Raw genomic sequence first — 56,523 nt, forward strand, 5'->3', positions numbered from 1 at the left:
TAATCCGACACCACCACCGGCCACGCCAACGATGTTGTTGGATTACGCGCAAGCGCTAATCCGACCTACGGGACATGCGTTAAATCAACGTTTCCCTGATTAAAATCCGGCGGAGGTCGGATTACGCGATACGCACGCCAGCAAACCACACGTCGGCCCAAGACCCCAACTTAGGCTCTCCAGGCCAAGCGGGCCTGAAAAATGTCGAGGGCAAGGCGCAGCGACGCAGACAGTACGCACGTACGGCAAGGAGCTGCAACGCCGCCATCGGCATTTTCTCAGGCCCGCGTCTCCGGCCCGCCGTTTTTAGCCTAGCCGCCGGCGTCGGATTACGCGGCCTTGCCGCTAATCCGACCTACGTGGCTCCAGCGGGAAGCGTATCTTGTAATGCAACCCCATCCCCGGCGCGCTGACCACCTTCACCGTGCCGCCCAGCGGTCCCGTCACCAGGTTATACAGGATATGCGCCCCCAGGCCGCTGCCGCCCGAGCCCCGCTTTGTCGTGAAGAAAGGGTCGAACAGCTGGCCCAGGGTGGCGCTGTCCATGCCCATGCCGTCGTCGCTATAGTCGAGTTCCAGCATGTCGCCGGCCGTCCGGGCGGACAGCTTGATCTTGCCCGGCTCGCCTTCGGCAAAGCCGTGCACCAGTGAATTGACCACCATGTTCGTGACGATCTGCGAGACGGCGCCCGGATAGCTGCGCAGCTGCACCTCGGGCGCGCAGTCGATTTCCACCTTGACGGGCTTGCCCTTCAGCTTGGGCTGCAATGAGAGCAGGATTTCATCAAGGTATTTACGCAAGTTAAAGCTGCGCAGTTCGTCCGAGGACTGGTCGACGGCCACCTGCTTGAAGCTGCGCACCAGCGCCGCGGCGCGCTGCGTATTCGTCGTCATGATGCGCAGGGTCTGGTCGACGATGTCGAAAAACTGCTGCAAGCCGTCTTCATCGAGCTGGCCGCCCGCCAGGTCTTCCCGCGTGAGCTTCAATTCCTGCACCAAATGGCTGGTGGCCGTGACGCAGATGCCCAGCGGTGTATTGATTTCATGGGCCACGCCCGCCACCAGGCGTCCCAAGGACGCCAGCTTTTCCTGGCGCACCAGTTCCGACTGCGCTTCCTGCAAGGCGTTCAAGGCGCTGTTCAGGGCCGCGTTCTGCTCTTCCAGCGTTTCCTTGGCCTGGCGCATGGCGCTGTCGGCCTGGATGCGGGCCATCGCCACGGCCACGTGGCTGGCCATGAAGGCCAGCACGTCCAGTTCCGCCTGGCCATACACGACGGATTCGTCGTAGCTTTGCACGATGATCACGCCATATTTGCGGTCGCCCAGTAGCATGGGCGCGCCCATCCAGCTGGCGATGCTGGTATTGCCCAGCGGCTCGTCCATCTCGCCACTGGCCACCAGCGCCGCATAGCTGCCGGCATCGAGCAAACACGCTTGCCGGCGCGCCAGCACGTAGGAACTCATGCCGATGCCGTAATGAAAGCGTTTCACGGGCGCCTGCGCATCCTTCTCGTCGACGAAATACGGGATCGTGATGTCCTTGTTGTCCGGGTGATACAGGGCGATGAGGAAATTCTTTGCCGTCACCAGTTCGCTGATGATGGCGTGCAGGCGCGCATACAGGGTGGTCGCGTCGGCCGCCTGCGCCGACAGGTTGGCGATTTCATACAGCGCATGCTGCAGGTTTTCCGCGCGCCGCCGCTCGGCCACCTCGTGCGCCAGCAGGGCCGTGCGCTCCTGCACCGCCTTTTCCAGCCGATCCATGCTTTGCATGCCTTGCAGGGCGCTCGACACGTGCGTGGCGATCAGCGCGAACAGGGCCTGGTCTTCCAGGCTGAAGCGGTGCTGCGCGTCATAGCTCTGGATGACGATGGCGCCCAGCACCTGGTGCTGCTGGTCCAGCAGCGGGCAGCCGATCCAGTGCTCGGCCGCCGTGCCGCCGCCCCAGGCGCCGCCGCCGATGGCGCGCATGGCGTCGTCGTCGGCCGTCATCACCAGCTGCTTGCGGTTGACGATGACCCAGGCCGTGGGCGACTGCGCGGCGCTGGCCAGGCGCACGCCCTCGTCCGGGTCGGGCGCGGCGTCGAATTCGTCGACAAAGTAGGGAAAGCGCACGAGGCCGTCGTCGCGGTCGCTGAGCGCCACGTAAAAGTTGGCCGCATACATGATGCGTCCCAGCGCCGCATGCACCGCCTGCAGGAATTCGCTGATATCGCTGCAGGTGCTCGAGCGCTGCCCGATTTCCAGCAACACGGTCTGGACGGCTTCCAGGCGGCTGAGACGGCTTTCCATGGGTGACTATGTACCTTGTGCAAGTATATGTTCTGAAAATCAATATTATCAGTTCAGCCCAGCCTTGGCACGGCATAAAACACAGAATCTTGCCTTGAGGCAGAGCAGCACACGCCACGCGCGCATTTGCCACGCTGGCAATACAGTGGCAGACTAGGCCCCTTCCTATAGACCAGACCGTCCTCATGACCGCCATGCTACGCGCCTCGCTTCGCCCCTACACCCTCGCCGGCCTGCTGGCCTTTGCCGCGCTGGGCATGCCGCCGCTGTGCGCCGCGCCAGCCAAGGCGCCGGCGGCGGAAACGGCCGATGGCGGACGCTATTTCGGCCCCCTCGTCGCGGGCAAGATGCACGGCCAGGGCCGGCTCGAATACGCAAGCGGCGCCTATTACGAAGGGGGCTTCGCGCGCGGCGTGTTTTCCGGCCAGGGCAAGCTGCGCCAGGCGTCCGGCGTCGAATACACGGGCGCATTCCGCCAGGGCGCCTTCGACGGCATCGGCCGCTACACCTCGCCCAAGGGCGAAATCTATGCGGGCAACTTCGTCAACGGCAGCTTCGAGGGACAAGGCCGCTTCCAGGGCGCCGATGGAGCCACCTTCGAGGGACAGTTCAAGCACTGGCGCCCGCATGGCGCCGGCAAGCTGACCGACACGGACGGCACCGTCTTCGAAGGCGACTTCGTCCAGGGCCAGGTGCAGGGCAAGGCGAAGGTCACCACCAGCGACGGCATCCACTACGAAGGCGAGCTGAAAGACTGGAAATTCGAGGGCGAAGGCGTGCTGCGCACGGCCGACGGCGACGAATACCGGGGTGGCTTCAAGAATGGCCAGTTCGACGGCAAGGGCGTGCTGCGCTACGCCGTGGCGCAGCCGGACGGCCGGCGCGAAGACAGCGGCAACTGGACGGAAGGCCAGCTGGACGACCCGGCCGCAGACAAGCTCACGCGCGACAATATCGAGCTGGCCCTGTACAACCAGCGCACCCTGCTCGACGGCGCCCTGGCCCGCATCGCGCCGCGCGACGGGGCGAAAAAGATCAACCTGTACCTGCTGGGCGTGGCCGGCGACGGTGCGCAGGAAGTGTTTCACCGCGAAACGGCCTTCGTGCAGCGCCAGTTCGACCGCGATTACGGCACCGTGGGCCGCTCCTTGATGCTGGTCAACAGCCGCAACACGGTGGCGCAGCAGCCGATGGCCACGCGCACCAGCATCGCCGCCAGCCTCGACGCCCTGGGCGCGAAGATGGACAAGCAGAACGACATCCTGTTTTTATTCCTCACCAGCCACGGCTCGCCCGAGCACGAACTGGCGCTGGCGCAAAACGGCATGGACTTGCACAGCCTGCCCGCGCAGGAGCTGGCGGGCATGCTCAAGCGCAGCGGCATCCGCTGGAAAGTCATCGTGATCTCGGCCTGCTATGCGGGCGGCTTCATTGCGCCTTTGAGAGATGACAACACCCTCATCATCACGGCCGCGCGCAGCGACCGCACCTCGTTCGGCTGCGACGACCAGAACGATTTTACGTATTTCAGCGAAGCGTATTTCAAGGAAGCCTTGCCCAAGAGCGTAGGCTTCGCCGAGGCCTTCGACAAGGCCAAGGTGCTGGTGCAGGCGCGCGAGGCGGCCGATTTCCTCGAAGGCGGCATGGAGGCGGAAGAGCATTCCGAGCCGCAGCTATTCCAGGGCAAGGCCATCGCCGCGCAACTGAAGGCGTGGCGCGCCCAGCCAGGCATGCGGGACCGCCTTTCTGTACAATAGATGCATACATGAAAAAATTCTTCCTCATTTTGCTGCTGTTCGTGCTTCCGCTCCAGATGTCCTGGGCCGCGGCGAGCGCGTATTGCCTGCACGAGGAAGGCAAGGCGGCGCAGCACCTGGGCCACCACAGCCACCAGCACAAGGCCGATGCGGACAAACAACCCGCCGGCGATAAAGCTGAGCAGCAGAAAAAAGGCCAGCCGCACAGCGATTGCAACGTCTGCCACGGCATCGGCCATGCGTGGCTGCCGGCCGGCTCCAGCCTGCCCGTCGGCGACATGGCGTCCGTCAACGCGGACACCTCCCCCTTCTTTTACGCTTCCCACATCCCGGACGCTCCCAAGCGCCCTGACTGGTCGTCGGCCATCTAGGCCGACGGGACGTTTCTTTCACTGATCGCAATATGCGGGCCTGACTAAAGCAGGCGCCAGCCTGCGCGTCCCGTCGAATTCTTTTTCCATTCCCTGGAGAATTCGATGTACCGAATCATCTTGTTACTTTCCGCTGGCCTGCTGGCCGGCAACTTTGCGCACGCGCAAACACCTGCAGAACCCACCGCGCCCCTGACCCTGCCCGCCGCCCTGCTGCTGGCCGAAGGCGGCAACGCCACCCTGTCGGCCGCCCGCCATGAACTGGCGGCGCAGGGCGGCGCCCTGCAACAGGCGCGCGCCCTGCCCAACCCGGAACTGCAAACCGTGCTGGAAGACACGCGGCGCGCCACGCGCAGCACCACCGTGCAACTCAACCAGCTCATAGAACTGGGCGGCAAGCGTGGCGCGCGCGCCGCCGTCGCCCAGCGCGGCGAAGACCTGGCGCAAGCTGGCCTTTCCCTGCAGCAAGCCGACACGCGCGCGCTAGTGACCACCGCCTTCGTCGACGTGCTGGCGGCGCAGGAAGGCTTGCGTCTGGCCGACAGCGCGCAGGCGCTGGCCGCGCGCGCCAGCGACATCACGGCGCGCCGGGTGACAGCCGGCAAGGCGTCCCCCGTCGAGGAAACCCGCGCCAGGGTCGCCGAAGCGAGCGTGCGGCTGGAGCTGAACCTGGCCCGCAGCACGCTGGCTGGCGCCCGCAAGCGCCTGGCCGCCCTGTGGGGCAATGCCGCGCCCCGCTTTACCGTGGCCGAGGGACGCCTGGAAACCTTGCCGCCGCTGCCGCCAGGCAGCGAACTGGCGGCACGACTGGAGCAAGCCCCTGCCGTGCGCCAGGCCCGCAGCGCGCTTGCCCAGCGGCAAGCCATGCTGGACGTGGAACAGCGGCGCGCCACACCCGACGTCACGGTGAGCATCGGCATGAAGCGCTCGGAAGAGCTGGGCCGCAACCAGGCCATCATCGGCCTGGCCCTGCCGCTGCCTTTGTTCGACCGCAATGCGGGCAACAAGCTCGACGCCCTGCGCCGCAGCGACAAGGCCAGCGACGAGCTGGTCGCCGCCCGCATCGCCGTGCAGACGGCCGTGGCCGCCGCCAGCGAACGCCTGGCCACGGCCCGGCTCGACGTGGAAAGCTTGCGCCAGGATATCTTGCCCGGCGCCCAGAGCGCCTACGACGCGGCCAGCAAGGGCTTTGAGTTCGGCAAGTTCGCCTTCCTCGACGTGCTCGATGCCCAGCGCACCTTGCTGCAAGCCAAAAACCAATACCTGCGCGCGCTGACGGAAGCGCAGCACGCCGCCGCCGAGATCGAGCGCCTGCTGGGCGCCCCTGCTCCCCTGTAAGGAATCCATGACAATGAATATCAAACTCGACAAGAAACAAGCGATCGCCATCGGCGCCATCGCGGCCGCTGGCATCGTGCTGGCCATCCTCATCCTCGGCACGGGCAATTCCACGACGGCGCCGCCCACCGCCGCCAAGGCGGAAGCCCACGCTGAAAAGAAAGACGAACACGGCCACGAGGAAGTGGAAGGCCGGCTGGAATTGACGGCGGCGCAAGGCAAGGCGGCCGGCGTCGTCATCGCCACGGCCGCGCCCGGCCGCATCAAGACGACGGTGGCCCTGCCCGGCGAAATCCGTTTCAATGAAGACCGCACGGCCCACGTCGTGCCGCGCCTGGCCGGCGTGGTGGAAGCCGTGCAGGCGGACCTGGGCCAGCTGGTGAAAAAGGGGCAAGTGCTGGCCGTCATCGCCAGCACGGAACTGTCGGAACAGCGCAGCGCACTGCTGTCGGCGCAGCGGCGCCTGTCGCTGGCCCGCTCCACGTATGAGCGCGAAGAAAAACTGTGGCGCGAGAAGATTTCGGCCGAACAGGATTACCTGCAGGCGCAGCAAGCGTGGCGCGAGGCGGAAATCGCCGTGCAGAACGCGCAGCAAAAGCTCAGCGCGCTGGGCGCCAGCGGCAGCAGCAAAGGGCCGCTGAACCGCTACGAGATCCGCGCGCCGTTCGACGGCATGGTGCTGGAAAAACACATCACCCTGGGCGAAGCCGTCAAGGAAGACGCGAACATCTTCGTCATTTCCGACCTGTCGACCGTGTGGGCGGAAATCGCCGTGCCGGCAAAAGACCTGGCCACCGTGCGCATGGGAGGCAAGGCGGAAGTCAAAGCCAGCGCGTTTGATGCCAGCGCGCAAGGCACGATCACCTACGTGGGCGCGCTGCTGGGCGAACAGACGCGCACGGCCAAGGCACGCATCAGCTTGCAGAACCCGGACATGGCCTGGCGCCCGGGGCTGTTCGTCAGCGTGGAAGTGGTGTCCGGCGAAGCGGACGCGCCCGTCACCGTGCAGAGCACGGCCATCCAGACGGTGGAAGACAAGCCCGTCGTCTTCGTGCAGGTCAAGGAGGGCTACCAGGCCACGCCCGTGGTGCTGGGCCGCAGCGATGGCACATTGACGCACATCAAGCAGGGCCTGGCCGCCGGCACGCCGTACGCGGCGCAAGGCAGTTTCGTCCTGAAGTCCGAGCTGGGCAAAGATTCTGCCGGCCACGAACATTGATCACGTCAAAGCTAAGGAAACCATCATGTTTGAACGCTTGATCCGCTTCGCCATCGACCAGCGCTGGCTGGTGATGCTGGCCGTGGCCGCGATGGCCGGCCTGGGCATCTACAGCTATCAAAAGCTGCCCATCGACGCCGTGCCCGACATCACCAACGTGCAGGTGCAAATCAATACCCAGTCCGCCGGCTATTCGCCGCTGGAAACCGAGCAGAGAGTCACCTTCCCCATCGAGACGGCCATGGCAGGCTTGCCCAACCTGGAGCAGACGCGCTCGCTGTCGCGCTATGGCCTGTCGCAAGTGACCGTGATCTTCAAGGATGGCACGGACATCTATTTTGCCCGCCAGATGATCAACGAGCGCTTGCAGGAAGCGAAGGAAAGCTTGCCGGCCGGCATTACGCCCAAGATGGGCCCCGTTTCCACGGGCCTCGGCGAAATCTATTTGTGGACGGTGGAAACGGAAAGCGGCGCGAAAAAGCCGGACGGCACGCCGTACACGCCGACGGACTTGCGCGAAATCCAGGACTGGATCATCAAGCCGCAGTTGCGCAATGTCACGGGCGTCACGGAAATCAACGCCATCGGCGGTTACGCCAAGCAATACCAGGTGGCGCCGTATCCGGAAAAGCTGGCCGCCTACGGCATCAGCCTGCAAGACGTGGTGACGGCGCTCGAGCGCAACAACAGCAACGTGGGCGCCGGCTACATCGAACGGCAGGGCGAGCAGCTGCTGATACGCGCGCCGGGCCAGGTGGCGTCCAAGGACGATCTCGGCAACATCGTCGTCGCCAATGTGCAGGGCGTGGCCATCCGCATCCGCGACGTGGCCGACGTGGTGCTGGGGCGCGAGCTGCGCACGGGCGCGGCCACGGAAAACGGCCGCGAAGTGGTGCTCGGCACCGTCTTCATGCTGATCGGACAGAACAGCCGCGCCGTGTCGCAAGCCGTGGATAAAAAGATGGTGGAAATCAACCGCAGCCTGCCCAAAGGCGTGCACGCCGTCACCGTGTATGACCGCACGGTACTCGTCGACAAGGCCATCAATACGGTGAAGAAAAACCTGCTGGAAGGCGCGGTACTGGTGATCGCCATCCTGTTCTTATTCCTCGGCAATATCCGCGCGGCCGTCATCACGGCCATGGTGATACCGCTGGCCATGCTGTTCACGTTTACGGGCATGGTGCAATACCATGTGAGCGCCAACCTGATGAGTCTGGGGGCGCTCGATTTCGGCATCATCATCGATGGCGCCGTGGTCATCGTGGAAAACTGCGTGCGCCGCCTGGCCCATGCGCAGCAGAAACTGGGACGGCCCTTGACCTTGCAGGAGCGTTTTCAGGAAGTGTTTGCCGCATCGCAAGAGGCGCGCCGGCCCCTGCTGTATGGCCAGCTGATCATCATGGTCGTGTACCTGCCCATCTTCGCGCTGACGGGCGTGGAGGGCCGCATGTTTACGCCGATGGCCCTGACGGTGGTGATCGCCCTGCTGGGCGCCATGCTGCTGTCGATCACCTTCATCCCGGCCGCCATGGCGCTGTTTATCGGCGACAAGGTGGCGGAGAAGGAAAACGCCATCATGCGCGCCGCCAAGCGCTGGTATGCGCCGCTGCTGGACAAGGTGATGCGCAACACGCCCGTCGTGTTGACGGGCGCGGCGGTAGCCGTCGTGCTGTCGGGCTTGCTGGCCACGCGCATGGGCAGCGAATTCGTGCCCAGCCTGAACGAGGGCGACATCGCCATCCAGGCCTTGCGCATTCCCGGCACCAGCTTGACGCAATCGCTGGCCATGCAGCAGCAGCTGGAAAGCAAGCTGATGGCAAACCACAAGGAAATCGCGCGCGTGTTCGCCCGCACGGGAACGGCCGAGATCGCCTCCGACCCCATGCCGCCGAATATTTCCGATGGCTACATCATGCTGAAACCCCGCGACGCATGGCCGGAACCGACAAAATCGCGCGAGCAATTGCTGGCGGAAATCGAAGCCACGGCCACGAGCTTGCCGGGCAATAACTACGAGTTTTCGCAACCGATCCAGCTGCGTTTCAATGAACTGATTTCCGGCGTGCGCAGCGACGTGGCCGTGAAACTGTTCGGCGACGACATGCTTGTCCTCGACGGCACGGCGGCGAAGATCGCGGGCGTGCTGGGCAAGATTCCCGGCGCGACAGAGGTAAAAGTCGAGCAGACGACGGGGCTGCCGATGCTGACGGTGCAGATCGACCGCGAGCAGACGGCCCGCTACGGTCTCAACATTGCCGACGTGCAGGCGGCGATCGCCACGGCCATCGGCGGGCAGGAGGCCGGCACCCTGTTCCAGGGCGACCGCCGCTTCGACATCGTCGTGCGCCTGCCCGACAGCCTGCGCAGCGACCTGGAGCAACTCAAACGCCTGCCGATCGCCCTGCCCCTGGGCGCGGCGGCGGAAGGCCGCGCCCGCTTCATCCCGCTCGGCGAAGTGGCCAGCCTGCAGGTGGCGCCGGGGCCGAACCAGATCAGCCGCGAAGACGGCAAGCGCCGCATCGTCATCAGCGCCAACGTGCGCGGGCGCGATATCGGCTCGTTCGTGGCCGACGCCACGCAGCAGTTGCAATCGCAGGTGGCCATTCCGGCCGGCTACTGGACCAGCTGGGGCGGCCAGTTCGAGCAGCTGCAGTCGGCCACGAAACGCCTGGAACTGGTGGTGCCCGTGGCGCTGGCGCTGGTCTTCGTCCTGCTGTTTGCCATGTTCGGCAATGTGAAAGATGGCTTGTTGGTCTTCAGCGGCATCCCGTTCGCCTTGACGGGCGGCATCGTCGCCCTGTGGCTGCGCGACATTCCCATGTCGATTTCGGCAGCGGTCGGTTTCATCGCCCTGTCCGGCGTGGCCGTGCTCAACGGCCTGGTGATGATCGCCTACATCCGCCAGCTGCGCGAACAGGGCATGCCCTTGCAGGATGCCATACGCGAGGGAGCGATTACGCGCCTGCGGCCCGTCTTGATGACGGCGCTGGTGGCGTCGCTGGGCTTCGTGCCGATGGCCATTGCCACGGGCACGGGCGCTGAAGTGCAGCGTCCGCTGGCCACCGTGGTGATCGGCGGCATTTTATCGTCGACGGCATTGACGCTGCTGGTGCTGCCATTGCTGTACCGGCTGGCGTATGCCGTAAGAGGCAGGTCGGATTAGCGGGGGCCGCCGAGGTCGCAAGCGCGTCATCCGACGCATTGTTGACGCTGGTAGCAATGTCGATGACGGCCTTTCAGGCCTGATCCAACCTACCTGTCCATGGGTGGCGGACGTAGGTCGGATTAGCTCCGAAGGAGCGTCATCCGACACCAGCATCGGCGCCAACAATATGCAGCTTACGGCCGGCGGTAGCCGCCTTCGATCCAGTTCGCCGCGGACGTGGCATTGAACTTGAACGCGGCCGAGGTGCGCACCTTGGCGATCTGTTCGCCGTCGGCGTCGTAGGCGCTCAGTTCAGCGTACGGGTGGTCTTCGTCGGGCACGATGTCGAACATCACCTTGATCTGCCCCTCGTCGGTGGCGACGAACAGGTTCTTGTGCAGTTGCGCGTGCAGCTGCTGCTCGTGGCGGCGCAGCACCTCGGACGCCGTCTTGACCAGGGTATTGAAGGCGTTGACGTCGAGCGGCTTCGGGTTTTTCTTGTCGCGGCCCATGGTCCACGGCCCCACGAGGGCCGGCTCCGGTTCGCCATCCTTGATCATGGCCACGGCCCAGCCTTCATCTTCCTCGTTCTTGATCACGCGCGCCGTCCAGCCATTGCCTACCCACAGGCGCGGCTCCTGGATCGGGGCGTCATTGTCCTGCTCGGCGGATTCGTCGGAAAAGTCGGGAAAATCGGTACTCATGGCGGTGCTCGTGATGGAAGGTCGGGGCTAGCATGATAGTCGAAAACGCCCGCCCGTGCCGCCTTGCCGGCGGCAACGGTGAACCTTCACCACTTCCTTCCGGCACCTTCCCGGGCAACTGTCAGCACATGGACATGGCAGGCCGGTTGGGCCAGGTCAGCGGCGGACCGGGCGGCACCCAGCGCGGGTCGATGGCCGGCAGCGGTGCATGGTAATTGAACGGGGTGATGATGATCGGCGGTATCGCCGATGGCGCGCCGACGGGCTCGGCGCAGGACTGCGGGGCGCTACGCTGGCGCGTGGTTCGATGGCGGGAAAGGGATAGCGATTGATCCCCGGTATCTGCAAACATGTTGCCCTCCTTGCGGGACTGAGGTAATCAGTATAGGACGGCTTGCGCACATTACAAGAAAAGAAATCTTGTTATACATCAGCGTTTTTCCGGCCTCCAGCGCCTTCCATACCGTGAAAATGACGGCCTGTCGCACGCCGCTGGCGGCAAGCGGGGCGCGCCCCTACAGTGTGACCATGCAACACCCCATCCCCCACACAGCGAGGCTTACCATGAAAAAATTGCTCACCTTCGTCCTCATCGTCATGCTTGCCTGCCTGTTCCTCGACAAGATCGGCGCCGCGGACATGCACATGCAGCTCAACGGCGACGAGATCGACGGTCCGCTGGAGTGGCTGTTCGGCCTGGTGTTTGCCGGCGGCGGCTTGCTGATCGCCGCCATTGCGCTGGTGTGCGCCGCCGTCGTCACGGGCGTGGTCCTGGCCGGCGTGGGCGTGGTGCTGATCGCCGTGGTGGCCCTGTGCGTGGCGCTGGCACTGGCGCTGAGCACGCCCGTGCTGCTGCCGCTCTTGATTCCCGTCGCCATCGTCTGGCTGATCGTCAGCCGCAACCGCAAGCAGGCGCAGACGCGTCAGCACAGCCTGTAATCACTGCGCCATGAACTTGCTGAGCACGCCGTCACCGCCGCCGTCATTCTGCTCGATGCGGTTGCGCCCACCCCGCTTGGCCCGGTACAGCGCCTCGTCGGCGCGCGCCAGCACGGCGTCGCAATCGGCATCGGTGCCGGCCATGGCGGCCATGCCGATGCTCACCGTGATGGTGAGCACAATGCCGCCATCGATGGTCAGCGAACTTTCCGCCACGCGCCGGCGCAGCCGTTCGGCAAACACGGCCGCCGCCGGCAGATCCGTGCCCGGCAGCAAGATGGCGAATTCCTCGCCGCCCACGCGGCCCGGCACGTCGACCTTGCGCAGCGCCTGGCACATCAGCGCGCCCAGGTGACGCAGCACGGCATCGCCCACGGCGTGGCCGTATTCGTCGTTGACGCGCTTGAAGTGATCGATGTCGAGCATCAGCACGCTGGCGCAGCTGGCCAGCTCGCGCTGCAAGCGGGCATGCTCGTTTTCCAGCGACGCCATGAAGTGGCGCCGGTTCGGCAAGCCGGTGAGGAAATCCGTGGTGGCCAGCTGCAGCAGTTCCGCGTTCATGCGCTTGCGCTCGGTGATGTCGAGCGAGGACACCATGACAAAGTCCAGGCTGTCCGCATGGCCGGGCATCACCAGCAAGCTCAATTCATTTTGCCGCGCCGCGCCGTCGAGACGCACGAAGCTGCTTTCGCACTCGTACAGGTGGGCGCCGCCAGCCAGCGCCAGCAGCGCATCGCCGAAACGGGGCAAGGCGCTGTCATCGAAATTCTGTGCCAGGCTCAGCGCGCCGCGGCGCTGGTCGTCCTCGTTGGCGCGCACCTGCGCCAGCGCGGCGCCGTTCGCATCGATGATGCGCACCAGCCCCGCCAGCCGCTGCAGCGCGTCCGGATTGGTCTGGAAATGGGCGCCCAGGTCGCGCACGCCCGCTTGCTCGAGAGCATCGAGCGCGGCGCGCACGGCCGACCAGTCCTGTTCCCACAGGGCCACGGGCGCATGGTCGTACAGGCTGCGGAAACGCGCTTCGCCGGCGCGCAGGGCCAGCGCCACCTGCGCCTGTTCAATGGCCATGCCGGCCAGGTGCGCCGCCTCGCTCAGGCGTGCCAGATGCGCCGCACCCGGTAGCGTCGGCTGGCGGTGATACGCCATCAGCACGCCCAGCAGCTTGCCCGAGCCGCCACGCACGGGCTCGGCCCAGCACGATTGCAGCTGGGCCCGGCACGCCAGTTCCATCGTTTCCTGCGCCTCGGCATGCAGGTCGCCGACGATCACGCGCTGGCCGTCGCGCACGGCTTGCGCGGCGATGCCATGCACGCCCTGCAGCGTGTCGAGGTCATGCCCATGGCTGGACAGGTTGAAAAACGCGGGCAAGCTCGGCGCCGCGCCCAGCACCAGGCGGTGGCGGCTTTCATCGAGCAGCAAGATGCTGCACAGCATGGCCGGATGGTCCGCTTGCACGCTCAGCACCACGCTTTCCAGCACCCGCTCCAGCGGCGCGCCCGTGGCCAGCATTTCCAGCACTTGCCGCCGCGTATGCTCGCGCCGCTCCATCTGGCTGCGCTCGCTGATATCGCGGAAGGTCCACAAGCGCGCCTGCTCATTGCCCAGCTGCATGCTGCGCACATATTGTTCGACCACCCGTCCATCGCGCAGGTGCAGCACGTCGCGCCGCTCGCGGTGGCCGTGCGGCGCGTGGGCGCGTGCCCCGAGGAACGGCGCCGCCTGCTCCAGCTGGCTTTCCACATGGCGCACCAGCGCCGCGCCATCGGCTTGCCAGTCGAGCGCGTCGGGCACTTGCCACAGGTCGCGGAAGCGCCGGTTCGAGGTGAAGATGCGGCCATTGATGTTGTCGACCAGAATGCCGTCGATGGTCGAATCGAGGATGCTGCGCAACATGGCCTGGCTGCGCTGCGCCGCCTCGGCCATCGCCAGCACGCTCGCCTGCCCCTGCTCCAGCTGCGCAGTCAGCTCGCTCGAGCGCGCCAGCGCCGCCTGGGCGCGGGCGCGGCCCGCCGCCAGCAGCCAGGCCGCCAGCGCCAGCACGATGCTGGCCAGCAAGCCGGCCCAGGCCACCAGGCGGGGCCGCGCCAGCACCTCGCCATCGAAGCCCGGCATGGCGCGCACGCGCAAGGTCCAGGCGCGGCCGGCGATGGTGATCGCCTGCCGCGACACCAGGCTGTCCGACGCGGCGGACGACAAGGCGCCCGGCAAGCTGTCATACATCAGGGCCGCCTCGGCCAGTTGCGCGCCGTCATAGATTTCCAGGTCCAGCTGGCGCGCCGCCTCGCCGCCCACGCCCGCCATCAGGTCGCCCATGCGGAACGGCGCAAACACCCAGGCGCGCAAGGCGGCGCGCCGCTGCTCCACGCCGGCATGCGGCAAGCCATTGTCATACACGGGCAGCACGATCAGGAAACCATGCGCCTGGGCGCTGCCGCCATCTTGCACCAGGTGGATCTTGCCCGTCATGGCGGCCTGGCCCGTATCGCGCGCCTGCTCGAGCGCGGCGCGGCGCACCGGTTCGGACCAGATGTCATAACCGAAGGCCAGCAGGTTGCTCTCGCTCAAAGGTTCCAGATAGGTGATGGGCGCGTGCCAGGCGCGCTGGCCTTGCGGGCGCACGGCATAGCCGGGATAGCCCTCCGCGCGCACGCTGGCCTCGTGCCGCGCCAGGGCGGCGCCGGGCAACAGCGGCAGATAGCCGATACCGTGGATGCCGGGAAAGTTTCGGTCGACTTGCTGCACCGCCAGATAAGCATGGAATTCGCGGCGCGTGACTTCCTGCGAACTGGCATACAGTCCCTGCACCCCGTGCAGCACCTGGATATAGGTCTGCATGCGGCCGGCGATGTTGCCCACCAGTTCGCGCACGCGGAAATCGAAATCGGCCCGCACCTGCTGTTCGCTGGCGTCGTGGGCATTGCGCCAGGCGCCATACGTCAGTCCCAGGCACAGCGCCAGCACCAGCGCGGCCAGGGCGCGCGGTCCCACCCAGTGCGACACTGGCCGGGCAAACCACGACAAAGACGCGCGTGTAGGCATGGCAGGCTGACAGGCAGAATGACATCAAACCGCGACACGGCCGGCAACATGGCTGGCCGCGGCTGCACGATTACCATCGGTAGTCGATGAGAATGATAGTACGTTACAGCGGGCGCCCTTGCAATGCTGAATATTGTGCTAAAAAGCGCACATGTTTCGTCGATGCAATGATGCGTACTCCATGAAAATTCGATGCCATGAAAACCATCTCGCGCCCGCTGGTATGATCGCCCCGCAATCCATCAACAAGGAGCCACATTTGCAGCAAGACAGCTGGCAGGGAACACTCTGGCTGGCGCCGGACTTCGCCATCCTGCATGGCGCGGCGGGCGCCACGGACAGCCACGCCCATTATGCGCACCAGTTGATGCTGAGCACGGGCGCGCCCTTCACGGCAGAGCTCGACGGCATCGTCCACACGGCGCGGCACTTGCTGGTCGATAGCCTGCGCCCGCACGCCATCGTGGCCGCGCCGGCGCCCATGCTGACCATCTATGCGGAGCCGCAGCGCCTGGGTGGCGCAGCCTTGCTGGCGGCCGCCGCCCAGGCTGGCGCGCCCACGCTGGAGCATATCGCCGCCGCATTGCGGGCCCAGCCGCGCGAGCCCTTGCCCGATCCCCGCTTGCGCCGCGCGCTGGAACAGGTCGACATATTGTTGTCGGGCAAGGTCAGCGCGGCCGCCGTGGCCGGGGCCGCGCATTTGTCGCTGAGCCAGCTGGAACGCCTGTTCAGCGCCCAGCTGGGCTTGCCCGTGCGCCGGCTGGTGCTATGGCGCCGTTTGCGCCTGGCCATCCGTTTTATCTTGCTCGGCAGTACCTTGACGGACGCGGCCCACGGCGCCGGCTTTGCCGATGCGGCGCATTTTTCGCGCACCATGCGCAGCCTGTTCGGCGTGCGCGCCGACCGCAGCTTGCGCCAGTTGCAGGTCACGCTGCTCGATTGAGCGCATGCTTCAAGCCGGCCGGCAGCTCGGGCGCGCGCACGCCCTCTTCCGCGCGGAACGGTTCGATCAATTGCGGCAGGTAGGCCACGGGATAGTCGGGACGGCTGCCGATGCCCAGGTCCTCGCCCCGCATGCGGTAGCCCGGTGCGTCGAAACAGGTGCCCAGCAGGCGGTCCCAGCAGGTAAAGAACAGGCCGAAATTCACGTCGCCCGCCGTGCCGTATTTCATGTGATGAAAACGGTGCAGCGGCGCCCAGGCGAATACGTGGCGCAGCGGCCCCATGCGCATATCGACGTTCGCGTGCTGCAGCAACAGCTGGATCGCCACGGCAAACGCCAACACGGCCATGACGGGCTCCGGTATGCCCAGCAGCAGCAAGGGCAGCATGCCGCCCGCCGCTTCCAGCAGCAGGTGCAAAGGGTGTTTCATCCAGCCATTGAAACCGTACAGGCGCCGCACGCTGTGGTGCACGGCATGCAGTTTCCACAGAAAGTAATAATGGTGGCTCAGGTAATGCACGAGCGTGATGCCGCAGTCGGCGATGACGATGGCCAGCAGCAGCTGCGCCCAGAATGGCAGCTGGTCCGGCCAGAATGCGCCCAGCGCCAGGTGTCCGGCCAGCAGGGGGAAGGCAACCAGGCCCAGCAGGTACAGCGCCTCGTTGACGAGCGCATGCACGGCGTCGCGCCAGCCGTCGCCGTGCGCGTGGTTCCACGCGCCGTCATACGGCAGGTAGCGTTCGGCAAGCAGGGAAGTGAGCAGGGCCAGCAACAGCAAGGGCGGCAAGACCCAGAGGGAGTAGTGGCACACCGCGATCAGGCAACTGGCGGCGCCGATGTAGCCGGCCCAGAAGACGGGGCCGTACAGCGCGGCAAAGAGGGATGTCATGGCAAGGCGCTCCTGTGGTAAAAACCACAGCATCGCTTGCACGCCTGCCGCGCCGCTTGAAGAAACGGCGCAACTTGCTACATTGCCGCCTTGCGCGCCGCGTACTGCTGGTAGCCGTTCGCGCGCAGGGCGCAGGCGGGGCAGGTGCCGCAGCCATAGCCCCAGTCGTGCAATTCGCCCCGCTCGCCCAGGTAGCACGTGTGCGTGCCGCTGCGGATCAGGTCGACCAGCGGCTGGCCGCCCAGGTCTTCCGCCAGGTCCCAGCTTTGCGCCTTGTCCAGCCACATCAGCGGCGTTTCCAGCTTCAAACGCGTATCCATGCCCAGGTTCAGGGCCACTTGCAGCGCCTTCATCGTGTCGTCGCGGCAATCCGGGTAGCCGGAGAAATCCGTCTCGCACATGCCGCCCACCAGCACCGTCAAGCCGCGGCGGTAGGCCACGGTGGCGGCCACCGTCATGAACAGCAGGTTGCGTCCAGGCACGAAGGTGTTCGGCAAGCCGTTTTCCTGCATGACGATCTCGACGTTCTGCGTCATGGCCGTATCGGAAATGGCGGAAATCAGCGACAGGTCGATCATGTGGTCCTGGCCCAGGCGGCTGTCCCACTCGGGCGACTGCCGGCGCATCTGTTCCAGTACGCCGGGACGCACGGTCAGCTCGATCGCATGGCGCTGTCCATAGTCAAAGCCGATGGTTTCCACGCGGCTATAGTGTTTCAGGGCCCAGGCCAGGCAGGTGGTGGAATCTTGTCCACCGCTAAAGAGCACCAGTGCGGAGTCCGTTGCTAGCATAATTTCTTTCTTTTCAGTGTGATTCTGTTCCAATTGTGCGCGGGGAAACATGATTCCCAGTGCAAAAAATACTTATTCGTCCGCCATCAGTTTACCTATTCCGGTAACATGCAGTCAGCATTTACTCATCTGGAGCACCATGTTTTCTGCACGACCCATACGGCATACGGCTGCCGGCAAGGCGATACGACCACGAATTTTGGCACAAGTAGTGACAAAAGCAATGGGTCAACTGACACTGGCGGCCGCCGGCGGCGTCATCTCGCTGTTTCCCATCGCCCATGCGGCCGCGCAAGATGCTGCTCCGGAGAGCGCCAGCGTCACGGAAACGGCGCCCGCCCCGCTGCAGTACGAGGTCAAGGTCAACGCCCCCGGCGACCTCGATGAGTTGCTGGAAAAAAACCTGGACCTGGAACGCTTCCGCGGCAACCCGCGCATGGACCGCGAGCAATTGCAGCGCCTCGTGCGCGATACGCCCGAGCAAGCCAAAAACCTCATCGCCACGGCCGGCTACTACACGCCCGTCGTCACGGTGCGCGTCGATACGACGGGCGCCAAACCCGTCGTCATCGTCGACGTCGAGCCGGGCCAGCCCGTGACCGTCGACAAGGTCGAGCTGGAATTGCGCGGCTTCGATCCCACGCCGCCGCTGGCCGCTTCCGAACCCTACGATACGGAAGCCCTGAAACGCAGCTGGGCCCTGAAGACGGGCAGCGTGTTCCGCCAGGCGGAATGGGAGTCCGCCAAGCGCGCGCTGCTGCGCGAAGTGGTGCAGACGCGCTACCCGCGCGCCCAGCTGGTCGATACGCAAGCCGTGGTCGATCCGGAAACGCACAAGGTGTCCTTGCTGGTCGTGCTCGACAGCGGCCCCGAGCTGCGCTTCGGCGAGCTGCGCATCGAAGGCTTGAAGCGCTACGACGCCAGCATCATCCGCAACCTCGACAAGATACGCCCGGGCGACTATTACAGCGAGTCGGCGCTGCAATCGTTCCAGGCACGCCTGCAGGACACGGGCTACTTTGCCAGCGTGGAAGTGAGCGCCGACATGAGCAGCATCCTGGGCGAGCAGATCGAGGCGGGCCAGGAAAGCCAGCAAGCCGAGGCCGCCGCCGAAGCCAGGCCCGCCAACCGCGGCCCCGCACCGCAGCTGCCACTGGTCGTGCGCGTGACGGAAAACAAGCAGCAGAACGTCAGCGCCGGTCTCGGTTTCAGTACGAATACGGGGAACCGTGCCCAGCTCAACTATGACAACCTGAACGTATGGGGCACGCGCTTCAAGAGCGCGCTCACCATGGAAACGAAGAAACAGGCGGCGCACGCCAATTTTTACTTTCCGACCACCGAGCGCGGCTATAACGACAGCGCGGGCGCCTCGTTCGAGCGCAGCGACATTTCCAACGAAATCACGGCCGTCACCACCATCTCGGCCAAGCGCAACTGGGGCGGCACCAACCTCGAGCGCAGCCTGACGTTCGAGTTCCTCAGCGAAGACAAGACGGTGGTGGGCCTGGAGCAGACGCGCAGCAAGAGCTTGCCGCTGACCTATGCCATCACCAAGCGCAGCCTCGACAGCCTGCTGTTCCCCACCAAGGGCTATGTCATCAATGCCCAGGTGGGCGGCGCCCTGCTGCCCCTGCTGACGGACGAGCGCTTCGTGCGCGTGGCCGGCAAGGCCGTGTATTACCGTCCGCTGGGCGAAAAAGGCGAACTCATCGTGCGCGGCGAAATGGGCGCGCTGGGTTCGAAAGAGAAGCGCGGCGTGCCGGCCGTCTACCTGTTCCGCGCGGGCGGCGACCAGTCGGTGCGCGGCTATGGCTACCAGGAGCTGGGCGTGAAGGAAGGCGACGCCACCATCGGCGGGCGCTACATGCTCACCGGCAGCGCCGAATACCAGTACTGGTTCAAGCCGAAATGGGCCATTGCCGCCTTCTATGACGCCGGCAACGCGGCCGACACCGTGAAAGCGGCCATGACGCCGAAATCGGGCTACGGCCTGGGCGGACGCTACAAGAGTCCCGTCGGCCCCATCAATGTCGACGTGGCGTATGGCCACGCCGTCCACGCCTACCGTTTGCACTTTTCTCTGGGATTCACTTTCTGATGTCCGATATTTCTACCGAGTCCCACGACGCCGCGCCGCCACCGCCGGCGAAAAAATCGCGCCGCTGGGTGCGCTACGTGCTGATCGCCGTCGCCAGCCTGGCCGTGCTGCTGGGCGGCGCCTTCTGGTTCCTGGGCCGCGAATCGACCCTGCAGATGCTGGTGCAAAAAGTGGCCAGCGCCAGCGGCGGCGACATCGCAGTGTCGGGCGTGTCCGGCTCGCTGTACAACCGCATGCACCTGGGCCACGTCAGCTACCGCAGCAAGACGCAGCACATCACGGCCGACAACATCGACATCAACTGGTCGCCGTTCCAGTTCTTTTCGGAAGGCATCGCCATCAGCGAACTGCACGTGGCCAGCCTGTCCGTGGAAAGCACGGCGCCGTCCGAGGAACCGTCGACCATGCCCGCCAGCCTGGCCGCGCCCTTTAAAATCGGCATTGCCGACGCGCGCCTGGACAAGGTGACCCTCATCAGCGCGGGCGGCAACACGGTGTTTGAAAAAATCCATTTCACCTTGTCGGGCGACAAGTCGCAATGGCAGCTGGAAGACGCCTCGGCCGTCACGCCGTTCGGCCAGGCCACGGCCAGCGCCACGATCGCCGCCACGCAGCCGTTCAAACTGTCAGGCAAGGCGGGATTGACGCAGATCAACCCTGCCGCCGGCGAAAAACCGGCTGCCCTCGCCTTGCAGCTGGGCGGCGACCTGAACGTGCTGAACGTCACGGCCAAGGGCAGCGCGGGCGCGGCCACGGCCGATGCCCGGCTGGCGCTGGCGCCGTTCGACCCCGTGATCATCCTGCGCTCGGCCAGCATCAAAGGCCGCAACATCAATCCGGGCAAGTTCGACGCGACCTTGCCGCAGGCGGACCTGAGCCTGGAACTCGATGCCGCCATCGACACCCGACCGACGAAGCAAACGGTGTCGGGCAAGCTGGCCATCCTCAACCACGCCACGCCGGGCCCCATCGACCAGCAAAAGCTGCCGCTGCGCCAGTTCGAAGCGCGCCTGGGCGGCACCCTGACGGCCACGACGCTGGAGTCGGCCATCATCGATTTCGGCAACGCGGGCAAATTCACGGGCGGCGGCAAGCTCAACCGCGATGCCGTCGATGCCCCCATCGGCACTGCGCAACTGACCTTGCACACGGACAAGATCGACTTGCAGCATATCTACAGCAGCATCAACAGCACGAAGATCGTCGGTGACATCGTGCTCGACAGCGACGGCAAGACGCAAACCCTGCGCGCCAAGCTCGGCGAAGCCAAGCTGCGCCTGGATGTGGAAGCCACCCTGGCCGACTCGCTCGTGCAACTGCGCAAGGCCACCTTGCAGGCAGGCAAAAGCAGCGTCAACGCGACGGGCCAGATCAGCCTGAAGGACGAACAGCCATTCAAGGCCGTGGCCAGCACCAGCCGCCTCAATCCCGCCGACTTCGGCGCCTTCCCCGTGGCCGACCTGAACCTCGACGTGCGCGCCAACGGCCACGTGGCACCCAAGTGGCTGGCGAACGCGGACTTCACCGTGCGCCCCAGCAAGCTGCTCGACCAGCCCTTGTCCGGCAAGGGCAAGCTGACGGCCGATGCGGCCCATTTCAGCGGCATCGACGTGCAATTGGCGCTAGGCAAGAACAACGTGACGGCCAAGGGCAACTTTGGCGGCGCCGGCGAAAAACTCAACTGGAACGTCGATGCACGCCAGCTTTCCGCCCTGCAGGGCGACTTGCTGGGTACGGTGCTGGCCAGCGGCGTGGTGCAGGGCACCCTGCAGCAGCCGCGCACGAGCTTTGTGGCCGATGCGAAAGGACTGGGCCTCACCAGCGGCAAGCGCCCCGCGCCCGACAGCGCCATCCACGCCAGCGGCGAAGTGGGCTTGACGGGGCCGAAGCAGCAGGCGGAATTGAAAATGACGGGTTCCTTGCAAAAGATCAACCCGGCCGCGTTTGGCGCATCGCTGCCCAACGGCAACGTGAATGCGGATTTCAACGGCAGCGGCCGATTGACCAGCGACTGGCAAGTGGCCCTCAACCTGGCCTTGCGCGAATCGACCCTGCAAAACGCCCCGCTGGCCGGCTATGCCAAGCTGTCGGCCAACGCGAAACGCATCGACAGCGTGGATACGGAACTGCGCCTGGGGCCGAACAGCTTGCTGGCCAAGGGCGCGCTGGGCGGCGCCACCGACAAGCTGACGTGGAAACTCGATGCGCCGCAACTGTCGACCCTGGGTCCCAATTTTGCCGGCGTGCTGCATGCGGCCGGTTCCGTCTCGGGCAAGATGGACGCGCCCGCCGCGCAGCTAACCCTCGATGGCAAGGACCTGACCTTCTTTGGCGAGCAGCAATTGAAAGCCGTGAAAGGCAGCGCCAGCGTGGGTGCCGGCCAGGGCGCGCTCGACCCCATGGTCAGCAGTCTGGAGATCACGGGCTACGCCACCCCCACCTTCAAGCTGGCCAGCGCCCGCCTGGGCACGACGGGCACGCGCGGCAGCCATACGGTCAGTTTGACGGCGCGCAATGACGATTTCGATGCCACCGTGCAAATCCGCGGCAGCCAGAGCGGCGCCGCCTGGACGGGCAGCATCGACAGCCTGCAAAACAAGGGCCGCTACGCGCTCGTGCTGCAAGCGCCCGTGCCCGTGAAAGTGGCAGGACCGGCCGGCAGCGGCGTGGCGGGCCTGGGCCAGCCCGAGCAGATCAGCGTGGGCAACACCGTCATCAAATTACCGGCAGGCAGCATCACCATGCAAAACCTGGTCAAGAACGGCCCCCGCTGGACCAGTTCCGGCCAGGCGGCCGGCGTGGCCCTGACCTATCTGGCGCAGGTCATTCCCTCGCTGCAGGCGAATGCGCGCAGCGACCTGACCCTGGGCGCGCAATGGTCGCTCGACATGCAGGTGCCGACGGCCAAGCAGAAAGATCCCTCGCTGGCGGGCATGCTGCACATCTACCGCGAAAAAGGCGATGTGACGGTGGGCGTGGAGCAGCCGCTGGCGCTGGGCTTGCGCACCTTCGATGCCCGCGTGGATGTCGCCAACCAGCAGCTGCGCCTGGCCGTGAAACTCGATGGCGCACGCGCGGGCCAGAGCGATATCAATGCCACCGTGCAAATGCTGAACGGACGCATCAGCAACGACAGCGCCCTGTCGATGACGGGCACCACGAATATCGATTCGTTGGCGTGGCTGGCGCCGCTGACGGGCCAGCCGGGCCTGGAACTGGGTGGAGCCTTGAAAGTGGCCCTGTCCGGCAGCGGCACCATCGGCGCGCCGCAACTGAATGGCGACATCAACGGCAGCAAGCTGCTGGTGAACTGGGCCGACCAGGGCTTGAAATTGCGCAATGGCGTGCTGCAAGCCAAGCTGGCCGGCGATCAGCTGCAATTGCAGCGTTTGAGCTTTGACGGCGGCGACGGCAAGGTACAGGCAGATGGCTGGGTACGCTTTGCGAATGGCGAGGCGAGCCTGGAACTGAAGCTGATGGCCGACCGCCTGCAGGCGCTGTCGCGCCCGGACCGCACTTTGGTCCTGTCGGGCAACAGCACCCTGGTGCGCAATGACAAGCGCTTCAGCTTCGAGGGCAAGTTCAAGGCCAACCGCGCGCTGATCGAGCTGGCGCCGCAGGATACGCCCACGCAAAGCAGCGATGTGGTGGTGCTGGGCAAGGAAGTCAAGGGCAGCAAGGAAGCGCCTTCGCTGCCCCTGAATATCGACCTCGAGTTTGACCTGGGCAACGCCTTCCACCTGCGCGGCATGGGCCTCGACGCCGATTTGGCGGGCAATGTGCGCGCCCGCGTCATCAACCGCGCCGCGCCGCGCGTGACGGGCAGCATCAAGGTCACGAACGGCCAGTACGCCGCGTATGGACAGAAGCTGTCGATCGAGCGGGGCCTGATCGCCTTCACGGGCGCCTACGACAATCCGTCGCTGAACATCCTGGCCGTGCGCAAGCGTCCCGAAGGCGAGGCACTGTCGGAAACGAATGTGGAAGCGGGCGTGGAAGTGCGCGGCACGGCGCAGGCGCCGACGGCCAAGCTGGTGTCCACGCCCAGCGTGTCGGACAGCGACAAGCTGGCCTGGCTGATCCTCGGCCACGGCGCGGAAACGGCGGCCGGCGACGAAATGGCCCTGCTGACGACGGCCGCAGGCGCCCTCTTCGGCGGCTCCGGCGGCGGCTTGCAGGGCAAGCTGGCCAATTCGCTGGGCCTCGATGAAGTGGGCCTGTCGCAGGCCCAAGGGCTGGAAAGCACGGTCGTCACCGTCGGCAAGCGGCTGTCGTCGCGCGCCTACCTGACGTTCGAGCAAGGCACGAGCACGGCGACGAGCCTGGTGAAGCTGCGTTATAAACTGAACCGCCGCATCACTTTGCAGTTCCAGACGGGCACGAACAATGCGCTGGACGTGTTGTATACGTGGGCGTTTGATTAGAGTGGCGGCCAACGATGTTGTCGGATTACGCGGGGCGTGGCCCCGCTAATCCGACCTACGGCCCATGTGCATCCACGTAGGTCGGATTAGCGGCGCAGCCGCGTCATCCGACACCACCAGAAACAACAAAGGGCGCCTCGGCGCCCTTTTTCTTGATCTGCCGCAAAGGCGATCTTACTCAGCCACGTCGAGCCCCCGCTCGATCATGCCTTCGACATACGCGCGCAGATACTGCTCCAGCGCGGGACCGGACAGCACATTGGCCGTCAGCGCGCCGTGCGGCGAGCCTTTCAGCACGCCAGCATGGTACACGCGCGCAATCCAGGCCACGTCCGCGCCCTGGGTGTAATCGAGTTCATAGTCAAACGATTCTCCGCTGACTTTGCGTGTGTAGACTTCCTTGACAATTGCCATCTAAAACAGCCTTTCTTGACGAAATTAACTGGGATGCGGGTGCGGCACGGGATCGTCCTGCGGCACCGGGTGCACGGGCCCCGGGTGGCGCCCGGGCGCTTCTTGCGGCTCCGGCGCCGGCATGGGTTCATCGACGGGCGCCGGGTCGGGCGCGCGGTGGGCGTGGATGACGGTCATGGCTGGCCTCCCTGCAGACAAAGGAAGACCATACCACGAGATGCGCGCCGCCGCCCTTATTTGCCGGCCGGCTTGACGTCGGCGGCTGGCGGCGCCGCGTTCTTCACATATTTCTCCAGCCAGTTGTTGCTTTCATACAGCATCTGCATGATCGATTCGCGCGCGCGGTAGCCGTGGCTCTCGTTCGGCAGCATCACCAGGCGCGCCGTGCCGCCCAGTCCCTTGACGGCCTGGAACATGCGCTCGCTCTGGATGGGGAAGGTGCCCGAGTTGTTGTCCTGCTCGCCATGGATCATCAGCAGCGCATCCTTGATCTTGTCCGCATAATTGAACGGCGACATGGCCTGGTAGACGGCCGGCGCCTGCCAGAACGCGCGCTCTTCCGCCTGGAAGCCGAACGGCGTCAGGGTGCGGTTGTAGGCGCCGCTGCGGGCGATGCCGGCGCGGAACAGCCGCGTATGCGCCAGCAGATTGCCCGTCATGAAGGCGCCGTACGAGTGGCCGCCGATGGCGATGCGGTTGCGGTCCGACACGCCCCGGCGCACCACTTCGTCGACGGCCGCCTCGGCATCGGCCACCAGCTGTGGCAGGTAGGTGTCGTTCGGCTCCTGTTCGCCATTGCCGACGATGGGGAACGATGGATTGTCGAGCACGGCGTAACCCATGGACAGGAAGGCGGCCGGGCCCCAGTAGCTGACGGCATTGAATTTGTAGGGCGAGCCCTTGGTCTGGCTGGCGGCGCTGGCCGTCTTGAATTCCTGCGGATACGCCCACATCAGAGTCGGCAGCGGGCCGTCGCGCTTGACGTCGTAGTTCGGCGGCAGCATCAATGTCGCCGTCAAGTCCACGCCGTCGGCGCGCTTGTAGCGGATCAGCTCTTTCTGCACGTCCTTCAGTTGCGGCAGCGGATGGGGGAAATGCGTGAGGGCCGTCAATTGCGCCGCGCCCTGCTGTTTCAGGTTGCGCACATAGTAATTCGGCTGCTCGGTCGGCGATTCGCGCGTCGACAGCAGACGGCTGCCATCCTCGTCCAGCACGGCCACCACGTTTTCATAGTAGGGCGCGGCGCTCTGGAACAGGCGTTCCTTCTGTTTCGTCGCCAGGTTCAGGCGGTCGATGAACGGGCGGTCGCCCTCCTTCGATGCGCCCTGGCCGTCGAGCAGGATGGAACCGTCAGCGGCGATGAGCAGGCGCGGCAAGCCGGCAGCGTCCGCGCGCATGACGGGCTGGCCCGGATCGTTGTAGCGATCCTCGAACGATCCCGCGTACACGAGGTCGGCCGGGGCGGCGGGTTGATCTGGCGCAATGCGCCACTGCTTGACGGCGCGCGTCTTGTACCACGCTTCGCTGAGCAGGGCCAGGTCGCCGCGGCCCCAGGCCACGCCCGCGTAGCGCGAAGCCAGCTTGGCCAGCACGGCCGGCTTGGCCGTGAACGGCGCCGCCTGCGTGTAGACGATGTCGCGGATCTCGGCCGCCTTGGCCGGGTCGCCGCCGTCCTGCGCTTCGGCCCACACCAGGGTGGCGGGCGCATCGACGCGCCAGCTGACGGAGCGCACGCCGGCGGACACGGCATCATTACCTGGCGGCAGCCCTTCCTCCAGCGGCAGGGCCGCCACCGCGTGTTCCACCTTGCCATTCAGGTCGCGCACGTCGATCTTGTGAGCGAAATCATGCGCCGGCACGATGTAGGAATACGGACGCACGATGCTGGTCGTCAGCAAGTGCTTGCCATCGGGCGAAGCCGACACGCGCGAGAACTGGCCCGGCTGGCCGACCAGGCGCTGCTTGCCCGCCACGTCCAGCAAGGCCAGCTGCACGGTGATGTAGTGTTCGAACAGCTGCGCATCCTGTTCGTTTTTCAGCAAGTCGGGATAGGTGCGCAATTGCTTGACGCCGCCGCCCGGCACGCTGTCCTGGATGGACGGGCCCGTCGGGATGCCGCTGGCAACGGGCGCCGCGCCCAGCTTGGCCGGCTTCAGCTGCACCAGCAAGGTCTTGCTGTCTGGCATCCAGGAAAAGCCGCGGCCATACACGGCCGACAGGGGGGGGCTGGACAGCTTGCGCGCCGCTTTCGTCTGCACGTCGAGCAGCCACAGTTCCACGCCCGACTCCTTCACTCCCCTGGCGGGATCGGCAAAGGCGATGTGCGTAAAGGCCAGGTAGCGCTGGTCGGGCGACCAGGCCAGGTCGGCGATGCGGGGCGCCGCCGGCAAGCCGCTGACCTTGATTTCCTTCTGCGTATCGATGTCGAGCAAGCCCAGTCCCGTGTGGAAACTGAAGCGGCTGGCCGAATACGTGCGCGGATTGATGCGCAAGCCCGCCAGCTTCAGTTCCGGCTGCGCCACTTCGCTGATGCTGGGCAAGGAGGGCGTGGGCAGCACGGCGGCCAGGTTGCGTTTCGGGCTCAGGCTCAGGGTCGGCGCGCGCGGCGCATCGACGATGGCTTGCAGGGGCGCGGGCGGGGCTTGATAAGCGCCATCTTGCGCCATGGCCAGGGAAGACGAGGCCATCAGGCCGACAGTGAGGGGAAGCAAAGGCAAACGAGTAGACATGGAACTCCAGTGTATGAAGGTGATGACAGCAAGCGAGCGCACCGCACCGCTCATGGCGGCGCTTTGTGACAGGGCATAGTGCGTTCATGCCAAGTAAATGTCAACCAACAACTTTTGCTGTTTGACAAGCATCGCCGCCCGTCCCCATCTGGCTTACAATCGCTGTTTTACCCGTACCCGATTGCCTACATGGAAACCACTACCCTCGCCCTGCTGTTCCTGGTCCCGCTGCTGGTCTGGCGCATCTATTCGCGCCTGAAGAAACTGGTGGCGCGCCAGAAGTCGCAGCTGTGGCGGCACTGGAGCGTGGCGATCGCCTTTCCCGCGCTGCTGCTGTTCCTGGCGACGACGACGAAATTCGAGCTGCTGCCCCTGTCCAGCCTGGGCGCGGCCGCGCTGGCCGGCGGCTGGCTCGGTGTGCTGGGCTTGAAGCTGACGCGCTTCGAGCAAGTCGGCAAGGATTTCTTTTTTACCCAGCACCGCTACCTGGGCCTGGCCATCACGATGCTGTTCATCGCCCGCTTGCTGTACCGCGGCATGGAAATCTACCTGAACACGCGCCTGGACGTGCCCGTGCCGCCGCCGCCGTTCGGCCAGAGCCCGCTGACCATGGCCGCCTACGGCCTCGTCATCGGCTACTACGCCGTGTATGCGTGGGGCCTGGTGCGCTGGCGCCAGCGCAACAAGCCCCTGCAAACCGCAGAGTAAGCCGGGTCAGTAGTACTGGCACAGGCCTTCGCAACTGGTCGCCGACAGCGCCTGGCGTATCGTCGCCAGCGCCGGTGCCAGGGCCGGATCGAGATCCTTGTCCGCATCGGCCAGACTGGTCAGCAGGCGCTCGCGCAAGGGCGGCGCCATCAGATTCGCGTTCGCCGTGGCGTGCTGCGCCGCCGCTTCCAGCATCCGCTGCTTTTGCGCCACGCTCCAGAACGGCACCTGCACGAACTGCACCACGCTCGTGTAAACAACGGCCGTGTTCTTGCTGAACGCCCGCGCGCGCAGACGCTCGGGCCCGCTCACCGCATCGGCCGGCTGGGCGCTGAATTCCCGCTCCATCAGCCCGATCAAATGGCCATGGCAATGCATGCTGAAAGCAAACAAGGTGCTCATTTCATCGCCATAATTGGCCAGGTTCCGCGTCACTTGTTCCTTGCGCGCCTGCTGCAGTTCGGCGCCGGACAGCGGCAACGGCCATGCGAGGCCAAACGCATAGTATGTTTTTCCCAGCCGCATGGCCTGCTCGCACACGGCCACGCTCTCGTTCACGTCCTGCAGCGCCGCGACGGGCGCCTGGAACAGGCGCGGACCGTCGGCGATCTGCGCAAACAGCTGTGCCACGGCAGGTTCGCCCAGGCGCGGCAAGCCGCTGTGCGGCGTCGCCTTGGCCATCCGCGCTTCCAGCTGGCCGCTGGCTTGCTGGAAATCGGTATAGCTGTCGGCCCAGGCGGCGGGCGCCACGAGGGCGGAGGAAAGGCAGAACAAGCGGGCGATGCGGCGCAGCGGCGGGGAAATCGACAGGGACATGGGATCAGGCGAACACTATTGGATAAGCAGCAATTATAGGCAATCTGTATCCATACTGCATCCAATCAGGCAATGATGGTGACGCGCGGCCAGCGCGCCGCATAATCCTTGCCGGCCAGGCGCCGCGCATAGCCGTCTTCGCTGATGCGCGCCGGGTTGCGCCGCACCACCATATTGAACAGGTCGTCGAGGCCGTGCGGCGCGACGATGCCGATCTCGCCGTCGCGCTGCAGATGGATGCCGACCGAGGTGGCAAACTCGGGCCAGGAAGCGATGGCGTCATCGAGCGACAGCAGGGGCGGCACGGCGTAGCCGAACTCTTCTTCGAACCACAGGTGCACCCTGGCCTGGTTGCACACTTCCCACGGCACGCCGGGCAGCGCCGTTTCCAGGCGCTGGTGCAGCCGCACCTCGCTTTCCGCAAGCACATCGTGCGCATCGAAATACGCCACGTCGACGTCGCTCAATGCCGACGGTTGCGCGTAGCCGTGCAAGGCATCCCACACGAGATTGCGCACGGCGCCGGCGCCGATGCAGCAGTGGGGCAAGCCCAGCTGCGCCACGGCTTGCAGCGCCTGCCGGCACCACGGCGTGGCGCCGGCGATGGCGCGCAGACGCGCGGCCAGCGCTTCCTGCGCACTCACGGCCGGATCTGCGGCGCCACCCCGTCGTTGCTCACCGTGCCTTCAACATTGCCGAAGTATACGTCCAGATCCTGCTTCGGACGGAAGTTGCGCAGCTTGACTTGCAAGGTGGTGGGATTGATTTTGGTGAACGTGCCGGGGAAGCACAGGCTGATCAGCTCGTCCGGTTTGCCCTTGATCAAGTTCAAGGTGAAATCCTCGATGCCATTCTTCCAGGTGTTGCCCGTCGTCAAAATGTACGAGACCCACACGGCGTTGACGAAACCGCTTTCGCCCTGCTGGGCCGCCAGGCGGTTCCACGTCTTGTAGAAGGCCCTGTCGCCGCAGTATTTCTTTTCGAACTCGTTGCCATCGCCCAGGTAGGAAGCGCCGGGGCCGGCCGCGACGAACGGCGCATATTGATGGCGCACGCGCACGACTTTACCGGCGGGAAATTTCTGCTGCCACAAGTAGATGACTTTCACGGTCCAGGCCGGCACCCATTCCTCGTCGTAGAGCTGGGCCAGCAAACCTTCGCGTATCATGATCTTGCTCTGCGCGGCCGTCAGCGGCGCCACCTTCTTGTCGAACGGCGTGTGCGACGGGAAATAGGCGATCTGCGCGTCGGACAGCCCCAGCTGGCGCAGCCGGGCCGTCACGTCCTCGGCGTCGAGCTTGGCCACGAACGTGGTTGTATAGTCCTTGCGCTTGCCATCCACGTCGACGGTAAACTGCTGTGGCTGGCCGTAATACGTGGGCGAGCCATGGTAGCCGGCAGAGTATTCGGGCAGCGGAAAGAAGATCGTCTCTTCCACGTCCTTCGCCGATTCATTGAGGAATTCGTACTCGACCTTGATCAAGTCCCTGCTCACGCTGAGCACTTCCTTTTTCATGGCGACGGCATCCGTCTTGCCGAACAGGATTCCCCCCGCGCCGACGGAACCGATGCCGTCGTTGGCCAGGGCTGGCGCCGAACACGCCAGCGCCAGGGCCGCGGCCAGAACGAGCTTGCGCACGGCCATCACGCCACCTTGCCCGGTGCGGGTTCGATGCGCCGCTGCAGCACGAAAATCGGTTGCGCCCATTGCGTATCCTTCTTTTTCTTGCTCGTGATCAAGGTCAGCTCCGAGGGATCGTAGACATCCGTGTTGTGCGTCAACGGCGTCGTCATCAGGTACTGCGCTTCCGTGTTTTTCAGGAATTCGCCGACCAGTTGAATATTGCGGATATCCAAATGGGCAAACGGTTCGTCGATGAAGACGAAGCCGCCGGAACCGTCTTCCGATTTCAGCAAGCCGATCAGGAGCACCAGCGACTTCATGACCTGCTGGCCGCCCGACGCTTCGCCATCGTTCATGCCGATGACGCCCTTGCCGTCGAATTTGAAGCGCACGTGCAAGCCCGCCTGCGACAGCTGCACGTCGTCGTTTTCCAGACGCACGGGGTCGGCATGGACTTCGATGCCGGCCAGCTCGCCCAGCTCCTTGATGTTCTTGCTGTAGGTCTTGATGGTGTAGCGCAAGCGCTCCATGTAGGCGCCGCGTGCATTGCCCGTCGCTTCGATGGCGCGGTTGTTCTGGTAGCGGCGCTCGTCCGTTTCCGACTGGCGGCCATGCAGCTGGTCCGACAGGCGGTGGTGCTGGTCGATGACGGTGGCGTCGAGTTCCCAGTCATCGCGCGCAAGGCTGTTTTGCAGGCTGGCCACGCGCAAGTCGACCTGGTGCGCATTCTGGTGCTCGGCCACGAGCGCGGCGCGGCGGGCGGGACGGCGCCAGCTTTTCGGCAGGTGGCGCCACGCATGGCGCAAGGCCAGCAAGGCGCGCGAATGCTCGGCGCGCTGTTCAATCTGCTTCTTGTAGCCAAGGCGCGAACCCGCTTCCGCCTCGGACAGGGCCAGGCGCGCGTTTTGCCATACGGTATCGGCACGCGTGCGCGCCACAGTGGCGTTCTTGGTGAGATTCTGCAACTCGCCCAGGCGGCCGCCCACTTCCAGGCGCTCTTCCTTCAAGGGCTTGGAATTGCGCAGCGCTTCGGCGAACTCTTCCTGGCGCGCACTGAGCTCCTTGGCCGCGTCGACGCCGGCGATGCGCGCTTTCAGGGCGCCCACTTCGGCCGCCAGCTTCGAAATCGCCAGGGTCAAGGTATCTTCCTGGCCTTCCAGGCCCGGCAGCGAGCGCAGCAGCGCTTCCAGACGGCCGCTGCGGCCGGCCTGACCGAAGCGGTAGCGCGACGCTTCCACGAACAGCGAGCGCCCGCCGCGGCGTTCGCGGTGGTACGCCTCGGGTGTGATCCACTCCTCGTGGTTGCCCAGTTTAAAGCCCGCTTCGACGGAATCGACGCGGGCAATGCGCGACAGCTGCTCGATCAGCCAGCTGGGCACGGGCGCGGAAAATTTCACCACCGCCAGCAAACTCTCGTCCTTCGCCACCGGCGCCGTGACCAGGTCCGGCACGATGAAGTGGCGGTAGCGTTCCTTCTCGGCCAGGCGGTAGGCAGCGGCCGCATCCTTGGCCTTGTCCAGCAAGACGACCGAGGCGTAACCGCCCAGTACGCCTTCGACGGCGCCCTGCCAGCGGCTGTCCGTCACTTCGACGATGTCCGACAGCATGGCGTGCGAAATCCCCGCGTCGCGCAGCGCACGGCGCATGCCGCGCACATTGTCCGGCTCCGGCATGGCCGTCTTGCCTTGCAGCGCGGCAATCGTTGCCTGTTCGCCCGCGATGCGCGCCGACAGGGCGTCGCGCTGCTGGCGCTGCTGCAGCAATTGCGCTTCCTTCTGCTCCAGCTGGGCCGCCACTTCGGCGATGTCGCTGCCCGAATCGGCCGCCAGCTTGTGCAATCGGTCCTTCTGTTCCAGCAGGCTGTCCAGCGGTTTCAGCTTGGCATTGATCAGGGACAAACGGCTCTGCAGGCCGATCGATTCCTGCTCCAGCAGAGTTTCATTCATCTGCGCGTCGGACAGGGCCTTCGCCTGCGCGGCCAGCGCATTGCGCTTGTCCGTCAGCTGCTGGTCCGCCTGCGCCATTGGTTTGCGCGCGTCGCGCAATTGCCGGCTGGCAATGGCCGCCTTTTCGCGCGCCTCGTGATACTGCAAGCTGGGCAGCACTTCTTCCAGCAGGTTGCGGCGTTCCTTATGTAAACCTTCCCACTGGTGGTAATTGGCCACGCGCAGGCGCAAGCCTTCCAGATTGGTCTTCGACGCTTCGAGTTCCGTTTCGAAGCGTTTCAGCTCCACTTCCGTATCGCGCTGGTGGCGCTTGGCTTCGTCGTAGGCGTCCAGCACTTCCTTGTCGCCAAACACCTGGAATACCAGGTCGAGCAGCTGGCGCGGCGCGTATTCGCACAGTTTGTCCGTCTCGCCCTGCTCCAGCGCCAGCACTTTCGACATGGCCGGCGACAGGCCCGCATTGGCCAGGCGCTTGCGGTAATTTTCCACGCCCAGCCAGTCGTTGGCGTCCGTGATGTCCTCGATCTGTACATTGCCCGGACGCATCAGATACTGGCGCTTCCAGTCGCCGCCATTCTTCTGGATCTGGCAAAACAGGGTCACTTCATCGTCGCTGAAGAAGCCCGAGCTGCGGAACGGGCGGTTCGACAGCTGCTTGCCCACGTTCTTGTTGTCGACCACGGCGCGCAGCCAGGCCGTCTGCTGGCCCGAGTGGCGCGCGTAGTGTTTATAGGTGCGGCCCATCGAGCAGTCGAGGCCGAACAGGGTGCGCAAGGCGTCGAGCAAGGTGGTCTTGCCGGAGCCATTCTGCCCCGCGATGGTGATGATCTTCGCGTCGAGCGGAATATTCTTGATGCGCTGCCAGTAATCCCAGTGCACCAGTTCAAGTGATTTGATATGAAACATGGGCGCTTTCAGTGAGGGAGGTCGGACGCGGGCTCGTCGCCCGCGTCGGGCAGGTCGCCGATGTCGGCGGACAGGTCGTCCGCTAGGTCGGCGTCGAGCAGTGAATCGCCGCTGACGGCCACCAGGCGTGCCGGCGCCCGCTTGAACACGTCGGCCAGGGCGCCGTTGATGATGCGCTCTTTCAAGACGTCCGTGTCCATCATCAGGTCCAGCAGCGGACCTTCCAGGATGACATCGCCGCGCCGTTCGATGAAGCCCAGCTTGGCCAGGGTGCCCAGATTCATGTCCATGCGCGTCTTCTTGCCCAGCTTGTCGCCGAAGTCGGACAGCAGCGCCTTGTAGGAAATGCCGATCGACGCATCTTCCGCGCGCGGCAGCGGTTTTTCCGTGCCGAACATATCGTTCTGGTCGTCATCCGCGTGCTGGTGCGTTTCCTGGCGTTCGCGCTTGGGCAGGATGATCTGCGCCCACAGCACCACCAGCAAGGCCACGCCATCGCGCGCCAGACCGAAATTATTGTTTTGCCACACGTCGCGCGCGCCGAAGATCTTCGGCTCGATGGTGCGCGTCAGGGCCAAAGTCACATGGTCGGCATATACATTGTCGAGCAGTTTCAAGCCGCAGGCCAGCAGGCGCGCATCGATTTCGGCGCGGAACAGCTCGTCGGACAGCACGCGCTTGACGAGCTTGTCGTCGCGGCGCAGGGTTTGATGCGTGAGCAGGCGCGCAATCAGGATTTGGGAATCGTCATTCATCGGCTGTGCCGCTATCTAAATCAAGTGAAACATTCAGTGAAAGCGAGGCGATCGACATGGCCGCCACGTGGGGGTCGGACAGTTGGACCATCTCGTCGGTCGGTGTAAAGGTGATCGGCAAGCGGGCCAGTTCGGCCGTCGAGCCTTGCAAGCTCGCTTCGGACACGTCGCCGAGCAGCGGCAGCATCGAGGCGCGGTAGGACGCCACGGCAAAGCTGGCCGGCAGCAGCGAATCCTGCACGGGTACCGATTTCGGCCCTTCTTCACCGATGCTGGGGAAATTGCCCAGGCTGGCGAAGTTCGACAGGCGTTCGAGCAAATCGTCGAGTTCAAGCTGCATGGCGGGACCGTCGCTGATGGTGGTGGGCGCGTCCTCTCCGCTGGGCAGGCCCGTGTTGATGACGCCTGCCGCCCGCTCGGACAGCAGTTCCGTTTCCGCCACGTCGATCATTTCGGCCGGCGTGGAGAACAAGGGGACGACGGGCTGGTCGATGGCGCCTTCGGCCAGGCTGGCCAGGTCGTCGTGCAGCAGGAGCCAGCGCTTGATGTCCGTGGTCGACAGGCCCGACTGGCCCAGGTGCACGCGCTGGCGCTCGATCTGGTTCAGAGCGCGCGAAAACATGCCTTGCATGTTGAGCAATTTACTTTGCGCGCGGCCGATCGCCTGCGCCGCCTTGTGCGTGGCGCTGTCCGCATTTTCATCGGAGGTGATGGCCACGAGGATTTCCGAGCCTTTTTCCACCCAGTCGCAAGCCATGTTCCACTTCGCCTGCGCCGTGCGCAGCCGGAATTCGGAGCCGGAAGCGATGGCGTCGGAAAACTCTTCCGTCAAGTCGACCAGCCGCCCCAGCAGATGCTGAAGTTGCTCAACGGACACGCCGCCGACGGCTTGCGCGCCCGCCACCTGCGACAGCAAAAAGCCCATTTCCGCCTCGTCTTCCGTCTGGCCCAGGCCCAGCAGGCTGTCGATGGCCGACAGCACGTTGCGCGCCATGGGCGTGACGCGGTACACGCCCTGCTGCGCATCCCAGGCCAGCAACTGGTTCGAGCGCAGGCGCAGCAAGACCGTTTCCAGGCTTTCCGGCAACAGATAGGCCAGTTTCGTGTTGATATCGGCGCGCGTATAGGCGGACGTGGCGGCATCGGACGCCAGCTCGCGCAGCACCAGCAGACGCACCAGCACGCCATCGAAACCGCCGTGAAACAGGGCCGTAAACACTTGCAGCAAGGGCTGCGCCCGCTTCAAGTGAAAGACTTGCTCAATTTCATCGGCCGAAATATTGGGCTGGAAATGCGCCTGCAAGGAATCGTGATGCTCCTGCTCTGTCTGATTTGCATCCGTAGCCACGGCTGCACTTGCCATTATATCAATCATTCTTTTCCGGATGAGTGTTCAGCGGGCGGCGCGGCGGGCTAACGCAGCGCTGCGGGGCGGGGGCGTCAGTATATCAGTTCTGACATGCAATTCGACTTGTGGCCAGAGGCGCCAAGCCGGGGTCAGACCCGCCGGGTCTGACCCCAGCACTTGCTTTGGGGTAAGAAAATCGAGTACAGCCAAGCGCAAGCGCTTACTTCTTGACGATCTTCTGCAAGGTTTGCTCGACGTAATCGCCACCGTCCGCATCGGCGAATGTCACCTTGACGGGATACCATTCCAGCGACGGCGCCAGCCACAGGTCCACTTGCTGGCCCTTCTTGTCCGGCGGCGGCGCCTTGACCAGGTGGATGGCGGCGACCTCGCCCATGCCCGTGGCGACCGTCTCTTCCTTGACCACCTTGAAGGTCCACGGCTCGGCATCGTGCGCGCCGGCGACAAAGAACGCCCATTCCGAGCCGGCGACGAATTTCTCGGGCGCGGCGCGCGCCACGCTGGCCAGTTGCCAGACGGCACTGTTGCGGTCCTGTTCGCCGCCTTTCAGCGGATAGGTTTCATCGCCTTCGCCAAAGACGATGGTCTTGCTGTCGCGCTTGAAGGTGGTCGTCACGGCATCCTTGCGAAAGCGCTTTTCCACGAACTGGGCTGGCGCCAGGCCGAAATCGTCGACCGTGCCTTCGCTGCGCTGCTCGAGGATCTTGCCGAACAGGGCAGCCTTGGTTTCGGCCAGCAGCGAATACTTGCCGTCGCCCACGCGCCAGTTGCTGACCGATTCGCCGGACAGCCCGATGCCGCGCTGTTTGGCCTTGATCGAATACACGAGGTCGGCCGACGGCACCAGCTTGTACGGGCGCTTGATGGCGGGATGCTCCAGGGGGGCGTCGGCCATGGCGGGCGTGAGGGTGGCGGCCAGCAGGCTGGCGAGCAAAATGCGTTTCAAAGTAGTCATTTATTTTCCTGTAGCGTCATTGACGCGAATTTGGGTCACGGTTTGCGTGGTCAGCGCCCCGTTCGCTTCGGTATTGCGTATTTGTACCGGATACCACTGCATGGACGGCGCCAGCCAGATATCGAGCTGCGACGAATACGTGCCCGGCTTGGGCGGCCGGCGCAAGTGCCAGGTCACCAGGCGGCCCATCTTGGTATCGAGTTCTTCCTCGCCCACCAGCTGGAAGCGGAACACGGTCGCTTCCTTTTCCTCGCCGACGAGGATGTCGATATTGCCGGCCAGCTGGTTGACGTCGGCGCGGCCGATGGCGGCCAGCTGGAACGGCACCGTGGCCTTGTCCTGCGTCCCCTCCTGCCACGGCGCCGTCGCCGTCGTGGCCGAAAACGTGATGGCCTTGGCGTCGCGGTTGAAATGCGTGGCCGTTTGCGCGCGGCCCTTGCGTTTTTCCGTGGCCGTGACGGGCACGATGCCGCTGCCGTCGATCAGGCCCTCGCTGGTCAGCACCAGCAGGTTGATGCGCGTGATCAGCATGCTCAAGCCCACTTCCAGCTTCAGCTGATACGTGTCGCCCCGGTTGTCCCACGCCATGGCGGCCACGCCCTGCCACTTGGTGCCGTCCGCATCGCGCCGGTCCACGTGCAGGTCGAACTGGGCCGAGGCGGGCGCATTCGTCTTGTAGCGCCGCGCCTGCTCGACGGCCGGTGGCGGCGCGGGAGCCGGCGCGGGAACTTCCGCCACGGCCGGGACCGGCGCCGTGATGGCTGGCGCGCTGGCCGCCGGTGCCGCGGGCGTCACCGGGCCATCCGGCGCGTCGCTGGCGGGCGCCGTCAACTGCGCCGACTCGCTCGACGGCAGCTCCGTCGGCGGCGGTGGCGGCGGCAGGCGGGGCTCGGGCAAGGGCCGCAGCTTGGGCGGCGGTGGCGGCGTCACCGGCACGGGCCTGGGCGGCTCGGCGATCAGTGCCATACTGACCACCTGCGCAGGATCCTGCCCCAGCGGCACCATGCTGGCACGCGAGGTGAGCCACTCCAGCGCCACGTAATGCAGTGCGCCGATGACCGCGACAAACATGACGGTGCGGCGGCGCGGTGGCGAAAAGAAGGAGTCAGGCATCATAGGCCGTAGTGTACCGCTTTCACGCCGCTTCCCGCTTCTTGCCCGTGCTCAACTCCTGCTGTTTTATGTAAGAAAATGTTGACGGCTTTGCGTCAGTTGCAAGCTGATATCTGCTACGCTAGGCACATCCACCTACCAGGAGATTTCGCATGGCAAACCCGCAAATGCCCCAAATGCCGGGCGCAGCAGTTGTGACCGATACCCTCGACTTCGTCAAGAACCTGTGGGGCAGCATGAGCGTGCCCGGCATGGGCGTGCCCGGCATCACGGCGCCCACCATGTCGGTGGAAGAGCTGGACAAGAAAATCAACGACCTGAAAGCCGTCGAAGCCTGGCTGAACCTCAATACCAGCATGCTGCGCGGCAGTATCCAGGCATTGGAAGTGCAGCGCGGCACCATCGCCACCCTGAAATCGATGGGCGCATCCCTGGCGGCGGCCATCACCCAGCCCGGCGCCAGCGAGAAAACCGTGTTTGAATCCGTGCCCTACGCTTCCGCGTTTTTCCAGCAGGCCGCACCTGTACCTGAACCGAAACCGGCTCCCGCACCTGTGCCCGCGCCGGAACCGGCTGCGGCGGCGCCCGGCGATGCCGGCAGCCACGCGGCAGCCCAGCTGGCCAATCCAAGCGCATGGTGGAATTTGTTACAAGATCAGTTCAAGCAGGCCGTGTCGACAGCCATGTCGCCCGATGCCGCCAGCGCGGCAGCTGCCAGCTTTGGCGGTGGCGCGGCTGGAGCGACGGCCAAGCCGGCGGCCGGCAAATCCGCCAAGCCGGCAGAAGCAGGTACGGCAGCCAAGGCCAAAGCCCCGCTGCGCAAGGCGCCGGCAAAGCGCGCGGCACCCAAGTCCAAGGCGCCAGGCAAGGCCTAGCACGTCAAGCTGGCGATATGATCAGGCGATACGATGAATGCGGATCGCCTCGATCTGATTGTCGGCCTGGCGTTTTACGTCACCGATCGTGATCAGGCCTTCGTCGGCCAGCGCCTTGGCGTGCTCGTACGAAGACTGGAATGTTTCCAGCGTGTCTCCCTTGGCGGCGACCGGGCGTACCCAGGCAACGGCGCCAACTTTCATTTTTTTGTATACTTCATTGACCACATCACGCATAGTTTCTTCCTTATTGTTGTAGAGCAACTCAAGCACGGGCGAAACCGCGCTGGCCCCTAGTTTATCATCCGGCACGCTCGCGCACGGATTTTCCCCCTTTTTCCGCTACCGGCGGCGTTTTTTCCGCCACGTCGACGGCCGCTTCCGGCCCCGGCGGCGGCGTCAGCTGCACCAGCTGCTCCATCAATTGCGCGAAGCGCTGCTGCCCTGGTGCAATTTTGTCTACATACAACAACACTTCCATGGCTTCGGCCGCCAGGTCCGCCTGGTAACCGCGTTGTTCCAGGAAAGACACGATGATTTGCGCGGAATTGAACAGGATGCGCAGGTTGTTCGGCAGTTTTTCGCGCGCCGCGCGCATCCAGGCGACGGCTTCGTTGAGCTTGTCCGTCTTCCACAGCAGCACGCCCTTGTTCATCAAGTCCGACGCTTCCTTGCGCGAGGCGATGATCAGGCTGGTGCCCTCATCGCCCATCTTCGCCTTGTCGAAGATTTTCTGCACTTCGTCCTGCACCACCTGGTTGTCGTGGTTGTTCTTGACCACATAGCACAGCAGGCCGGCCGGCGCATCCTTGACGCCGACGGCGAACAGCAGGGTCGCCAGTTCCATGCAGATGCTTTTCTCGGGCCGCGCCGGGTCCTCGGCCAGCATGGCTTCGAGCTCGTCGCCGCACTTGCGCGCGCGCCGGTAATCGCCCGTTTCGTGGTGCACCATGCCTTCCGTGATCTTCGCGCGCAAGCCGATCTGCTCGGGCGAGAATTCGCGCTGCGCCAGCAGCAGCCACTGCAGCGCCTCCTTGGCATCCTTCTTCAATCCGCACACGCGCGCCAGTCCCAGGTAGGCGTCCGGCGTCTTCATGACGGAAAATTCCCCAATGGAAATACATTTGCGAAAAGCCTTTTCCGCCATGCTGACATTGCCTATTTTTAAGGCGGCGAGGCCCAGGTTGCGCTGGCGCGGCACGGAATTGGGCGACAGGCGCGCCGCCTTTTCCAGCACGCCGCACGCTTCCTCGTGCTGGCCCATCAGCTGGTAGGCGACGGCCATCTGGTCGTAGGCGTCGATGTAATACTTGTTTTCGACGATCACGCCCTGGAAGATCTGCCGCGCCGCCTCGTGCTCGCCGTTATTCATGCGGATCTTGCCCAGGCCCGCCCTGGCCCAGCTGTAATCGCGCTCGGCCAGCACTTTTTCGTACACGGCGCGGGCCTTTTCCGGCTCGCCGCTTTTCAGCAGCAAACTGGCCTTCATGCGCAGCAATTCCAGCTCGTGCAGCTTGTTGACTTCGATCTGCGCATCGCACAATTTGGCGGCGCGCAGATAATCCTTTTCCATGCAGGCCTGGTCGATTTCGCGGAATACCTGCTTCTTGTGCCACACGCGGTTCAGCCGCGTCAGCAGCACGCCTTCCGTGATCGGCTTGATCAAATAGGCGTCGGGCTGATGCTCGGCCGCGCCCATCACCGATTCCACGCTTTTTTCGGCCGACACCATCAGCCACACGCTCGATGGCGCCGTCAGGTTGCGCACGCGCGTCTCTTCCAGCACTTGCTGACCGTTCTTGCCTTCGCCCAGGTTGTAGTCGCACAGCACCACGTCGTAGCGCGTCTTGGCCAGCAGCTTCATGGCTTCGCCGCCGCTGGCCGCCTGGTCGATATGGCGCGCGCCCAGGTTGCGCAGCGATTCGCGCAGCAGGATGCGGATGCCGATGAAGTCGTCAACCAGCAGATAATGCTTGTCGGCCCAGTCGGTGCTGCCCGCTTCGGCGGCAGTGGCGTGGCTGTCTGTCGTCATGGTGTTCTCGCTCAGGGCAGGCGCAGGATGAAACAGCCGCCGCCCAGGGCGCCGCCATTTTCCAGGGCGATGCTGCCGCCCTGCCCCCGGTGCTTGTGCATCTTCGCCACTTCGCTGGAAAAATACAGGCCCAGGCCCGTGCTGTTGGTGGAAAAGTTCACGCCGGCGGCCATGCCATCCATGGCCGCGCTGCCCGCGTCGAGCAAGGCTTGCGAATAGCCGTCGCCATTGTCTTCCACGCGCAGCTCCAGCAAGCCATCGACCTCGCGCACCGACAGGCGGATCGTATCCTTCGTGTAGCGGATGGCGTTGTTGATGGCATGCGCCAGCACGCCGATGACCAGGTCTTCATCGAGGGTCCAGATCAGCTCCGGCGGGCAAACCGTCTCCAGGCCGATGCCTTTCGACGTCAGCAGGATCTTTTCCTGGTCCACCACCTGGTCGATGACCTGGCCCACCAGTTGCGGCTGCACGTCAAAGGGGTAGCCGGGCTTGCCCACTTCCTTGTACAGGGCCAGCAGCTGGATCAGGTTATCGTTGAGGCGCTTGGTCTGGTACAGCATCTGCGCCATCTGCAGGTAGGCGGGGTCGGCTTGCGGCGCGTCTTTCGCCTGCTCGGCCGCCAGCAGGGATTCCAGCGTGCCGCTGACGACGCTGATCGAGTTTTTCATGTCGTGCACGGTCGACGCCAGGAACAGGAAAAGCTCGGGCGAGCTGTGTTGATCTTCCACCGGATATCTCCTTGGGCGCCGGCGGCACGGCGCCGCAGCTTGAATATTGCCAAGGATAAATTATACCGCCAGCCTGCGGACGCCAGCCAGCCGCGCGCAAAGTCCGTGATCTGACGCAACAATGCCGCCCCGCTGGCGCCGGGGCGGCATCATATTGACAAGCTGACAAGATCAGCGGCGCGCGCCCGCCAGGCGTTGCACCACGACGATCATGCGGTCGATTTCCTCATACGTGTTGTAGAAGGCGAACGATGGCCGCACGGTCGCTTCCACGCCGAAGCGGCGCAGGATCGGCTGGGCGCAATGGTGGCCCGAGCGCACGGCGATGCCCTCGTCGTTCAGGGCGCGCCCCACTTCCGCCGGCTCGTAGCCGGCCAGCACGAACGACGCCACGCTGGCCTTCTCGAACGCCGTGCCGATCAGGCGCACGCCGGGAATCGCTTGCAACTGGTGCGTGGCGTATTCCAGCAGCGCGTGCTCGTAGGCGGCGATGTTCTCCAGGCCGATGCGCTGGACGTAATCGATGGCCGCGCCCAGTCCCACGGCATCAGCGATATTGCCCGTGCCCGCCTCGAAACGGTTCGGCACGCCCTGGTAGACGGTGCGCTCGAACGTCACGTCGGCAATCATGTTGCCGCCGCCCTGCCACGGCGGCAATTGCTCGAGCAAGTCCGCCTTGCCATACACGGCGCCGATGCCCGTCGGACCGAACACCTTATGCCCCGAGAACACATAGAAATCGGCGCCGAGCGCCTGCACGTCCACGCGCAAATGCGACACGGCTTGCGCCCCGTCGACCAGCACGCGCACGCCGGCCGCATGCGCCAGCGCGATAATCTGCGCCACGGGCGTGACGGTGCCCAGCGCATTCGACACCTGCGTCACCGATACCAGTTTCGTGCGCCCGTTGAGCAGCTTGCGGAATTCATCGACGATGATCTGGCCGCTGTCATCGACGGGAATCACGCGCAGTGTGGCGCCCTTTTCCGCCGCCAGCTGCTGCCACGGCACGATATTGGCATGATGCTCGAGCTGCGAGACGATGATCTCGTCGCCGCTGCCGATGTACTTGCGCCCGAAGGTGTTGGCGATCAGATTGATGCCTTCCGTGGCGCCGCGCACGAAGATGATTTCATTGGGCGAGGCGGCGCCCAGAAAGCTCGCCACCTTGGCGCGTGCGGCCTCATACGCATCGCTGGCACGCGCCGCCAGCGCGTGGGCGGCGCGATGGATGTTCGAATTCTCGTGCGCATAGAAATACGACACGCGGTCGATCACCGACTGCGGCTTGTGCGTGGTGGCCGCATTGTCGAACCAGGCCAGCGGCTTGCCGTTGACCCGTTCGGCCAGCACGGGAAAGTCGCGCCGCACGGCGTGCACGTCGAACGGCGCGGGCGTTTTCCCGTGGCCCGGCTTGGTCCCCGCTGACTGCGCAGGCAGCTCGGTCTGGAAATAGAACGCGGGCGGGCTGATTGACGGCGTCACGGGCAGCTGGCGCACCGGTGCCTGCTGTGGCGTGGCAAACAGCCCTCTTAAATCATCGGGGGCCGATTGTCCCAGCCCCTGCTGCGCCAGGCCATCGAGCTTGCCATGCGACGCCGGATAGCCATGTGCGCCACCGATAAAATAATACGGCGATGGCGCACCGGGCGCATTGATCGCCGACAAGCGCGGCGTCGGCACGGAGGCGGGCGCCGGCGCAATCGGTGCTTCCAGTGGCGCCGTCACGGGCGGCACTTGCGCCGTCGCCACGCCGGGGGCGATGGCGGCAAACGATGGGCCGGGCTGCGGCGGCGGACGGTTCACATAGCGGGGCGCCGCATCGAGCACGCTGCCGGAACCACCGAGGCTGGGCGACTTGTCCAACGCGGGGGCCAACCCGGGCAAACGGGCAAAGAATTCACCGGCCAGGCGGTTCAGGGTCGCTTCGTCGGGTAAGAATGGGACGGCAGGCAAGCCCGCCGCGCCATCACTTGTAGGTGTCTGGGTAGTCATGGTATTTACCGATCTCCACGTCTTCCAGTACGGCCAGCGCATCGTCGGTCAGCACGGCCAGCGAGCAATACAGCGAAATCAGGTAGGACGAAATCGCGTGGCGGTTGATGCCCATGAACCGCACGGACAGGCCCGGGCTTTGCTCGCCCGCCAGGCCAGGCTGGAACAGGCCGATCACGCCCTGGCGCTGCTCGCCCGCGCGCAGCAGGATGATCTTCGTCTTGCCGTCTTCGATCGGCAGTTTGTCGGACGGCACCAGCGGCACGCCGCGCCACGTCAAGAACTGGGAGCCGAACAGGCTGACGGTGGGCGGCGGCACGCCGCGGCGCGTGCATTCGCGGCCAAAGGCGGCAATCGCCAGCGGATGGGCGAGGAAGAAGCCCGGCTCCTTCCACACTTTCGTCAGCAGTTCGTCGAGGTCGTCCGGCGTGGGCGCGCCCGTCAGGGTAAAGATGCGCTGGTCGTCGTGCACGCTGGCCAGCAGGCCGTAGTCGGGATTGTTGATCAATTCGCTTTCCTGGCGCTCCTTGATCGTCTCGATGGTCAGGCGCAGCTGCTCCTTGATCTGGTCGTGCGGGCTGCTGTACAGGTCCGACACGCGCGTGTGCACGTCGAGCACCGTGCTGACGGCATTGAGAAAATACTCGCGCGGCTGGTCGTCGTAGTCGACGAAGGTTTGCGGCAGTTCCGACTCGTCGCGCTGCGAGCAGGCCACGCGCACGTCCTTCGGGTTCTTCACGCGATTGAGGCGGTAGATACCCGCTTCCACGGGCAGCCATTGCAGCAGGTGCACCAGCCAGCGCGGCGTGATCGTGGATAACTGGGGGACGCTCTTGCTTGCATTGGCCAGCTGGCGCGCGGCGTTGTCGCCCAGCGCAAACTGGCTCTCTGTTGCTACTGTCATGACTACTCCTGATGAGAAAAGTGAATATGCTTATCTGAAAAACAAATAAAGTATCGGACGTCTCCTCTCTTCTCTCAACATGCTATCGCCATCATCGTGACGCTTGATCCACCCGATTTAATCCACCAGTTCCGGTTCGCAGCGCGCCATCAGTCCCGCCAGGCCGACGCCCAGCGCGATGGCCAGCTTTTCCACCGTCAGCAGCGATGGCGTGGCGGCACCCCGTTCGATTTCGCCGATGAACGAGCGGTTCAAGTCGGCCGCTTCGGCCAGCCGTTCCTGCGACCAGCCATGCCCTTCGCGCAACTGGCGCACGGCCAGTCCAAACTGTTTGATCAACATGCTGTCCTCATGGGTGGTGGGCAAAGGCGGGGTGGGATGGCGCCGGCGATTCCGGCGCCTCCTGCTGGTTATGCGCTTGCGTGACATGGCTGCCGGGCGCCACGCTGCGGGTCAGCCAGACATTGCCGCCGATGACGGAGCCCTGGCCGATGGTCACCCGTCCCAGAATCGTCGCGCCCGCATAGATGACCACGTCGTCCTGCACGATGGGATGGCGCGCCAGTCCCTTTTTCAGCACGCCGTCGGCGCCGGCGGGAAAGCGCTTGGCGCCCAGGGTGACGGCCTGGTAGATGCGCACCCGGTCGCCGATGATGGCCGTCTCGCCGATCACCACGCCCGTGCCATGGTCGATGAAAAAGCTGCTGCCGATGACGGCGCCCGGGTGGATGTCGATGCCCGTCTGCGAATGGGCCACTTCGGCGATGATGCGCGCCACCAGCGGCGCGCCGAGCGCATACAAGGTGTGCGCCAGGCGGTAATGGATGATGGCCAGGATGCCCGGATAGCACAGCAGCACTTCATCGACGCTGTGCGCGGCCGGGTCGCCCTGGAAGGCGGCCGCCACGTCCGTGTCGAGCCGGGCGCGGATGCGCGGCAGCGCGCGGGCGAAGCGTTGCACGATGGCCAGCGCCTGCTGTTCGATGGAGACCGTCTGCTGCAAGCCGTGCTGACGCGCGTGGTAACTGAGTTCGCGCCGCACCTGTTCGTGCAGGCCCGTCAAGGTCGTGTCGAGCGTGTGGCCGACAAAAAAATCCTCGCTCTCCTGCTGCAGGTCGAGGGGACCCAGGCGCATCGGGAACAGGGCCGCGCACAGGGCGCCAACGATGTCGCGCAGATGCTGGCGCGACGGGAATTCGCGCGCGCCGCACTCCTGGCTGCTGGCCAGCCCCTCGCGCCACTGCGCGCGCACGGCGCGCAATTCATCGACGATCTGGCGCAGTTCCCATTGCGGCTGCGCGGCAAGGGAGGCCGGGGGAATGGCTTGCTGGTTCATGGTGGTCCCGGGAAGAGGTTTAATCTTGCTGCCAAGGCAGCGCATGCCAGCGCCAGCCGCCGCTGTGGCCGCGCTGCTGCTGCGCGTCGAGGTCGCCTTCGAAGCCTTGCGCAATATTGAAGACGTGCTTGAAACCCGCCTTGGCCGCCGCTTCGGCGGCTGCGGCCGAGCGCTTGCCGCTGCGGCACAGCAGCACCACGACGGCATCCTTGCCGCCCGCCTTCGCTTCCAGCTCGCGGGTAAAGCGGGGGTTGCGGTTCATGGCCGTGCCGGTCGCCCACGCCACATGCAGCGAGGCGGGCACGTAGCCGACGAAAGTACGTTCTTCGTTGGTGCGCACGTCGACCAGCACGGCTTTGCCGGCCTGCACCAGCTGCCACGCATCCTGCGCGCTGACGATGCCCGCATACGGCAAGCCCTGCGCCTGCGCCTGGGCGCGCGCGTTATTCAGTACTTCGTCAAACGCCGCCTCGCCGTGCGCGGCGCGGGGATCGAAAATCAGTTCTGCAGCAGCCATCGTTCCACCTCTTTATTCCGTCGTCAAAAACCAGCACGAGTCCACTGTAGCGAACTTATGTTGTTCGGAAAACAAATTAAAAAGAGTTTAGAAAGCTGAAAAACAGATATGGGGACTACGCGCGGAGCGTCCGCATAGGGGCTCAGACCCTCACGCGCGTTGGCGCCAGGCTTTGCGTCAGCTGTGTTGGGGGTCTGCCCCCAGCCCTCGCCTGCTCTGCGCCAACGCTCAACCAGCGCGGCGGCGTTCGCGAAGTAAAAAACGGGCTGGATCAAGCGCCTCTGCCAACTGACGTTCCAGCGGCAACGGCTCCCCCTCCAGCTGACACGCCAGCAGCTCGGCCGCCAGCGGTGCCCAGATCAGGCCGCGCGAGGCGTAACCGAGCAGACCAAACAGGCCGGGCCAGCGCGGCACGTCGCGCAGGCGCTCGCAACGGCCCGGTATGCCGGGGTCGGGCAAGGCGCCGGCCAGCGGCAAGCGGTCCGGCGCCACGCAGCGAAAGCCCGTGCGCCCGGCCAGCGGCGCGTCGAACGGGGCGACGTCCAGGATGTCGGCGATCTTCGCGATATTTTCCTGCTGGCTCGATGGGCGCAGCTTGGCGTCCGCGTCCGCGTCGTAGCTGGCGCCCACGCAGACGACGCCCTGGTGCGCCGGCGTCATGTAGGCTTCGCGGCAGACGACGAACGGCAACGAGGGCAAGCTGCCTGCGGCCAGGTGCGTGACCTGGCCGCGCACGGCATCGAGCGGCAGTCCGGCCGCCTGTTCAAAGGCTACGGCGCCCGTGCCGGCCGCCAGGATGACGGTGGGTGCCGCCGCGATCAGGGTACCGTCCGCATCGCGCACCAGCCATTCGCCGTCGCCACGTTCCAGGCGCAGGGCGCTGCTGGAAAAGCACCGCGTAAGCAAGGCGCCGCAGGCGTCCAGCATGGCCGCGCACACGGAAGACGGGCGCGCCCAGCCGCCCTGCTCGAACCACCAGGCGCCATCGGGCGCCGGCGCGCCCAGCATGGCGCTCGCCTCGGGCGCTTCCAGCCAGCGGGCGAATTCACGCGGATACAGGCCGCTGGCGGCGATCTGCCGCTGCACGTACGCGTGTTCCGCATCGCGCGCCAGCTGCAGCACACTGCATTGCGCACCTTCGATGGCGGTGCCGATGCCGCCCAGATCTTGCCAGTAGCGCAGCGAGTACAGGTAGGCGGCGCGCACCAGGCGCGTGGCGATATTGTCGTCCTTCGACATCAGCGGCATGAAGATGCCGGCCAGGTTGCCCGACGCTTCGCTGGCCGGCTGCGCGTGGCGTTCGATCAAGGTCACCTTCCAGCCGCGCGCGGCCAGCCGCTCGCAGGCGGCCGCGCCGGCCACGCCCGCGCCGATGACGATGGCGCGCCGCTCGGGCGCCACGGTGGCCACGCTGTCACTGCGGCGCGCATAGAACACGGCGCGCAAACGGCTCTCGTCAAATACAAAACCATGCTGTTGCAGGGCCGCGCGCTGCGCTTCCTCCAAGTGCACGGCTTGCAGGCGGGCGCCATCGGCCATCAGGCGCGCCAGCACCGGCGTGGCCGCCGGCACCCAGGCCAGGTGCACTTCATCGACGCGCGCCGACAATTGCGCCAGGCAGGCATCGGGCTCGCCGATCAGCACGTCGAGTGTGACGAGGCCGTCGCGCGCGACCATGCGGTGCAGGCCAGGCACGCAGGGCGGCCATTGCGTGCGCCACTCCTCGGGCAAGTGGCTGGCGTCGACGGGACGCGGCGCCAGCGCGATGTAGTGCAGGCGGCGACCGCCATGCGCGGCGCAGGCGGCGCGCAGGCGGGCGCCGTCAAAATCCGTGTCGAGCAGGACCAGCGCGCGGCGCATCAGCGCCCCGCGCGGCAAAAACAGGCGGGCGCATGGTCGTTGACCATGCCGATGCCCTGCATGTAGGCGTAGATGATGGTCGAGCCGACGAACTTGAAGCCCCGCTTGAGCAAGTCTTTCGACAGTGTGTCGGACAGGGCCGTCTTGGCGGGAAACTCGCCCGGCTGCCAGCTGTTGACGATGGGCTGGCCATCGACGTATGCCCACAAAAAGCTGTCCAGGGTCTGGCCCTCCGCGCGCAGGCGCAAATAGGCTTGCGCATTCGTGATGGCGGCCGCCACCTTCAGGCGGTTGCGCACGATGCCGGGGTCCGCCAGCAGCTGCGCCACCTTGTCAGGGCCATACGCGGCGATCTTTTCCGCATCCCAGTCATCGAAAGCGGCGCGGTAGGTGTCGCGCTTGTTGAGGATGGTTTCCCAGCTCAGGCCCGCCTGCGCCCCTTCCAGGTTCAGCATCTCGAACAGCCGGCGCTCGTCGTGGCAGGGCACGCCCCACTCCGTGTCGTGATACGCAAGGTAGCGGGGATTGGCCGGATTGGCCCAGGAGCAGCGGGTAATGGTCATGGTCGTCGTCTTCATGTGCAGGCAAGTCCCAGTATAGATTATCGGCCGCGCAGGATGCGCCCCAATTCAAGCAGACCGTGCGCCATCTCGGCCGGGGGAATGGCCGCAAAGCCCAGCAGCAGCCCGCGCGGCGTGGCGCACTCGGGGCCCGCCGCCGGGTCGGCATAGTGGCCCAGCGGGCGCAGTTCGATACCCCGCGCCAGGCCCGCGCGCGCCACCGTTTCTTCATCGTGGCCGCCGCGAAAATACGCGCACAGTTCCAGGCCGCTGTCGGCCGGGCCGCAGGCGAGCTGGTCGCCCAGTTCGCGCGCCAGGCCGCGCACCAGCAGGTCGCGCCGTTCGGCATTGCTGTCGCGCGTGCGGCGGATATGCCGGCCGAAATGGCCCTCGGCGATGAAGTCGGCCAGCGCCATCTGGGGCACGATGGCCGTGTGGCGGTCCATCACGGCCTTGGCCTGCACCAGCGCCTCGGCCAGCGCGGGCGGCGCCACCATGTAACCGAGGCGCAGGCCGGGGAACAGCACTTTCGACAGGGTGCCCACGTACACCACGCAGCCGGCCCGGTCCAGGCTTTGCAGCGACGCCAGCGGCGCGCCCGAGTAGCGGTATTCGCTGTCGTAATCGTCTTCCACCAGCCAGGCTTTATTGTGCGCGGCCCAGGCCAGCAGGGCCAGGCGGCGTGGCAAGCTCATGCTCACGCCCAGCGGCATCTGGTGCGATGGCGTCACATAGGCCAGCTTCGCCTGCGGGCAGTGCGCCACGCCGTAGGCCACGTCCAGCCCCTGCGCATCGACGGGGACGGGAAACACGCGCGCACCGGCCGCGCGCAGGGGGCCGCTGGCGCCCCGGTAGCCGGGCGACTCCATCCAGGCGGCATCGCCGGGCGCCAGCAAAATAGTCGACAGCATGAACAGCGCCTGCTGCGAACCGGACGTGATGACGATCTGCTGCGGCGTGCACTGGACGCCGCGCGAGGCCTTCAGGTACACGCACAGCAGTTCGCGCAGCGGCAGGTAGCCGGCCGGGTCGCTGTAGCCGAACTGGTGGTCGGGGCGGCGCCAGCGGCGCGCTTCCAGGCGGTTCCACACGTCAAATGGAAAATGGTCGATGCGCGGCATGCCGACGCGGAAAGCGCGCAGCGGCCCCCGGTGGAACGCCACCTGGCGCATGGCCGCCACCACGCCCTGCCCGCGCGCCGACAGGGGCCGCAGCAGGCCGGGCGTAGCGGCCGGCGGCACAGGCAGCGGCACCTCGCGGCTGACAAAGGTGCCGCGCCCGACGGCGCCATCGAGATAGCCTTCGGCCGTCAGCAGCGCATACGCATTGAGCACCGTCTGGCGCGACACGGCCAGCAGGCGGCAAAAATCGCGCGTGGGCGGCAGCTGCATGCCGGGATGCATGCGGCCGTCGAGAATGGCCGCCTTGATGGCCGCATACAGCTGGCGGAACAGCGGTTCGACGGCGCCGCGCTGCAGCGGCAAGGTGGCGATTATCGGGTTCAGGTGGGAAGCTGGCATGGTGGGGTGGGGCTCTTGAATTGGTAGTTTCAAGATAGCACTTATTGGCTATTTTAAATAGCCAAGGCTGACGCTAAGATGGCGCATTCCCTTCTACTCTTGCGGAGCCCCCATGCATCAGTTTTTCGCCACCGTGGCCTGGCAGCGCGACGGCCAGGATTTCGCCGGCCAGCGCTACAGCCGCGGCCATGAATGGCAGTTCGACGGCGGCCTGACGGTGCCCGCCTCGTCGTCGCCCCTGTCCGTGCCGCTGCCGATGTCCGTGGCGGCAAATATCGACCCGGAAGAGGCGCTGGTGGCCGCCACGTCGAGCTGCCACATGCTGTTCTTCCTGTCGCTGGCGGCGCAGCGCGGCTACGTCATCGACGATTACCGCGACGCCGCCGTCGGCGAACTGGGCAAGAATGCACAAGGCCGCCTGGCCATGACGCGCATCGTGCTGCGTCCGCGCATCGCCTTCGCGGGAACGCCGCCCACGCCAGATGCCTTGGCCGCCCTGCACCACGATGCGCACGAACGCTGCTACATCGCCAATTCGCTGACGGCCGACGTCGTCGTGCAAGGAGCCTATTAAATGTACACGCCCGCCAGCTTCCGCGAAGAGCGCCTCGAGGTGCTGCATGGCCTGATCCAGGCCCATCCCCTTGGCGCGCTGGTGCGCCATGGCGACGCTGGCTTGTGCGCCGACCACCTGCCGTTCGAGATCGCCGCGCCCACGCCCGAGGCCCCGTTCGGCATCCTGCGCGCCCACGTGGCGCGCGCCAACCCGCTGTGGCGCGCGGCCGGCGGGAGCGACGACGCACTGGTGATCTTCCAGGGGCCGCACGCCTACATCACGCCCGCCTGGTATGCGGAAAAGCAGCGCAGCGGCAAGGAGGTGCCGACCTTTAACTATGCGGTGGTGCACGCGCATGGCCCCCTGCGCGCCATCGACGACGCGGCATGGCTGCTGGGACTGGTGGAGCGGCTGACGGCGCGCCATGAGGCGGATCAAGCCGCGCCGTGGAAGGTGGGCGATGCGCCGGCCGGCTACATCGACAAGCTATTGAAAGCCATCGTCGGCATCGAGATTCCCCTCACCCGCATCACGGGAAAATGGAAGCTGGGCCAGAACCGCAGCATGCAGGACCAGGCCAGCATGGCGCATGGCCTGGCGCTGGGCCATCAACCCGGCGCGGCGCAGGCGCTGGGCGCGCTGATCGCCGCCAACGTCACGTCAGCCAGCTGACGGCCGCCGAAAACGTCAGGAACGACAGCGCCGTCGACACTAAAATGATGCGGGCGATGCGCGCCGTGTTCGCGCCGAAGCGCTCCGACAGCAGCGAGACGTTGCTGGCGCTGGGCAGGCACGCCACCAGCACCATGCAGGTCAGCGCGAACGGATCGAGCGGCGCGCCGAGCGCGATGGCCGCGTGGCCGATGCCCCACACCAGCAGCGGATGCAGCAGCAGTTTTTTCAGCGCCACGGGCACATACTCTCCCAACGGCGCCGGGTCGCTCGTGCTCATCTGCGAACGGGCCAGCACGGCACCGATGGTAAACAGAGCGACCGGCGAGGCGGCGTCGGCCAGCAAGCCCACCGTCTGCATCAATGGCTTGGGCAAGGCCAGCTCCAGCCATGACGACAGGGCGCCGAGCACGATCGCCCACGGCATCGGGTTGCCCGCCATGCCCTTCATGGCGTTGACGACGGCGCCGCGGCTGCCATGCGCGCCGCCGCTGCCGATGCGCGACAGGGCGATGCACAGCGAACTGGTGATGAGCATGTCGACGATGATGGTGACGATGACGGGCCCCGAGGAACGGGGGCCGAGCAGGGTCAATAGCAGCGGCACACCCATGAAGCCCGTGTTCGGGAAGGCCGCCACCAGCGCGCCGAAGGCCGCATTGTTCCAGTCGATGCGGTGGCTCAGGGTCATGGCGGTGGTGACGCCCACCATGATCAGGGCGCACAGCAGGTAGACGCCGAAGACGCTGGCGTCGAGCAGCTGCGCGATGGGCGTGGCGGCGCCGAAGCGGTACAGCATGCACGGCAGCGCGAAGTACAGGACAAAACTGTTCAAGCCGCCGATGGCGGCCAGCGGCAGCAGCGTGCGCCGCACGGCCAGGTAGCCGCACAGCACCAGGGCGAAGAAGGGAAAGGTGATGGCGAGGATGGTCAGCATGCAGCGCCATTGTAGCGCGCCGCACTGGCCGGTCGCCTGGCGCAAAAAAAGGCCGCTCGCGCGGCCCAAGGAGGTTTCGGAGAAAACGCCGGCGGCAGGCTAGGGCTTGAGCTGCGCGCGGATCTCGCCGGCCGGATAGGCGGCGCTGTGCACGTTCACGTACAGGTTGCCGGCCTGGTAGCTCGCATACTGGGGCGGCGTGAGCATGGTGCCGTCCGGCACGGCAAACATGCCGGCGCTGGTCTGCATCAGGGGCACGATGACGGGGCCGTTGGCGCCAGCGGGCGCCTCATGGATATGCGCGACGGTGGCCACCATGCCCGTGTAGCGCACGACGCCGCTGACGCTGCGGTCGTGGCCGACGCGGATATTGCTGCTGCCGCTGGCCATGCTGGTATTGGCAGGCACTTCCTGCGCGCCCGTCAGGGTGACGTCATGGCCGCCCGGGTGATGCGGGCCATGGGAACAGGCGCCCAGCAGGGCGGCCAGCGCCAGCACGCTGGCGGCGCGGCGTACGTGTTGTGGCAAGGTGGTCATGGCAGTACTCCTTCAACGGACATCGGGTCACGGATGGCGTCCTGCCCCGCACAACCGGGCCTGCGCCGCACTGGTGTCACGCAAAAAAACTTGCTGTAGCGTGACAATAAGGCCAAACCGCCGTGCCCGCTTTGCTTTGTGCCAAACTTGCTGCGCGCCTGCCGTCGCGCCCTCAGGCCAGATGCCCTTCCGCCACCCAGCCCCGGTTGGCGGGCGCGGCCTTGGGCTTGGGCGCGATGCCGCTGCTTTTTTCCGCATCGAGGATGATGCTGCGCATGCTGTCGCTGGCGGCAGGCCCGGGCGCGAACGCGTAATACTCGTCATTGATGGGCAAGCCCGTCGTGGCATCGACCAGCACCGGATCGGCGGCCAGGCCCGTGTCGCGGCTGGCGATGACGAGGCTGGCGCCTTCGGGCGCGAAGTTCTCGTTGCCCCAGGCGATAAACGCCAGCAGGACGGGCTTGAAGGCGCGCCCGGACTTGGTCAGCACATAGTCGTAGCGGGGCGGCTTGGCGCAATACAGGCGGCGCGTCATCAAGCCCCCTTCCACCAGGTCGGCGAGGCGGCGCGTCAGGATGGTGGGCGCGATCTTGAGGCTTTTTTCAAATTCGTCGAAACGCGTCTTGCCATAAAACGCTTCGCGCAGGATGAGGATGCTCCACCATTCGCCCACCTTGCCCAGGCTGCGAGCGATCGGGCAAGGCAAATTATTAAAGTTGGTATGTTTCATGACCATCTCCTCACATTGATTCAACACAACAATCGAAAAGTCTTTCAGTTGCAACACGGAAACTTAGTTACTATCACTTTGCAAGCGACCTGCGCACCCCGGCAGCGGCGTGAAAATACGCAAAAACTCACACTTTCCTGTTTCAAGTACAATCATGGCTGGTTCTGCTCTCCCAATCCCGGTGCGAAAAACGGTGTCAGCCACGCCTTCCAGCGCTGCTGCCCACGCCCGTTTTTCACTCACTGCGTTCACGATGACCCCTTTGAAGCTTGCCGTACTGCCTGCCCTGTTCGCCCTGTCCCTGTGCCAGACCACCACCGCCGGTACCGTCTCTTCCGCCACGCTCCAGGCCACCTTCGTCGTCCACGAAGCGTGCACGGTCGTCTCGCAGCGCGGCGGCACCGAGGTGCGCTGCCAGCACAACACGCCCTATCTGCTGCTCCAGCAGACAACGCCGTCGGGCGCCGGCCTCGTCACCGTCACGTTCTAGAAATAAATCGTTGCCGTCACCGTGTCCTTGTAGTCGCCGGGACGCGGCGACACCTGCGCCGGCACGCGGCCGTAAATCGTCAGCGGCACGCTGGCGCCCGTGCCCGTACCCGTCACCATGCTGGTGCCTGCCGTGCCATCGCCCCACAGCGGGCCATCGAGCGTGGCGGACAGCAGGTAGCTGACCTTGTCCGTCGTTACAATGTTTTTCATTTGCCGGTTCGCCACATTGGCCGCCACGCTGCCGCCGTTCAGGGCAATCTGGTACGCATTGTTGTTCACGCAGCGCACGGACAAGGTACTGGTGCTGCGCAAGTTGCCCGTCAGGATGGAAGCGTTCGCGAACGCCATCGGACTGGCCGCGATGGTGCAGTCGTTGACGGCCGTGGCATTCACCGTGAAACCGAAGCTGCCGCTGCTGGCCGAGCAACCCTGCAGGTTGATCAGGCCATAGGTCGTGTAGGTGTACGTGCCCACGCCGGCAAAGCTCGACGTATATACGGTATTCGCGTTGGCCACCGTCGGCACGGCGGCCAGGGCCGTGCCGGCGGGGATCTTGGCGTACACGGTAAAGGTGGTGGAATACGTACCGGGCGGGGCCAGCAAGCCGGCCGACAGGATCATGCCGAAGGTCGACGGCGCGCCCGCCACGCCGGCGCCGCCCCAGATCTTCGCCGTGGCATACGAATTGTCCACGTACACGTTGTACTCCATGCGATTGGTGCCGTTGCCCAGCTTGCGCGGCAGGGCCGAGGTGGAATTCGTGCCCAGCCCCAGCGAGATGCACACTTGCGCGTTGGGCGTGAGCAACTGTCCCAGGTTCAGCGATGAAAACAGGCAGCTGAAGGTGCCCGTGGCCTGCGCCACGTAATCGGTGCCGGAAATCGGGCTGACGGCGCCGAAATCGATATTCGTCATGCTGACCGTGCAGGTGTCGGCCGCCTGCGCCACGCTGCCCCAGGCGCAGCCCAGCAGCAGGGTCAGCCATAGCAGCAGGCGGCGCATCAGCGGCCCGCCCCGGCGCTGGCGGCGGCTGCGCAACGCAGCGGCCCGATCACGGGCAAGCCGCCCGCCGCCGGGCGCACATAGACAAACCGCACCGTGCACGTACTGTCGCCCTCGCCGACTTGCAGCTGATTCTGCTCGCGCAGATCGTCGACGAACACCATGCCGTCAAATCCCACCACCGTCTGCTTGCCGCTTTGCAGATGCAGCACGGGCAAGCCCGTGGCCAGCGGCTTGCCATCGGCGCCTTGCACGATGATGGTGGCGGCGCTGTAGCGTTCGACGGGAAAGGCCGCCAGCACGCCGGCCAGGTGTTGCGGCACGACATTGATATTAGTCACGGGCACGCGCGCATCGACGTCGAGGTCCTCCGTGGCGATGCTGATCTGGTTATTGCCATAGGGATTCAAATTCGGCACCAGCAGATAGCCGCTCCCCCCCGTCACGCCGATCTGGCGGTTTTCATGCAGCACAGGAATATTGCCCACGCCGCCAGTGGAGACCAGCGCAAAACCGTTGCCCACCTGGCGCGCCGCCTCGATATGCCCATCCATCAGCACCAGCGCGCCGGCCGCGCCCAGCGAGGAGGCATTGCCCATGCTGCTGCTTTGCGTGCGCGCATTCACGCGGCCGTCATTGCCCAGGTATTCCACTTGCGCCTGCCGGTAGGCATTACGGCCCACCGTGCCAGCCTGCAAGTTCCAGCCGAAGCCGCCGCCAAAGTCCGCCGCGCGCTGCGCGCTGACGCTGCGGCCGCTTTCGCCGTTTTGCCGGCTGCCGCTCGTGCTGATGGCCAGATTGTTGTCGAAGGCCATGCTCAGGCCGACATAAAAGCCCCGCTTCTCGCGTTGCCGCAAATCCTGGAACAGGCTGGCGTTCAGGAACAGGCCGTGGAACAGGGTCGCCGAATAGCCCAAGGTGGCCAGCTTCGATGGCGGCGCGCCGGGGGTGCGGTAGCCGATATAACTGCTGCTGATGCTGCTTCCCGCCGGCAAAGGCAGGCTCACGGTGACGCGGTCCGCCGCGCGCACGACAGGGCTGCCGTCGCGCGAGGCGAGGTCGCCAAACCCGGCGCTGGCGCGCACGCTTTGCACATCGACGCTGAAGCGCGGCCCCACATATTGATACCCGGCGCCCAGCTGCACACCACGGCTGCGGCCGGCGCTGGCCGACAGCGAGCCGCTGAGCACGCCCGCCTGGCCCAGCCGCACCAGCGCGCCCGCCCCCGCCTGGTACAGGCCGGCAGCCAGTTCCGCATGGCCTTCGATGGTGAAGCTGTCGCTGACGCCATGGCGGCCGGACGCGCTGGCAACCAGTTGCCGCGCGTAGCCGAACAGGCGGCGGCCATAGTCGCGCCGCACGGCGCCCGCCTCGACCGAGTAATCGCTCAAGCCGCCGGCCAGCATGCGCGTATCGACATACAGGGGCAGCACGGTCGTCACGCTGCGCCCCAGGGCATCGCGCGTGATGAGGGTGGCTTGCCCCGCGCCATTGATGCCGGCCACCTGGTTCAGCACGAATGGACCGCTGGGCACGCTGGCCGCATATTGCTGCACGCCATTGACGTACAGGCTCAGCGACGAAGGCACGAGCGCCGTGCCATCGACGGAGGCGACGGGAAACGTCAGCAGGTCGGGGCGCAGCTGGAAATTCTTGCGCCACTGCACGCCGCCCACGCGCACGGCGCGGCTCCAGCTGAGCGACGAGGAAATCAGGTCGCCCACCTGCCACGTTTGCAAGGTTTCGGGGTCGGCATGGCTCCAGAAGGTGTCGAAGCGCATGTACTTGCGCTGGTCCGACCCCAGGTTCACGGTGCCGGTATTGCTGAACACGCCGCTGTCATTGAAATAACGCAAGTCGTTGAAGATGGCGGCGCGCCGCGTGCGGCCCAGTTCCGCATAGGCTTCGTAATTGAGGACGGCACCGGGCGTGACGCGCGATGGCGGCGTCTGCGCCGCCGGGCGCGCGCTGATGCGG

Annotated in this window: 47 protein-coding genes (1 of these 47 only partly in view); 14 read left to right on the forward strand and 33 right to left on the reverse strand. The window is 65.4% G+C overall.

The genetic code is table 11. The features are described from left to right. Nucleotides 1–345 precede the first annotated feature (345 nt). The gene (locus AC0V2Y_RS08375) at nucleotides 346–2,292 is read right to left on the reverse strand and encodes a GAF domain-containing sensor histidine kinase (protein ID WP_475417192.1); all 1,947 of its coding nucleotides are present in this window, start codon (nucleotides 2,290–2,292) and stop codon (nucleotides 346–348) included. Between the two features lie 185 nt (nucleotides 2,293–2,477). Here AC0V2Y_RS08375 and AC0V2Y_RS08380 point away from each other — a divergent pair, with 185 nt between their 5' ends. The 5 genes from AC0V2Y_RS08380 (at nucleotide 2,478) to AC0V2Y_RS08400 (ending at nucleotide 10,143) form a co-directional block, all read left to right on the forward strand. Further along, a complete protein-coding gene (locus AC0V2Y_RS08380) occupies nucleotides 2,478–4,049 on the forward strand; it encodes a C13 family peptidase (protein WP_475417191.1) in 1,572 nt (523 codons plus the stop codon). 8 nt (nucleotides 4,050–4,057) lie between these two features. After that, on the forward strand, nucleotides 4,058–4,420 hold the full coding sequence (czcI, locus tag AC0V2Y_RS08385; RefSeq protein WP_475417190.1) for a cation efflux protein, CzcI family: 363 nt from the start codon (nucleotides 4,058–4,060) through the stop codon (nucleotides 4,418–4,420). A gap of 105 nt (nucleotides 4,421–4,525) precedes the next feature. Next, nucleotides 4,526–5,758: a TolC family protein gene (locus AC0V2Y_RS08390; protein ID WP_475417189.1), complete on the forward strand. Its 1,233-nt coding sequence runs from the start codon at nucleotides 4,526–4,528 to the stop codon at nucleotides 5,756–5,758. Nucleotides 5,759–5,771: 13 nt separating this feature from the next. Continuing rightward, nucleotides 5,772–6,977 carry an efflux RND transporter periplasmic adaptor subunit gene (locus tag AC0V2Y_RS08395; RefSeq protein ID WP_475417194.1) on the forward strand — a complete coding sequence of 402 codons (1,206 nt, stop codon included), beginning with the start codon at nucleotides 5,772–5,774 and terminating at the stop codon, nucleotides 6,975–6,977. Between the two features lie 25 nt (nucleotides 6,978–7,002). Beyond that, nucleotides 7,003–10,143: an efflux RND transporter permease subunit gene (locus tag AC0V2Y_RS08400; protein ID WP_475417188.1), complete on the forward strand. Its 3,141-nt coding sequence runs from the start codon at nucleotides 7,003–7,005 to the stop codon at nucleotides 10,141–10,143. Between the two features lie 176 nt (nucleotides 10,144–10,319). On the opposite strand, the gene AC0V2Y_RS08405 is transcribed toward AC0V2Y_RS08400, so the two are convergent. Then, nucleotides 10,320–10,829, reverse strand: coding sequence for a hypothetical protein (locus AC0V2Y_RS08405; protein ID WP_070217754.1), 510 nt, complete (start codon nucleotides 10,827–10,829; stop codon nucleotides 10,320–10,322). Between the two features lie 121 nt (nucleotides 10,830–10,950). Beyond that, entirely contained in the window at nucleotides 10,951–11,181 is a 231-nt protein-coding gene (locus tag AC0V2Y_RS08410) for a hypothetical protein (RefSeq protein WP_475417187.1), read from the reverse strand. Between the two features lie 212 nt (nucleotides 11,182–11,393). Here AC0V2Y_RS08410 and AC0V2Y_RS08415 point away from each other — a divergent pair, with 212 nt between their 5' ends. Next, nucleotides 11,394–11,768 (forward strand): hypothetical protein, encoded by a 375-nt coding sequence (locus tag AC0V2Y_RS08415; protein WP_475417186.1) that lies wholly within the window; start codon nucleotides 11,394–11,396, stop codon nucleotides 11,766–11,768. On the opposite strand, the gene AC0V2Y_RS08420 is transcribed toward AC0V2Y_RS08415, so the two are convergent. Next, on the reverse strand, nucleotides 11,769–14,807 hold the full coding sequence (locus AC0V2Y_RS08420; protein ID WP_475417185.1) for a sensor domain-containing diguanylate cyclase: 3,039 nt from the start codon (nucleotides 14,805–14,807) through the stop codon (nucleotides 11,769–11,771). 259 nt (nucleotides 14,808–15,066) lie between these two features. Here AC0V2Y_RS08420 and AC0V2Y_RS08425 point away from each other — a divergent pair, with 259 nt between their 5' ends. Further along, on the forward strand, nucleotides 15,067–15,750 hold the full coding sequence (locus AC0V2Y_RS08425; protein ID WP_475417184.1) for a helix-turn-helix domain-containing protein: 684 nt from the start codon (nucleotides 15,067–15,069) through the stop codon (nucleotides 15,748–15,750). Here the strand turns inward: AC0V2Y_RS08425 and AC0V2Y_RS08430 are convergent. Together AC0V2Y_RS08430 and queC are read right to left on the reverse strand one after the other, a co-directional pair. Continuing rightward, complete coding sequence (locus AC0V2Y_RS08430) at nucleotides 15,734–16,639, reverse strand: sterol desaturase family protein (protein WP_475417183.1); 906 nt, start codon at nucleotides 16,637–16,639, stop codon at nucleotides 15,734–15,736. The genes AC0V2Y_RS08425 and AC0V2Y_RS08430 overlap by 17 nt on opposite strands. A 77-nt stretch (nucleotides 16,640–16,716) precedes the next feature. Beyond that, nucleotides 16,717–17,430 carry a 7-cyano-7-deazaguanine synthase QueC gene (queC, locus tag AC0V2Y_RS08435; protein WP_475417182.1) on the reverse strand — a complete coding sequence of 238 codons (714 nt, stop codon included), beginning with the start codon at nucleotides 17,428–17,430 and terminating at the stop codon, nucleotides 16,717–16,719. 223 nt (nucleotides 17,431–17,653) lie between these two features. Between queC and AC0V2Y_RS08440 the strand changes: the two genes are divergently transcribed. Both AC0V2Y_RS08440 and AC0V2Y_RS08445 read left to right on the forward strand, forming a co-directional pair. Beyond that, a complete protein-coding gene (locus AC0V2Y_RS08440) occupies nucleotides 17,654–19,531 on the forward strand; it encodes an autotransporter assembly complex protein TamA (RefSeq protein ID WP_475417181.1) in 1,878 nt (625 codons plus the stop codon). Then, nucleotides 19,531–23,955 (forward strand): translocation/assembly module TamB domain-containing protein, encoded by a 4,425-nt coding sequence (locus tag AC0V2Y_RS08445; protein WP_475417180.1) that lies wholly within the window; start codon nucleotides 19,531–19,533, stop codon nucleotides 23,953–23,955. Before AC0V2Y_RS08440 ends, AC0V2Y_RS08445 begins: the two co-directional genes overlap by 1 nt. A 174-nt stretch (nucleotides 23,956–24,129) precedes the next feature. Here the strand turns inward: AC0V2Y_RS08445 and AC0V2Y_RS08450 are convergent, their stop codons facing one another. From AC0V2Y_RS08450 to AC0V2Y_RS08460, 3 genes are read right to left on the reverse strand one after another with little or no spacing between them, the layout of a single operon-like run. Next, nucleotides 24,130–24,369 (reverse strand): hypothetical protein, encoded by a 240-nt coding sequence (locus AC0V2Y_RS08450; RefSeq protein WP_475417179.1) that lies wholly within the window; start codon nucleotides 24,367–24,369, stop codon nucleotides 24,130–24,132. Nucleotides 24,370–24,393: 24 nt separating this feature from the next. Next, entirely contained in the window at nucleotides 24,394–24,546 is a 153-nt protein-coding gene (locus tag AC0V2Y_RS08455; RefSeq protein ID WP_162995534.1) for a hypothetical protein, read from the reverse strand. A 56-nt stretch (nucleotides 24,547–24,602) separates the two neighbouring features. Further along, nucleotides 24,603–27,098, reverse strand: a complete 2,496-nt coding sequence (locus AC0V2Y_RS08460; RefSeq protein WP_475417178.1) for an alpha/beta hydrolase family protein — start codon at nucleotides 27,096–27,098, stop codon at nucleotides 24,603–24,605. Between the two features lie 189 nt (nucleotides 27,099–27,287). Between AC0V2Y_RS08460 and AC0V2Y_RS08465 the strand changes: the two genes are divergently transcribed. Then, nucleotides 27,288–27,806, forward strand: coding sequence for a CcdC protein domain-containing protein (locus AC0V2Y_RS08465; RefSeq protein WP_475417177.1), 519 nt, complete (start codon nucleotides 27,288–27,290; stop codon nucleotides 27,804–27,806). A gap of 6 nt (nucleotides 27,807–27,812) precedes the next feature. Here AC0V2Y_RS08465 and AC0V2Y_RS08470 read toward each other — a convergent pair whose 3' ends face one another. The 8 genes from AC0V2Y_RS08470 to AC0V2Y_RS08505 form a co-directional block, all read right to left on the reverse strand. Then, nucleotides 27,813–28,622, reverse strand: coding sequence for a hypothetical protein (locus tag AC0V2Y_RS08470; RefSeq protein WP_475417176.1), 810 nt, complete (start codon nucleotides 28,620–28,622; stop codon nucleotides 27,813–27,815). A 65-nt stretch (nucleotides 28,623–28,687) separates the two neighbouring features. Continuing rightward, the gene (locus tag AC0V2Y_RS08475) at nucleotides 28,688–29,266 is read right to left on the reverse strand and encodes a nucleotidyltransferase family protein (RefSeq protein WP_475417175.1); all 579 of its coding nucleotides are present in this window, start codon (nucleotides 29,264–29,266) and stop codon (nucleotides 28,688–28,690) included. Then, nucleotides 29,263–30,261, reverse strand: a complete 999-nt coding sequence (locus tag AC0V2Y_RS08480) for a DUF4424 family protein (protein ID WP_475417174.1) — start codon at nucleotides 30,259–30,261, stop codon at nucleotides 29,263–29,265. The genes AC0V2Y_RS08475 and AC0V2Y_RS08480 overlap by 4 nt, the downstream gene beginning before the upstream one ends. A 5-nt stretch (nucleotides 30,262–30,266) precedes the next feature. Beyond that, nucleotides 30,267–33,098, reverse strand: a complete 2,832-nt coding sequence (locus AC0V2Y_RS08485; protein WP_475417173.1) for an ATP-binding protein — start codon at nucleotides 33,096–33,098, stop codon at nucleotides 30,267–30,269. 8 nt (nucleotides 33,099–33,106) lie between these two features. Next, on the reverse strand, nucleotides 33,107–33,853 hold the full coding sequence (locus AC0V2Y_RS08490) for a hypothetical protein (protein ID WP_230523018.1): 747 nt from the start codon (nucleotides 33,851–33,853) through the stop codon (nucleotides 33,107–33,109). Beyond that, complete coding sequence (locus tag AC0V2Y_RS08495) at nucleotides 33,846–35,216, reverse strand: hypothetical protein (RefSeq protein WP_139143209.1); 1,371 nt, start codon at nucleotides 35,214–35,216, stop codon at nucleotides 33,846–33,848. The genes AC0V2Y_RS08490 and AC0V2Y_RS08495 overlap by 8 nt, the downstream gene beginning before the upstream one ends. Before the next feature lie 205 nt (nucleotides 35,217–35,421). Further along, nucleotides 35,422–36,177, reverse strand: coding sequence for a DUF3108 domain-containing protein (locus AC0V2Y_RS08500; RefSeq protein ID WP_475417172.1), 756 nt, complete (start codon nucleotides 36,175–36,177; stop codon nucleotides 35,422–35,424). Further along, nucleotides 36,178–37,293: a DUF3108 domain-containing protein gene (locus AC0V2Y_RS08505; RefSeq protein WP_475417171.1), complete on the reverse strand. Its 1,116-nt coding sequence runs from the start codon at nucleotides 37,291–37,293 to the stop codon at nucleotides 36,178–36,180. A 149-nt stretch (nucleotides 37,294–37,442) separates the two neighbouring features. Between AC0V2Y_RS08505 and AC0V2Y_RS08510 the strand changes: the two genes are divergently transcribed. Beyond that, complete coding sequence (locus AC0V2Y_RS08510; protein ID WP_475417170.1) at nucleotides 37,443–38,165, forward strand: PhaM family polyhydroxyalkanoate granule multifunctional regulatory protein; 723 nt, start codon at nucleotides 37,443–37,445, stop codon at nucleotides 38,163–38,165. A gap of 21 nt (nucleotides 38,166–38,186) precedes the next feature. Here the strand turns inward: AC0V2Y_RS08510 and AC0V2Y_RS08515 are convergent, their stop codons facing one another. From AC0V2Y_RS08515 to pdxR, 11 genes are all read right to left on the reverse strand, one after another. Further along, complete coding sequence (locus AC0V2Y_RS08515) at nucleotides 38,187–38,438, reverse strand: hypothetical protein (protein WP_475417169.1); 252 nt, start codon at nucleotides 38,436–38,438, stop codon at nucleotides 38,187–38,189. A 28-nt stretch (nucleotides 38,439–38,466) separates the two neighbouring features. Beyond that, nucleotides 38,467–40,197: a response regulator gene (locus AC0V2Y_RS08520; RefSeq protein ID WP_475417168.1), complete on the reverse strand. Its 1,731-nt coding sequence runs from the start codon at nucleotides 40,195–40,197 to the stop codon at nucleotides 38,467–38,469. Between the two features lie 11 nt (nucleotides 40,198–40,208). After that, the gene (locus AC0V2Y_RS08525; RefSeq protein ID WP_475417167.1) at nucleotides 40,209–40,928 is read right to left on the reverse strand and encodes a sensor histidine kinase; all 720 of its coding nucleotides are present in this window, start codon (nucleotides 40,926–40,928) and stop codon (nucleotides 40,209–40,211) included. Between the two features lie 171 nt (nucleotides 40,929–41,099). After that, nucleotides 41,100–42,923: a family 2A encapsulin nanocompartment cargo protein cysteine desulfurase gene (locus AC0V2Y_RS08530; RefSeq protein ID WP_475417166.1), complete on the reverse strand. Its 1,824-nt coding sequence runs from the start codon at nucleotides 42,921–42,923 to the stop codon at nucleotides 41,100–41,102. After that, nucleotides 42,898–43,827 (reverse strand): family 2A encapsulin nanocompartment shell protein, encoded by a 930-nt coding sequence (locus AC0V2Y_RS08535; RefSeq protein ID WP_070221598.1) that lies wholly within the window; start codon nucleotides 43,825–43,827, stop codon nucleotides 42,898–42,900. Before AC0V2Y_RS08535 ends, AC0V2Y_RS08530 begins: the two co-directional genes overlap by 26 nt. Nucleotides 43,828–43,944: 117 nt before the next feature. After that, the gene (locus tag AC0V2Y_RS08540) at nucleotides 43,945–44,169 is read right to left on the reverse strand and encodes a helix-turn-helix domain-containing protein (RefSeq protein ID WP_086147172.1); all 225 of its coding nucleotides are present in this window, start codon (nucleotides 44,167–44,169) and stop codon (nucleotides 43,945–43,947) included. Nucleotides 44,170–44,176: 7 nt separating this feature from the next. Continuing rightward, nucleotides 44,177–45,163 carry a serine O-acetyltransferase EpsC gene (gene epsC, locus AC0V2Y_RS08545; RefSeq protein ID WP_475417165.1) on the reverse strand — a complete coding sequence of 329 codons (987 nt, stop codon included), beginning with the start codon at nucleotides 45,161–45,163 and terminating at the stop codon, nucleotides 44,177–44,179. 19 nt (nucleotides 45,164–45,182) lie between these two features. Then, on the reverse strand, nucleotides 45,183–45,680 hold the full coding sequence (locus AC0V2Y_RS08550) for a rhodanese-like domain-containing protein (RefSeq protein ID WP_475417164.1): 498 nt from the start codon (nucleotides 45,678–45,680) through the stop codon (nucleotides 45,183–45,185). A gap of 228 nt (nucleotides 45,681–45,908) precedes the next feature. After that, entirely contained in the window at nucleotides 45,909–47,540 is a 1,632-nt protein-coding gene (mnmC1, locus tag AC0V2Y_RS08555; RefSeq protein ID WP_475417163.1) for an FAD-dependent 5-carboxymethylaminomethyl-2-thiouridine(34) oxidoreductase MnmC1, read from the reverse strand. Further along, complete coding sequence (locus tag AC0V2Y_RS08560; protein WP_475417162.1) at nucleotides 47,540–48,103, reverse strand: DNA-3-methyladenine glycosylase I; 564 nt, start codon at nucleotides 48,101–48,103, stop codon at nucleotides 47,540–47,542. Before AC0V2Y_RS08560 ends, mnmC1 begins: the two co-directional genes overlap by 1 nt. Nucleotides 48,104–48,141: 38 nt before the next feature. Then, nucleotides 48,142–49,620, reverse strand: a complete 1,479-nt coding sequence (pdxR, locus tag AC0V2Y_RS08565; RefSeq protein ID WP_475417161.1) for a MocR-like pyridoxine biosynthesis transcription factor PdxR — start codon at nucleotides 49,618–49,620, stop codon at nucleotides 48,142–48,144. 112 nt (nucleotides 49,621–49,732) lie between these two features. Between pdxR and AC0V2Y_RS08570 the strand changes: the two genes are divergently transcribed. Both AC0V2Y_RS08570 and AC0V2Y_RS08575 read left to right on the forward strand, forming a co-directional pair. After that, entirely contained in the window at nucleotides 49,733–50,194 is a 462-nt protein-coding gene (locus tag AC0V2Y_RS08570; RefSeq protein ID WP_475417160.1) for an OsmC family protein, read from the forward strand. Continuing rightward, complete coding sequence (locus AC0V2Y_RS08575) at nucleotides 50,195–50,848, forward strand: FMN-binding negative transcriptional regulator (protein WP_475417159.1); 654 nt, start codon at nucleotides 50,195–50,197, stop codon at nucleotides 50,846–50,848. On the opposite strand, the gene AC0V2Y_RS08580 is transcribed toward AC0V2Y_RS08575, so the two are convergent. From AC0V2Y_RS08580 to AC0V2Y_RS08590, 3 genes are all read right to left on the reverse strand, one after another. Then, nucleotides 50,832–51,785, reverse strand: coding sequence for an AEC family transporter (locus AC0V2Y_RS08580; RefSeq protein ID WP_475417158.1), 954 nt, complete (start codon nucleotides 51,783–51,785; stop codon nucleotides 50,832–50,834). The two genes, AC0V2Y_RS08575 and AC0V2Y_RS08580, sit on opposite strands and share 17 nt — an antisense overlap. 99 nt (nucleotides 51,786–51,884) lie before the next feature. Further along, on the reverse strand, nucleotides 51,885–52,322 hold the full coding sequence (locus AC0V2Y_RS08585) for a CHRD domain-containing protein (protein WP_475417157.1): 438 nt from the start codon (nucleotides 52,320–52,322) through the stop codon (nucleotides 51,885–51,887). 172 nt (nucleotides 52,323–52,494) lie between these two features. After that, complete coding sequence (locus AC0V2Y_RS08590; protein ID WP_326457457.1) at nucleotides 52,495–53,052, reverse strand: winged helix-turn-helix transcriptional regulator; 558 nt, start codon at nucleotides 53,050–53,052, stop codon at nucleotides 52,495–52,497. A 253-nt stretch (nucleotides 53,053–53,305) separates the two neighbouring features. On the opposite strand from AC0V2Y_RS08590, the gene AC0V2Y_RS08595 reads away from it, so the two are divergent. Continuing rightward, nucleotides 53,306–53,542: a hypothetical protein gene (locus tag AC0V2Y_RS08595; protein ID WP_475417156.1), complete on the forward strand. Its 237-nt coding sequence runs from the start codon at nucleotides 53,306–53,308 to the stop codon at nucleotides 53,540–53,542. On the opposite strand, the gene AC0V2Y_RS08600 is transcribed toward AC0V2Y_RS08595, so the two are convergent. Next, nucleotides 53,539–54,546, reverse strand: coding sequence for a Csu type fimbrial protein (locus tag AC0V2Y_RS08600; protein WP_475417155.1), 1,008 nt, complete (start codon nucleotides 54,544–54,546; stop codon nucleotides 53,539–53,541). The genes AC0V2Y_RS08595 and AC0V2Y_RS08600 overlap by 4 nt on opposite strands. Then, a protein-coding gene (locus tag AC0V2Y_RS08605) for a fimbria/pilus outer membrane usher protein (RefSeq protein WP_475417154.1) crosses the window boundary here: on the reverse strand, nucleotides 54,546–56,523 show its 3' portion. It continues 380 nt past the right edge of the window; 1,978 of the gene's 2,358 nt are visible here — the last part of the coding sequence; the start codon falls outside the window, past its right edge; its stop codon occupies nucleotides 54,546–54,548. The genes AC0V2Y_RS08600 and AC0V2Y_RS08605 overlap by 1 nt, the downstream gene beginning before the upstream one ends.

The organism is Janthinobacterium sp. BHSEK (genome assembly GCF_056174685.1).

What these genes read in the sequence shown, in the direction of transcription:
- AC0V2Y_RS08375 (WP_475417192.1), bottom strand. Translation starts at nt 2,292, where the DNA reads ATGGAAAGCCGTCTCAGCCGCCTGGAAGCCGTCCAGACCGTGTTGCTG.
- AC0V2Y_RS08380 (WP_475417191.1), top strand. Translation starts at nt 2,478, where the DNA reads ATGACCGCCATGCTACGCGCCTCGCTTCGCCCCTACACCCTCGCCGGC.
- czcI (WP_475417190.1), top strand. Translation starts at nt 4,058, where the DNA reads ATGAAAAAATTCTTCCTCATTTTGCTGCTGTTCGTGCTTCCGCTCCAG.
- AC0V2Y_RS08390 (WP_475417189.1), top strand. Translation starts at nt 4,526, where the DNA reads ATGTACCGAATCATCTTGTTACTTTCCGCTGGCCTGCTGGCCGGCAAC.
- AC0V2Y_RS08395 (WP_475417194.1), top strand. Translation starts at nt 5,772, where the DNA reads ATGAATATCAAACTCGACAAGAAACAAGCGATCGCCATCGGCGCCATC.
- AC0V2Y_RS08400 (WP_475417188.1), top strand. Translation starts at nt 7,003, where the DNA reads ATGTTTGAACGCTTGATCCGCTTCGCCATCGACCAGCGCTGGCTGGTG.
- AC0V2Y_RS08405 (WP_070217754.1), bottom strand. Translation starts at nt 10,829, where the DNA reads ATGAGTACCGATTTTCCCGACTTTTCCGACGAATCCGCCGAGCAGGAC.
- AC0V2Y_RS08410 (WP_475417187.1), bottom strand. Translation starts at nt 11,181, where the DNA reads ATGTTTGCAGATACCGGGGATCAATCGCTATCCCTTTCCCGCCATCGA.
- AC0V2Y_RS08415 (WP_475417186.1), top strand. Translation starts at nt 11,394, where the DNA reads ATGAAAAAATTGCTCACCTTCGTCCTCATCGTCATGCTTGCCTGCCTG.
- AC0V2Y_RS08420 (WP_475417185.1), bottom strand. Translation starts at nt 14,807, where the DNA reads ATGCCTACACGCGCGTCTTTGTCGTGGTTTGCCCGGCCAGTGTCGCAC.
- AC0V2Y_RS08430 (WP_475417183.1), bottom strand. Translation starts at nt 16,639, where the DNA reads ATGACATCCCTCTTTGCCGCGCTGTACGGCCCCGTCTTCTGGGCCGGC.
- queC (WP_475417182.1), bottom strand. Translation starts at nt 17,430, where the DNA reads ATGCTAGCAACGGACTCCGCACTGGTGCTCTTTAGCGGTGGACAAGAT.
- AC0V2Y_RS08440 (WP_475417181.1), top strand. Translation starts at nt 17,654, where the DNA reads ATGGGTCAACTGACACTGGCGGCCGCCGGCGGCGTCATCTCGCTGTTT.
- AC0V2Y_RS08445 (WP_475417180.1), top strand. Translation starts at nt 19,531, where the DNA reads ATGTCCGATATTTCTACCGAGTCCCACGACGCCGCGCCGCCACCGCCG.
- AC0V2Y_RS08450 (WP_475417179.1), bottom strand. Translation starts at nt 24,369, where the DNA reads ATGGCAATTGTCAAGGAAGTCTACACACGCAAAGTCAGCGGAGAATCG.
- AC0V2Y_RS08455 (WP_162995534.1), bottom strand. Translation starts at nt 24,546, where the DNA reads ATGACCGTCATCCACGCCCACCGCGCGCCCGACCCGGCGCCCGTCGAT.
- AC0V2Y_RS08460 (WP_475417178.1), bottom strand. Translation starts at nt 27,098, where the DNA reads ATGTCTACTCGTTTGCCTTTGCTTCCCCTCACTGTCGGCCTGATGGCC.
- AC0V2Y_RS08465 (WP_475417177.1), top strand. Translation starts at nt 27,288, where the DNA reads ATGGAAACCACTACCCTCGCCCTGCTGTTCCTGGTCCCGCTGCTGGTC.
- AC0V2Y_RS08470 (WP_475417176.1), bottom strand. Translation starts at nt 28,622, where the DNA reads ATGTCCCTGTCGATTTCCCCGCCGCTGCGCCGCATCGCCCGCTTGTTC.
- AC0V2Y_RS08485 (WP_475417173.1), bottom strand. Translation starts at nt 33,098, where the DNA reads ATGTTTCATATCAAATCACTTGAACTGGTGCACTGGGATTACTGGCAG.
- AC0V2Y_RS08490 (WP_230523018.1), bottom strand. Translation starts at nt 33,853, where the DNA reads ATGAATGACGATTCCCAAATCCTGATTGCGCGCCTGCTCACGCATCAA.
- AC0V2Y_RS08495 (WP_139143209.1), bottom strand. Translation starts at nt 35,216, where the DNA reads ATGGCAAGTGCAGCCGTGGCTACGGATGCAAATCAGACAGAGCAGGAG.
- AC0V2Y_RS08500 (WP_475417172.1), bottom strand. Translation starts at nt 36,177, where the DNA reads ATGACTACTTTGAAACGCATTTTGCTCGCCAGCCTGCTGGCCGCCACC.
- AC0V2Y_RS08505 (WP_475417171.1), bottom strand. Translation starts at nt 37,293, where the DNA reads ATGATGCCTGACTCCTTCTTTTCGCCACCGCGCCGCCGCACCGTCATG.
- AC0V2Y_RS08510 (WP_475417170.1), top strand. Translation starts at nt 37,443, where the DNA reads ATGGCAAACCCGCAAATGCCCCAAATGCCGGGCGCAGCAGTTGTGACC.
- AC0V2Y_RS08520 (WP_475417168.1), bottom strand. Translation starts at nt 40,197, where the DNA reads ATGACGACAGACAGCCACGCCACTGCCGCCGAAGCGGGCAGCACCGAC.
- AC0V2Y_RS08530 (WP_475417166.1), bottom strand. Translation starts at nt 42,923, where the DNA reads ATGACTACCCAGACACCTACAAGTGATGGCGCGGCGGGCTTGCCTGCC.
- AC0V2Y_RS08535 (WP_070221598.1), bottom strand. Translation starts at nt 43,827, where the DNA reads ATGACAGTAGCAACAGAGAGCCAGTTTGCGCTGGGCGACAACGCCGCG.
- AC0V2Y_RS08540 (WP_086147172.1), bottom strand. Translation starts at nt 44,169, where the DNA reads ATGTTGATCAAACAGTTTGGACTGGCCGTGCGCCAGTTGCGCGAAGGG.
- epsC (WP_475417165.1), bottom strand. Translation starts at nt 45,163, where the DNA reads ATGAACCAGCAAGCCATTCCCCCGGCCTCCCTTGCCGCGCAGCCGCAA.
- AC0V2Y_RS08550 (WP_475417164.1), bottom strand. Translation starts at nt 45,680, where the DNA reads ATGGCTGCTGCAGAACTGATTTTCGATCCCCGCGCCGCGCACGGCGAG.
- mnmC1 (WP_475417163.1), bottom strand. Translation starts at nt 47,540, where the DNA reads ATGCGCCGCGCGCTGGTCCTGCTCGACACGGATTTTGACGGCGCCCGC.
- AC0V2Y_RS08560 (WP_475417162.1), bottom strand. Translation starts at nt 48,103, where the DNA reads ATGACCATTACCCGCTGCTCCTGGGCCAATCCGGCCAATCCCCGCTAC.
- pdxR (WP_475417161.1), bottom strand. Translation starts at nt 49,620, where the DNA reads ATGCCAGCTTCCCACCTGAACCCGATAATCGCCACCTTGCCGCTGCAG.
- AC0V2Y_RS08570 (WP_475417160.1), top strand. Translation starts at nt 49,733, where the DNA reads ATGCATCAGTTTTTCGCCACCGTGGCCTGGCAGCGCGACGGCCAGGAT.
- AC0V2Y_RS08575 (WP_475417159.1), top strand. Translation starts at nt 50,195, where the DNA reads ATGTACACGCCCGCCAGCTTCCGCGAAGAGCGCCTCGAGGTGCTGCAT.
- AC0V2Y_RS08580 (WP_475417158.1), bottom strand. Translation starts at nt 51,785, where the DNA reads ATGCTGACCATCCTCGCCATCACCTTTCCCTTCTTCGCCCTGGTGCTG.
- AC0V2Y_RS08585 (WP_475417157.1), bottom strand. Translation starts at nt 52,322, where the DNA reads ATGACCACCTTGCCACAACACGTACGCCGCGCCGCCAGCGTGCTGGCG.
- AC0V2Y_RS08590 (WP_326457457.1), bottom strand. Translation starts at nt 53,052, where the DNA reads ATGAAACATACCAACTTTAATAATTTGCCTTGCCCGATCGCTCGCAGC.
- AC0V2Y_RS08595 (WP_475417156.1), top strand. Translation starts at nt 53,306, where the DNA reads ATGACCCCTTTGAAGCTTGCCGTACTGCCTGCCCTGTTCGCCCTGTCC.
- AC0V2Y_RS08600 (WP_475417155.1), bottom strand. Translation starts at nt 54,546, where the DNA reads ATGCGCCGCCTGCTGCTATGGCTGACCCTGCTGCTGGGCTGCGCCTGG.